Annotated in this window: 57 protein-coding genes and 2 tRNA genes (1 of these 59 running past the window's edge); 26 read left to right on the top strand and 33 right to left on the bottom strand. The window is 63.9% G+C overall.

Going from position 1 to position 55,661, the window contains the following annotated elements:
* Positions 1 to 616 carry the 5' portion of a UDP-N-acetylmuramate dehydrogenase gene (locus HMPREF2617_RS03535; RefSeq protein ID WP_141762994.1) on the bottom strand. 386 nt of this gene lie to the left of the window's left edge, so 616 of the gene's 1,002 nt are visible here — the first part of the coding sequence; its start codon is at positions 614 to 616; its stop codon lies off the left edge, out of view.
* Positions 617 to 640: 24 nt separating this feature from the next.
* Between HMPREF2617_RS03535 and HMPREF2617_RS03530 the strand changes: the two genes are divergently transcribed.
* From HMPREF2617_RS03530 to HMPREF2617_RS03520, 3 genes are read left to right on the top strand one after another with little or no spacing between them, the layout of a single operon-like run.
* The gene (locus HMPREF2617_RS03530; RefSeq protein ID WP_070421584.1) at positions 641 to 1,132 is read left to right on the top strand and encodes a DUF2505 domain-containing protein; all 492 of its coding nucleotides are present in this window, start codon (positions 641 to 643) and stop codon (positions 1,130 to 1,132) included.
* 59 nt (positions 1,133 to 1,191) lie between these two features.
* On the top strand, positions 1,192 to 1,944 hold the full coding sequence (locus HMPREF2617_RS03525; protein WP_371326028.1) for a class I SAM-dependent methyltransferase: 753 nt from the start codon (positions 1,192 to 1,194) through the stop codon (positions 1,942 to 1,944).
* A gap of 10 nt (positions 1,945 to 1,954) precedes the next feature.
* Positions 1,955 to 2,713: an LmeA family phospholipid-binding protein gene (locus tag HMPREF2617_RS03520; RefSeq protein ID WP_070839957.1), complete on the top strand. Its 759-nt coding sequence runs from the start codon at positions 1,955 to 1,957 to the stop codon at positions 2,711 to 2,713.
* A gap of 52 nt (positions 2,714 to 2,765) precedes the next feature.
* Here the strand turns inward: HMPREF2617_RS03520 and HMPREF2617_RS03515 are convergent, their stop codons facing one another.
* The 7 genes from HMPREF2617_RS03515 to HMPREF2617_RS03485 form a co-directional block, all read right to left on the bottom strand.
* On the bottom strand, positions 2,766 to 3,080 hold the full coding sequence (locus HMPREF2617_RS03515; RefSeq protein ID WP_083284891.1) for a DUF2516 family protein: 315 nt from the start codon (positions 3,078 to 3,080) through the stop codon (positions 2,766 to 2,768).
* 11 nt (positions 3,081 to 3,091) lie between these two features.
* Positions 3,092 to 3,595: a CGLAU_01105 family protein gene (locus tag HMPREF2617_RS03510; protein ID WP_070614793.1), complete on the bottom strand. Its 504-nt coding sequence runs from the start codon at positions 3,593 to 3,595 to the stop codon at positions 3,092 to 3,094.
* A gap of 15 nt (positions 3,596 to 3,610) precedes the next feature.
* A complete protein-coding gene (locus tag HMPREF2617_RS03505) occupies positions 3,611 to 4,888 on the bottom strand; it encodes a DUF445 domain-containing protein (protein ID WP_246821691.1) in 1,278 nt (425 codons plus the stop codon).
* An 82-nt stretch (positions 4,889 to 4,970) separates the two neighbouring features.
* A complete protein-coding gene (locus HMPREF2617_RS03500) occupies positions 4,971 to 5,339 on the bottom strand; it encodes a hypothetical protein (protein WP_070839954.1) in 369 nt (122 codons plus the stop codon).
* A gap of 66 nt (positions 5,340 to 5,405) precedes the next feature.
* Entirely contained in the window at positions 5,406 to 6,155 is a 750-nt protein-coding gene (locus HMPREF2617_RS03495) for a succinate dehydrogenase/fumarate reductase iron-sulfur subunit (protein WP_070839952.1), read from the bottom strand.
* Positions 6,155 to 8,227, bottom strand: a complete 2,073-nt coding sequence (locus HMPREF2617_RS03490) for a fumarate reductase/succinate dehydrogenase flavoprotein subunit (RefSeq protein WP_070839950.1) — start codon at positions 8,225 to 8,227, stop codon at positions 6,155 to 6,157. The genes HMPREF2617_RS03495 and HMPREF2617_RS03490 overlap by 1 nt, the downstream gene beginning before the upstream one ends.
* A 21-nt stretch (positions 8,228 to 8,248) precedes the next feature.
* Positions 8,249 to 9,022 carry a succinate dehydrogenase cytochrome b subunit gene (locus HMPREF2617_RS03485; protein ID WP_070421514.1) on the bottom strand — a complete coding sequence of 258 codons (774 nt, stop codon included), beginning with the start codon at positions 9,020 to 9,022 and terminating at the stop codon, positions 8,249 to 8,251.
* Between the two features lie 257 nt (positions 9,023 to 9,279).
* Here HMPREF2617_RS03485 and HMPREF2617_RS03480 point away from each other — a divergent pair, with 257 nt between their 5' ends.
* The gene (locus HMPREF2617_RS03480; RefSeq protein ID WP_070421515.1) at positions 9,280 to 9,744 is read left to right on the top strand and encodes an SRPBCC family protein; all 465 of its coding nucleotides are present in this window, start codon (positions 9,280 to 9,282) and stop codon (positions 9,742 to 9,744) included.
* Between the two features lie 250 nt (positions 9,745 to 9,994).
* Here HMPREF2617_RS03480 and lpdA read toward each other — a convergent pair whose 3' ends face one another.
* Entirely contained in the window at positions 9,995 to 11,407 is a 1,413-nt protein-coding gene (gene lpdA / locus HMPREF2617_RS03475) for a dihydrolipoyl dehydrogenase (RefSeq protein WP_070421516.1), read from the bottom strand.
* A gap of 78 nt (positions 11,408 to 11,485) precedes the next feature.
* Between lpdA and HMPREF2617_RS03470 the strand changes: the two genes are divergently transcribed.
* From HMPREF2617_RS03470 to HMPREF2617_RS03415, 12 genes are all read left to right on the top strand, one after another.
* Positions 11,486 to 12,952, top strand: a complete 1,467-nt coding sequence (locus HMPREF2617_RS03470) for an alpha/beta hydrolase (RefSeq protein ID WP_246821690.1) — start codon at positions 11,486 to 11,488, stop codon at positions 12,950 to 12,952.
* Positions 12,953 to 13,269: 317 nt separating this feature from the next.
* Entirely contained in the window at positions 13,270 to 14,379 is a 1,110-nt protein-coding gene (locus tag HMPREF2617_RS03465) for an alpha/beta hydrolase (protein WP_070421517.1), read from the top strand.
* Positions 14,380 to 14,407: 28 nt separating this feature from the next.
* On the top strand, positions 14,408 to 15,622 hold the full coding sequence (locus tag HMPREF2617_RS03460) for a M1 family metallopeptidase (RefSeq protein WP_070839948.1): 1,215 nt from the start codon (positions 14,408 to 14,410) through the stop codon (positions 15,620 to 15,622).
* Positions 15,619 to 16,800 (top strand): hypothetical protein, encoded by a 1,182-nt coding sequence (locus HMPREF2617_RS03455; protein ID WP_070839980.1) that lies wholly within the window; start codon positions 15,619 to 15,621, stop codon positions 16,798 to 16,800. Before HMPREF2617_RS03460 ends, HMPREF2617_RS03455 begins: the two co-directional genes overlap by 4 nt.
* Before the next feature lie 6 nt (positions 16,801 to 16,806).
* Positions 16,807 to 17,778 (top strand): dTDP-glucose 4,6-dehydratase, encoded by a 972-nt coding sequence (gene rfbB / locus HMPREF2617_RS03450; protein WP_070839946.1) that lies wholly within the window; start codon positions 16,807 to 16,809, stop codon positions 17,776 to 17,778.
* Positions 17,778 to 19,073, top strand: a complete 1,296-nt coding sequence (locus HMPREF2617_RS03445; protein WP_070839943.1) for a sugar nucleotide-binding protein — start codon at positions 17,778 to 17,780, stop codon at positions 19,071 to 19,073. Before rfbB ends, HMPREF2617_RS03445 begins: the two co-directional genes overlap by 1 nt.
* Before the next feature lie 176 nt (positions 19,074 to 19,249).
* Positions 19,250 to 19,999, top strand: coding sequence for a hypothetical protein (locus tag HMPREF2617_RS03440; protein ID WP_070839940.1), 750 nt, complete (start codon positions 19,250 to 19,252; stop codon positions 19,997 to 19,999).
* 76 nt (positions 20,000 to 20,075) lie between these two features.
* Entirely contained in the window at positions 20,076 to 21,509 is a 1,434-nt protein-coding gene (locus tag HMPREF2617_RS11595; protein WP_070829323.1) for an ATP-binding protein, read from the top strand.
* 79 nt (positions 21,510 to 21,588) lie between these two features.
* The gene (gene rfbA, locus HMPREF2617_RS03430) at positions 21,589 to 22,455 is read left to right on the top strand and encodes a glucose-1-phosphate thymidylyltransferase RfbA (protein WP_070482967.1); all 867 of its coding nucleotides are present in this window, start codon (positions 21,589 to 21,591) and stop codon (positions 22,453 to 22,455) included.
* Entirely contained in the window at positions 22,455 to 23,252 is a 798-nt protein-coding gene (locus HMPREF2617_RS03425; protein ID WP_070839937.1) for a glycosyltransferase, read from the top strand. The genes rfbA and HMPREF2617_RS03425 overlap by 1 nt, the downstream gene beginning before the upstream one ends.
* Positions 23,253 to 23,266: 14 nt before the next feature.
* Positions 23,267 to 23,956, top strand: a complete 690-nt coding sequence (locus tag HMPREF2617_RS03420) for a glycosyltransferase family 2 protein (protein WP_070482973.1) — start codon at positions 23,267 to 23,269, stop codon at positions 23,954 to 23,956.
* Positions 23,953 to 24,288 carry a DUF2304 domain-containing protein gene (locus tag HMPREF2617_RS03415; RefSeq protein WP_070452944.1) on the top strand — a complete coding sequence of 112 codons (336 nt, stop codon included), beginning with the start codon at positions 23,953 to 23,955 and terminating at the stop codon, positions 24,286 to 24,288. Before HMPREF2617_RS03420 ends, HMPREF2617_RS03415 begins: the two co-directional genes overlap by 4 nt.
* On the opposite strand, the gene HMPREF2617_RS03410 is transcribed toward HMPREF2617_RS03415, so the two are convergent.
* Genes HMPREF2617_RS03410 through HMPREF2617_RS03400 form a run of 3 tightly spaced genes read right to left on the bottom strand, consistent with a single transcriptional unit; the run spans position 24,285 to position 26,839 of the window.
* Entirely contained in the window at positions 24,285 to 24,905 is a 621-nt protein-coding gene (locus tag HMPREF2617_RS03410; RefSeq protein ID WP_070820791.1) for an MBL fold metallo-hydrolase, read from the bottom strand. The two genes, HMPREF2617_RS03415 and HMPREF2617_RS03410, sit on opposite strands and share 4 nt — an antisense overlap.
* Complete coding sequence (locus HMPREF2617_RS03405) at positions 24,906 to 26,003, bottom strand: S-(hydroxymethyl)mycothiol dehydrogenase (protein WP_070839934.1); 1,098 nt, start codon at positions 26,001 to 26,003, stop codon at positions 24,906 to 24,908.
* A gap of 11 nt (positions 26,004 to 26,014) precedes the next feature.
* Positions 26,015 to 26,839: a GDSL-type esterase/lipase family protein gene (locus HMPREF2617_RS03400; protein ID WP_070614769.1), complete on the bottom strand. Its 825-nt coding sequence runs from the start codon at positions 26,837 to 26,839 to the stop codon at positions 26,015 to 26,017.
* A 51-nt stretch (positions 26,840 to 26,890) separates the two neighbouring features.
* Between HMPREF2617_RS03400 and HMPREF2617_RS03395 the strand changes: the two genes are divergently transcribed.
* A complete protein-coding gene (locus HMPREF2617_RS03395) occupies positions 26,891 to 28,492 on the top strand; it encodes an AMP-binding protein (RefSeq protein ID WP_070421531.1) in 1,602 nt (533 codons plus the stop codon).
* Here HMPREF2617_RS03395 and HMPREF2617_RS03390 read toward each other — a convergent pair.
* Positions 28,492 to 28,564: transfer RNA gene (locus tag HMPREF2617_RS03390), tRNA-Thr, on the bottom strand. The two genes, HMPREF2617_RS03395 and HMPREF2617_RS03390, sit on opposite strands and share 1 nt — an antisense overlap.
* Positions 28,565 to 28,629: 65 nt before the next feature.
* The gene (locus tag HMPREF2617_RS03385) at positions 28,630 to 29,844 is read right to left on the bottom strand and encodes a DNA polymerase III subunit delta' (protein ID WP_070839931.1); all 1,215 of its coding nucleotides are present in this window, start codon (positions 29,842 to 29,844) and stop codon (positions 28,630 to 28,632) included.
* A gap of 37 nt (positions 29,845 to 29,881) precedes the next feature.
* On the opposite strand from HMPREF2617_RS03385, the gene HMPREF2617_RS03380 reads away from it, so the two are divergent.
* On the top strand, positions 29,882 to 31,405 hold the full coding sequence (locus HMPREF2617_RS03380) for an adenylate/guanylate cyclase domain-containing protein (RefSeq protein ID WP_070820793.1): 1,524 nt from the start codon (positions 29,882 to 29,884) through the stop codon (positions 31,403 to 31,405).
* Between the two features lie 77 nt (positions 31,406 to 31,482).
* On the opposite strand, the gene HMPREF2617_RS03375 is transcribed toward HMPREF2617_RS03380, so the two are convergent.
* Positions 31,483 to 32,598: an HNH endonuclease signature motif containing protein gene (locus tag HMPREF2617_RS03375; protein WP_070839928.1), complete on the bottom strand. Its 1,116-nt coding sequence runs from the start codon at positions 32,596 to 32,598 to the stop codon at positions 31,483 to 31,485.
* A gap of 64 nt (positions 32,599 to 32,662) precedes the next feature.
* On the bottom strand, positions 32,663 to 35,527 hold the full coding sequence (gene topA, locus HMPREF2617_RS03370; RefSeq protein WP_070839925.1) for a type I DNA topoisomerase: 2,865 nt from the start codon (positions 35,525 to 35,527) through the stop codon (positions 32,663 to 32,665).
* Between the two features lie 165 nt (positions 35,528 to 35,692).
* Between topA and HMPREF2617_RS03365 the strand changes: the two genes are divergently transcribed.
* The gene (locus HMPREF2617_RS03365) at positions 35,693 to 36,319 is read left to right on the top strand and encodes a DedA family protein (protein WP_070421536.1); all 627 of its coding nucleotides are present in this window, start codon (positions 35,693 to 35,695) and stop codon (positions 36,317 to 36,319) included.
* Between the two features lie 54 nt (positions 36,320 to 36,373).
* Here the strand turns inward: HMPREF2617_RS03365 and HMPREF2617_RS03360 are convergent, their stop codons facing one another.
* Positions 36,374 to 36,577: a cold-shock protein gene (locus tag HMPREF2617_RS03360; protein WP_070421537.1), complete on the bottom strand. Its 204-nt coding sequence runs from the start codon at positions 36,575 to 36,577 to the stop codon at positions 36,374 to 36,376.
* 184 nt (positions 36,578 to 36,761) lie between these two features.
* On the opposite strand from HMPREF2617_RS03360, the gene HMPREF2617_RS03355 reads away from it, so the two are divergent.
* Positions 36,762 to 39,095, top strand: a complete 2,334-nt coding sequence (locus HMPREF2617_RS03355) for a DEAD/DEAH box helicase (RefSeq protein ID WP_070839922.1) — start codon at positions 36,762 to 36,764, stop codon at positions 39,093 to 39,095.
* Positions 39,096 to 39,106: 11 nt separating this feature from the next.
* Here the strand turns inward: HMPREF2617_RS03355 and HMPREF2617_RS03350 are convergent, their stop codons facing one another.
* Genes HMPREF2617_RS03350 through ssd form a run of 7 tightly spaced genes read right to left on the bottom strand, consistent with a single transcriptional unit; the run spans position 39,107 to position 43,412 of the window.
* Positions 39,107 to 39,427, bottom strand: coding sequence for an Rv3654c family TadE-like protein (locus HMPREF2617_RS03350; RefSeq protein WP_070839920.1), 321 nt, complete (start codon positions 39,425 to 39,427; stop codon positions 39,107 to 39,109).
* Positions 39,427 to 39,696, bottom strand: coding sequence for a hypothetical protein (locus tag HMPREF2617_RS03345; RefSeq protein WP_070614326.1), 270 nt, complete (start codon positions 39,694 to 39,696; stop codon positions 39,427 to 39,429). The genes HMPREF2617_RS03350 and HMPREF2617_RS03345 overlap by 1 nt, the downstream gene beginning before the upstream one ends.
* Positions 39,696 to 39,887: a DUF4244 domain-containing protein gene (locus tag HMPREF2617_RS03340; RefSeq protein ID WP_070421541.1), complete on the bottom strand. Its 192-nt coding sequence runs from the start codon at positions 39,885 to 39,887 to the stop codon at positions 39,696 to 39,698. Before HMPREF2617_RS03340 ends, HMPREF2617_RS03345 begins: the two co-directional genes overlap by 1 nt.
* Positions 39,888 to 39,898: 11 nt before the next feature.
* Complete coding sequence (locus HMPREF2617_RS03335) at positions 39,899 to 40,456, bottom strand: type II secretion system F family protein (protein ID WP_070839917.1); 558 nt, start codon at positions 40,454 to 40,456, stop codon at positions 39,899 to 39,901.
* The gene (locus HMPREF2617_RS03330) at positions 40,453 to 41,199 is read right to left on the bottom strand and encodes a type II secretion system F family protein (RefSeq protein ID WP_083323187.1); all 747 of its coding nucleotides are present in this window, start codon (positions 41,197 to 41,199) and stop codon (positions 40,453 to 40,455) included. The genes HMPREF2617_RS03335 and HMPREF2617_RS03330 overlap by 4 nt, the downstream gene beginning before the upstream one ends.
* Positions 41,196 to 42,323: a TadA family conjugal transfer-associated ATPase gene (locus HMPREF2617_RS03325; RefSeq protein ID WP_070839915.1), complete on the bottom strand. Its 1,128-nt coding sequence runs from the start codon at positions 42,321 to 42,323 to the stop codon at positions 41,196 to 41,198. The genes HMPREF2617_RS03330 and HMPREF2617_RS03325 overlap by 4 nt, the downstream gene beginning before the upstream one ends.
* On the bottom strand, positions 42,324 to 43,412 hold the full coding sequence (gene ssd, locus HMPREF2617_RS03320; protein WP_246821689.1) for a septum site-determining protein Ssd: 1,089 nt from the start codon (positions 43,410 to 43,412) through the stop codon (positions 42,324 to 42,326).
* Positions 43,413 to 43,511: 99 nt separating this feature from the next.
* Between ssd and HMPREF2617_RS03315 the strand changes: the two genes are divergently transcribed.
* Together HMPREF2617_RS03315 and HMPREF2617_RS03310 are read left to right on the top strand one after the other, a co-directional pair.
* Positions 43,512 to 44,330 carry an HAD family hydrolase gene (locus HMPREF2617_RS03315; RefSeq protein ID WP_070614330.1) on the top strand — a complete coding sequence of 273 codons (819 nt, stop codon included), beginning with the start codon at positions 43,512 to 43,514 and terminating at the stop codon, positions 44,328 to 44,330.
* A gap of 118 nt (positions 44,331 to 44,448) precedes the next feature.
* The gene (locus HMPREF2617_RS03310; RefSeq protein ID WP_070570792.1) at positions 44,449 to 44,958 is read left to right on the top strand and encodes a phage holin family protein; all 510 of its coding nucleotides are present in this window, start codon (positions 44,449 to 44,451) and stop codon (positions 44,956 to 44,958) included.
* Here the strand turns inward: HMPREF2617_RS03310 and HMPREF2617_RS03305 are convergent.
* From HMPREF2617_RS03305 to nth, 4 genes are read right to left on the bottom strand one after another with little or no spacing between them, the layout of a single operon-like run.
* Positions 44,955 to 46,142: a MarP family serine protease gene (locus tag HMPREF2617_RS03305; protein ID WP_070839913.1), complete on the bottom strand. Its 1,188-nt coding sequence runs from the start codon at positions 46,140 to 46,142 to the stop codon at positions 44,955 to 44,957. The two genes, HMPREF2617_RS03310 and HMPREF2617_RS03305, sit on opposite strands and share 4 nt — an antisense overlap.
* 10 nt (positions 46,143 to 46,152) lie before the next feature.
* On the bottom strand, positions 46,153 to 46,851 hold the full coding sequence (locus tag HMPREF2617_RS03300) for an NUDIX hydrolase (protein ID WP_083323186.1): 699 nt from the start codon (positions 46,849 to 46,851) through the stop codon (positions 46,153 to 46,155).
* Entirely contained in the window at positions 46,851 to 47,408 is a 558-nt protein-coding gene (locus HMPREF2617_RS03295) for a TlpA disulfide reductase family protein (protein ID WP_070839912.1), read from the bottom strand. The genes HMPREF2617_RS03300 and HMPREF2617_RS03295 overlap by 1 nt, the downstream gene beginning before the upstream one ends.
* On the bottom strand, positions 47,405 to 48,196 hold the full coding sequence (gene nth, locus HMPREF2617_RS03290; RefSeq protein WP_083323185.1) for an endonuclease III: 792 nt from the start codon (positions 48,194 to 48,196) through the stop codon (positions 47,405 to 47,407). Before nth ends, HMPREF2617_RS03295 begins: the two co-directional genes overlap by 4 nt.
* Before the next feature lie 250 nt (positions 48,197 to 48,446).
* On the opposite strand from nth, the gene glxR reads away from it, so the two are divergent.
* Positions 48,447 to 49,130, top strand: coding sequence for a CRP-like cAMP-activated global transcriptional regulator GlxR (glxR, locus tag HMPREF2617_RS03285; protein ID WP_070421549.1), 684 nt, complete (start codon positions 48,447 to 48,449; stop codon positions 49,128 to 49,130).
* A gap of 30 nt (positions 49,131 to 49,160) precedes the next feature.
* Here glxR and HMPREF2617_RS03280 read toward each other — a convergent pair whose 3' ends face one another.
* The 4 genes from HMPREF2617_RS03280 to HMPREF2617_RS03270 are packed head-to-tail and all read right to left on the bottom strand — an operon-like array spanning position 49,161 to position 51,003.
* Entirely contained in the window at positions 49,161 to 49,970 is an 810-nt protein-coding gene (locus tag HMPREF2617_RS03280) for an MBL fold metallo-hydrolase (protein ID WP_070453003.1), read from the bottom strand.
* Between the two features lie 41 nt (positions 49,971 to 50,011).
* Positions 50,012 to 50,473 (bottom strand): RidA family protein, encoded by a 462-nt coding sequence (locus tag HMPREF2617_RS03275; protein ID WP_070839911.1) that lies wholly within the window; start codon positions 50,471 to 50,473, stop codon positions 50,012 to 50,014.
* Entirely contained in the window at positions 50,474 to 50,629 is a 156-nt protein-coding gene (locus HMPREF2617_RS11850; RefSeq protein WP_092101229.1) for a Sp36 family protein, read from the bottom strand. It abuts the gene before it with no gap.
* A gap of 14 nt (positions 50,630 to 50,643) precedes the next feature.
* Positions 50,644 to 51,003, bottom strand: a complete 360-nt coding sequence (locus HMPREF2617_RS03270) for a WhiB family transcriptional regulator (RefSeq protein WP_070453009.1) — start codon at positions 51,001 to 51,003, stop codon at positions 50,644 to 50,646.
* 182 nt (positions 51,004 to 51,185) lie between these two features.
* On the opposite strand from HMPREF2617_RS03270, the gene HMPREF2617_RS03265 reads away from it, so the two are divergent.
* Entirely contained in the window at positions 51,186 to 53,588 is a 2,403-nt protein-coding gene (locus HMPREF2617_RS03265) for a transglycosylase domain-containing protein (protein ID WP_070839910.1), read from the top strand.
* A gap of 9 nt (positions 53,589 to 53,597) precedes the next feature.
* Here HMPREF2617_RS03265 and HMPREF2617_RS03260 read toward each other — a convergent pair whose 3' ends face one another.
* Positions 53,598 to 54,047, bottom strand: coding sequence for a GatB/YqeY domain-containing protein (locus tag HMPREF2617_RS03260; RefSeq protein ID WP_070614334.1), 450 nt, complete (start codon positions 54,045 to 54,047; stop codon positions 53,598 to 53,600).
* A gap of 33 nt (positions 54,048 to 54,080) precedes the next feature.
* Between HMPREF2617_RS03260 and HMPREF2617_RS03255 the strand changes: the two genes are divergently transcribed.
* Positions 54,081 to 54,965 (top strand): metallophosphoesterase, encoded by an 885-nt coding sequence (locus HMPREF2617_RS03255; protein ID WP_371441288.1) that lies wholly within the window; start codon positions 54,081 to 54,083, stop codon positions 54,963 to 54,965.
* Between the two features lie 430 nt (positions 54,966 to 55,395).
* Positions 55,396 to 55,472 (top strand) — tRNA-Pro (locus tag HMPREF2617_RS03245).
* The last annotated feature ends 189 nt before the right edge of the window (positions 55,473 to 55,661 follow it).

Raw genomic sequence — 55,661 nt, 5'->3', positions numbered from 1 at the left:
TCTCCAGCACGGATGCGCGGGCCTCCGCCAGCGACACACGCTCCCCGCCCAGGTGGCGCAGCGGGATCGACTGGTCGGTCTTCTCCAGCGCCAGCTCGATCTCCAGCACCACGGCACGCGAGGTGAACTTCAGGTTGGAGTAGCGGTACGCCAGGTCGAGGGAATCGGCGGACACCCACTCGTCGGCACCCGTCTGGCGGTTGTAGAGGCGCACGCGGGTGAGCACGTCCGAAATCTCGGAGCCGTACGCACCCACGTTTTGCACCGGAGTGGCACCAGCGGAACCCGGAATGCCCGACAAGGCTTCGATACCACCGAGGCCATGGTCGACAGCAAAGGCAACCACGTCGTCCCAGACGGTGCCGGCTTGGATGCGCAGCGTGGTGTCGTCGATAAGCGAGATGCCCTCGTTGCGCACCAACACAGCAGAAAGATCGAGCGCACCTTCCGCAACAAGCAGGTTGGAACCGCCGCCGACAACAAGCAGCGGCGAACCGGCGCGATCAAGGCGCGCAACGGTCTCGGCGAGTGCTTCAGCGCTGGTGCACTCGATGATCTCGGCCGGCGAACCGCCGACGCGCAACGTGGTCAGAGAGGCAAATGATGGGGTTGACACGCCAACAACGGTAGTCTGTGATCCATGACTGCACGTAGTGAGATCACTGTGACCATCAACCAGCCGATCGAAAAGGTCGCGCAAGCCTACGCCACGCGCGAATACTGGGAGTTCATCGCAGAGAAACTCTCCCCGGAACCGGGCGAGCTCAACGAGTTCGCGGACAACACCGCAACCCTCTTTGAGATTCTGCCGACCTCTATCCTCCCGCCGGCAGCACAGGCGATGGTGTCCCAGGACCTGAAGCTCAAGCGCGTCGTCACCGTAGGCGCGCTCGACGGCGACACCGCCAAGCACACCATGACCGGCGACGTCAAGGGCACCCCGGTGGACCTCGGCGCCGAATACACCGCAACCCGCGACGGCGACAACACCAAGCTTGACTACGAGCTCGAAGCCAAGGTCAACATCCCGTTTATGGGCGCTGCCCTCGAGCCGAAGGTCGCCGAGGCACTCGAGGAGATCGTGGAAAACGAAGCGAAGCTCACCGAGCAGTGGATTAGCGAGAACCTCTAATCCCCCACTATCACAATCTCCGCGCCGATAACCCGGGTGCGGCGGGCAAACCCTACGGGGTGATCACCCGCGGCACGACCGGGTTTAATCGTCTGCGCAGATCTGATCGCTGGACCCGCTTTCACCCGCGGGTCCAGTCCCTGTTGCGAGCCGTACCCGACCCGCTGGCCGTGGATGTGGGCTACGGCGCCTCGCATGCCACCACCGTCGAATGGGCCGGGTGGCTGCGCCAGATCCGCCCCGACATCGAGGTCGTGGGCTTAGAGATCGACCCGGAGCGCGTCCTGCCGCCCCGCGACGGCGTGCGTTTCGAGCTCGGTGGCTTCGAACTTGCTGGCTACCGCCCCCACCTCGTGCGCGCCTTCAACGTGCTGCGCCAATACGACGTCGACCAAGTCCCCGACGTGTGGGACACCGTCTGCTCACGCCTTGCGCCGGGCGGCCTGTTCGTCGAAGGCACCTGCGATGAAATCGGACGCCGTTGCGCATGGTTGCTTCTCGACGACACCGGCCCCGTCTCCTTAACCCTCTCCTGGGATCCCTTCCACACCGCAACCCCCTCAGAGGTGGCGGAGCGCCTCCCCAAAGCGCTGATCCACCGCAATGTGCCCGGCGAGGCCATCCACGCATTTCTTACCGACGCCGATACCGCCTGGGAACACGCCGCCGGATGGGAACCCCACGGCCCGCGCGTGCGCTGGCGCCACGCCCTCGACGACCTGGCCGCAAAATGGCCGATCACGCCCCAGCGGCGCCGCTTTTCCGACAATTCCGTGACCGTCGAGTGGAACGCCATCGCCCCAAGTTCCTAAACTGGCCCGCATGACCAAAGCCTGGAAAGTCACCCTCTCCATCATCGTCGGAGTACTCCTCCTGTTCGCCGTTGCGGAAGGAGGCATCCGCGCGTTCGTGTCCCACCAGGTCACGTCCGAAGCCCCGGAAGGCACCTCGGTGTCCTTCGGCCCAAAGCCAGTCACACTCGGCCTGCTGGGTGGAAAGTTCCCCCACATGAAAATCGACCAGGACTCCACCCTGGTTGTGGACGGCAACACCTTCACCGGCGCGCCCGCCGCCGTCGTGGAGATGGACAACGTCCACATCGCAGGTGGCGACCCGGTCGCCGAAACCCTCCACCTGACCTCCGATCTGCCCACCGAGTACGTCCGCGCCATGCTCAACCAGCAGTTGGAGCAGCAGATGGGCGAGGACGCCGGATTCCTGGCCAACTTCATCAACGTCAGCGACGTCACCGCGAACCCCGAGGCCGGAACCTTCACCGTCGAGTTCAGCGGCGGTGTCGCAGGCGTCGAACTGCGCCCCTCCATGCGTGACGGCCAACTCGCGCTCGAGGCCGAGAACACCTCGCTGTTCGGCTTCGACCTGCCCGACGGTATCGCCGACGCCATCAGCGGCGCCCTGTCCAACGGCATGGCCCAGGAAGCCAACAGCACCATGCGTATCGACGACTTCCGCGTCATCGACGGCGGCCTCCAAGTCTCCATGGTGGGCACCGACGTGAACTTCAACGAACTGCAGATGATGCAAGAAAACCCCGCCGGGTTCACGACCCAGCAGGGTTAAGCGGTGCCGCTGCGGCGGCGCGGGCGGTGGCGCTGCGGCGGCGCGGGCGGTGTTACCAGCCGCCGTTGCCCTCCAGAATGTTTTTGATCTGGGGGCGGATGTCGAAGTAGTAGATACCGATCGCCACCGCGCCAAACCATGCGATGAACGGCAGGCCGAGCATGCACGCCACCGCAGACAGCGCCAGGATGCCAATCCAGGCGCCCTTGGACTGGCGGCCTGCTGCTTCGAACGCGTCGGGGCGGGTCGTCGCCACGAGCCCGGCAGCCACAAGGCCTGCGATGCCGACCGCGAAGAGCATGAGGAAGCTCGCGCGTGACGGGAGCGTCGTGATGAACTGGATCTGCTCAAGAGCCGCGGTATCCATATCCCAACCTTCTAGTTAGCGGTGTTGTTGGAGTCGGTTTCGTCCGTCTCCAGAATCTCGCCGTCGATAATATCGCCGTCACCGGTGGTGTTGGTGAACTGGTCTTGGAGGCGCTCCACCAGGCCGTCGAAACGCGAGCGGACATCGCTCATAACACCCTTGTCATCGACACCGTCAAGAGCCTTATCCAGACGCTCGTTGAGCGCAGCGCGCACCTCATTCACCTTCGTAGTCACAGTCTCCTTGAGGTCGTCGGAGATCTGCAGATCACGCTCACGCAGGGAGTTAAAGAGCTTCTCCGCCTCGTCGACGAAGTTGTTGGCCACGTTGCGCACGTCACCCTCCGACGTCGCCGCGTTCAAGTTCGTGCGAGCCTCATCGGACGTGGATTGGAAACGCTCAGAGAGCTCGCCGGCTACCTTGCCCAGCGCCGCACCGAGGGAAGAACCTGCCAGCAGCAGGGCCTCGCCAGCGTCGCGGAGGTTGTTGCGGATCTCGCCATTGTTGTCAGCCATAGCTTTACCTTTCATCTAAAAGAACAAGAGCTGTGTCACAGTGTAAATAACCAAACCGGCCAGTGCACCGACCACAGTGCCGTTCAGACGAATGAACTGCAGGTCACGGCCCACCATCAGCTCGATCTTCTCCGCTGCTTCCTCCCCATCCCAACGCTCAATCGTCTCCGCGATAATCCCAACGATCTGCTCCGCGCCGTTCTCAGCCGCGTAGTGGGTGATCTTTTCCAGACGTGCTTCGGCGTCGGCACGGACCGTGGGGTCGTCGCGAAGCTTGGTGCCCCACTCCACCGACGCATCTGCCACCTTCCTGCGCAGCGTGCTCGACGGATCCGACGCCGCCTCCACCAACGCCGTGGACAACTGCTCCCACATCCCGGCAGACGCCGAACGCACCGCATTCGACGCCATGATATCGCCCTTCAGCGCCTCCACGCGCGAGATCATATCCCCGTCGAACTGCAGGTCCTGCGCAAAGTCGTTGATCTGCCGGCGCAGCGCCCGCCGTGCCTCGTGCTGCGGGTCCTCATCCACATCCGCCATGAACGACACCAACTCGTCGTACACACGCTGCCCAACGAGATCTTTTGCAAATTGGGGAGCCCAGCGGGGCATGCGTTCGTCGATAAGCGAAACGACCGTGTCCTCCATGCCATTTACTTTGCGACGACCCCACGCCACCATGTCATCCACCACCGGCTCCACCTTGCCATCTGCAATCAACCCCTCCAGCGCACGGCCCAGCGGCGGAGCCCAAATCGGCTCCGCAAAGCGGTCGATCACCTGCGAATCGATAAACCGCTCCGCTTCCTTCGGGTCGATGCCCTCGACCATGCGCACCACGAACGTGCCAACCTCCTCACTGACACGCTCCGCGTTCGCTGGCTGCGCCATCCACGTACCCACGCGCTCCGGGATGCCCGCGTCCATCACCTTTTGCGTAATCGTGCGCGCATTCAAGAAGTTCTCGCTGACAAAATCGCTCAATGCACCCGCAACCTGATCCTTTTTGTTCGGAATGATCGCCGTGTGCGGAATCGGAATCCCCATCGGGTGCTTAAACAACGCGGTCACCGCGAACCAGTCCGCCAAACCACCCACCATGCCGGCCTCTGCACCCGCCCTGAAGAATCCAATCCAGAACCCTTCAACACCCCGGGACTGCGCCCACGAGCACGCCAGGAAGATCACTGCCGCCACCCCAAGCAGGCTCGTCACCGCAATCTTGTGATTACGCAGGACGCGGCGACGCTCCGCCTCATTCGTCGGGCTAGGCATCAACTGATCAGTCATGTCCCTGATTAAAGCAGCCCGCCCGACACGGGCACGAAAAATGCCCCCTCCGCCGAAACGAAGAGGGCAAAAGTCCAGCGCGTTAGTTCACGCGGCCTGTGCGCTTGCGGTACTCCTTGTAATCCTTCCGGCCAATGCCGATGAAGATGAAGGCAAGCACCGTGGTGATCACAGCCTCAACGACACCCAGGATGAGCAGACGCTCTGCCAGACCGTGAGTCTGCGAGCCAAAGCCGTAGACCATCGCACCCCAGCCCCACACTGCCAGGCCAATGCCGAACAGTGCGGACAGAAGCAGGCCCATTGCAACCCAGGTGATGTTGCGGTTCAGGGACGAGTGCGGCGCACCCAGGGATACCGGGTCGTAGCCCTCGATGTACGTGTCCTCAATCCTGCTCTGGTACTCAGGGAAAGACTCGCTGTGGATATCTGCAACTGCATGAGAACCCATGATGATGTTTCCTTCTACTACTGCTGGTTCTACCAGGACTCCAATACCTCGGAGTATACGGCAGATCTAGTCGTCGCCACCCTTGAAGGCAGCACGGGCACGCTCAGCGTTGATCGCACCGACTGCATCAAGCGGGATACCGGCCGGGCAAACATCAGCACACTCGCCGTACAGCGAGCAGTGGCCGAAGTTGGTCTCCAGCTCATCAACCATGTTGCGGGCACGACGGCCACGCTCCTGCTTACCCAGCGGCAGCAGCTTCAGGTGCTTGAGCTTCGCGCCGGTGAACAGGTGCGCAGCACCGTTCGGGCAGGCAGCCACACAAGCGCCACAGCCAATGCAGGCCGCGTAGTCAAGTGCGGTCTCTGCATCCTTGTGGTTCACAGCCAGCGTGTCAGCATCCGGAGCGGTACCAGCGTTGACAGAGACGTAGCCACCCTGCTGCATGACGCGGTCCAGAGCGGAACGGTCCACAGTCAGGTCCTTGATCACCGGGAATGCACCGGAGCGGAACGGCTCAATCTTGAGCGTGTCGCCGTCGTTGTAGTTAAACAGGCGCTGCAGGCAGGCCGTCGTGTTCTGGCCAGCACCGTGCGGGCGACCGTTGACCAGTACGCCACAGGTGCCGCAAATGCCTTCGCGGCAGTCAGAGGCGAACACGAACGGTTCTTTGCCCTCTTCGACGTAGTTGTTGTTGACGTGGTCGAGCAGCTCCAGGATGGACATCTGCTCCACAGCGTCGTCGACCTGGACGGTCTCGAAGCTGCCCTCAGTGTCAGGACCAGCCTGGCGCCAGATTTCAAGTGTCAGTTTCATTACTTGTAGTTCCTTGCCATCAGCGGGATCGAATCGAAGTACAGGGGTTCAGCGTGGCGGATGAACTGGCCTTCGCCGGCCGGCTCCCACGCGGAGACGAAGCACCAGTTGTCGTCGTCACGCTCTGCCTCGCCGTCATCGGTGAGGTGATCCATACGGTAGTGAGCACCGCAGGACTCGTCGCGGTCAAGAGCGTCGATGCACATGAGCTCGCCGAGGTTGATGTAGTCAACCAGGCGCAGCGCAGCCTCGAGGGTCTGGTTCATGTCATCCGCGGTACCCGGGATGGAGATGTTGGCCCAGAAGTCCTCGCGCAGTGCACGGATCTTACGGATGCCCTCTTCCAGGCCCTCCACGGTACGGGCAACGCCGCAGTGCTCGTAGAGGATGTCGCCGAGCTGCTCGTGGAAGTGCTCCGGGCCGTGCGGCTCCGGGCCACGGATGGACATGATGCGCGCGATGCGCTCCTCCACCTCAGCAACAACGTCCTTGGCTTCCTGGGAGTCCTCGGAGAGCTTCTCCTCACCGAGGTGGTTTGCCAGGTAGTTCGGGACGGTGAACGGCAGGGTGAACCAGCCGTCGACGGATGCGGACAGCAGCGAGTTAGCACCCAGACGGTTTGCACCGTGGTAGGTCCAGGAGCACTCACCGGCGGCGAACAGGCCGTCGATGGAGGTCATCTCGTTGAAGTCGGTCCACAGGCCGCCCATGGTGAAGTGGACGGTCGGTGCAATACGCATCGGAGCCTTGTACGGGTCGTCGCCAGTGGAGTCCTCGTACATCTCGAACAGGTTCGAGTAACGCTCACGGATGGTGTCCTCGCCGAGGCGCTCAATCGCGTCGGAGAAGTCCAGGTATGCGGAGTTGTGCAGCGGGCCAACACCGTAGCCGGCATTGAGCTGCTGGGAGATCGCACGGGACGCAACGTCACGCGGCACCAGGTTGCCGAAGGCCGGGTAGCGACGCTCCAGGAAGTAGTCACGCTCGTCTTCCGGAATGGTGTTCGGGTCGCGGTCGTCGCCCTTTTCCTTCGGGGTCCAAATGCGGCCGTCGTTACGCAGCGACTCCGACATCAGCGTGGTCTTTGCCTGCCACTTCGCGTTGACCGGAAGACCGGTCGGGTGGAACTGGACGAAGCACGGGGACGCCAGGTAGGCACCACGCTCGTACGCACGCATCATGGCGGAAGAGTTGGAGTTCTTCGCCAGCGTGGTCTTGTGGTACACGTTGCCGTAACCGCCGGTAGCCAGGATGACTGCGTGGCCGGTGAACGGCGTGATCTCACCGTTGATCAGGTTACGGGTCACAATGCCGGAGCAGTGCTTCTTGCCGTCCTTCTCGGTGATGATCAGATCCATCAGGTCGTGGTGAGTGAAGATCTCAACGTTGCCCAGGTGGATCTGGCGCTGCAGAGCCGAAGCGGTAGACAGCTGCAGCTGCTGGCCTGTTTGGCCACGGGTGTAGTAGGTACGGGAGACCTGCACACCACCGAACGAACGGGTGGCCAGGGTGCCGCCGTACTCACGAGCGAACGGAGCGCCAATGGCGTTCATGTGGTCGATCACGCGGACCGACTCGACAGCCAGGCGCCAGCAGTCGGACTCGCGGCAGCGGTAGTCGCCGCCCTTCACGGTGTCCTTGACGTGGCGGTAAGCACCGTCGTTATCCACCTTCTTGCCGCGGGCGGAGTTGACGCCACCCTGTGCAGCAATGGAGTGCGCACGACGCGGAGCATCGTGGTAGGTGAAGGACTTGACGTTGTAGCCGAGCTCGCCAAGTGCCGCAGCAGCTGCGCCACCGGACAGGCCGGTACCAACAACGAGGACGGTGAACTTACGACGGTTCAGCGGCGACACCAGGTTCATGTGGTCCTTCTGGAACTCCCACATGTCCTTCATGCGCACTTCGTCGCGGTTTGGCTCGTTGGACTGCAGGATCTCACCCGGGGTGACACCAGCAGCAGCCGACTCCGGCTGACGGAACGCCTGGGCCTGGGCCTGGCCAGCAGCCGGCGTCTCGGTGGAGGCCTGCTCGCCGTGCGAACCCTGATTCGAGGAAATAGAGGTAGTCATATTGTTTCTCCTATTTGGCCATTACCGAACGAAGTCCGGGACCCAGCCGGCCGCAAGAGCGATCGGCATGATGACGTTTCCGGCGACGACGATGAACGGGAGGATGTACGCGAGCACGACCATGAGGCCCTCACCGCGCTTGCCCAACCAGCCAAGGTCAGACACAGCGAGGTAGATGCCGTGGGTCAGGTGCAGCAGCAGTGCCAGGTTCGCGACAACGTAAACCAGGGTGACCCACCAACGACCTGGGCCGAAGGTAGCCAGCAGGTTGTTGCGGACTGCGCCGTGGACGAACTCGTCGGAAGCCACAGCAACACCCATGGTGAGGTCCAGGATGTGGAACACGATGAACAGCAGCAGGATGACACCCGTGACCAGCATTGCGCGGGTCGCGGTGGACTGCCAGCCACCCATCAGACCCGTGCGCTTGAAGCGACCGCGGGATTTCTTCGAACGGCCGTGCAGGGCGAATGCTCCCCAAACGTGCAGCACCAGGCAGGCGAGCAGCACGATGCGAATAATCCACAGGAAGCCCTCACGCGGGAACAGCGGCTCGCCGATCGTGCGGAGGAACTCGCCGTAGTCGTCGATCGGCGCGGAGCCGTCGGCGTGCAGCGGCATAAAGATCTTCAGGTTGCCCACCATGTGGCCAAGCACGAAGAGACCGAAGATGAGGCCGGTGATGGCCATGGTCAGCTTGATGGCCCATGTTGGGTAGGACGGCCGCTCGCGCAGCGGCTTTTCAGTAATTTTTCCGTGACGAATGGCTTCACGGTCTGCGTTTTGTACAGTCATGGCACCTCCAGTGTCGCTAATACTCTATGAGAATCGCGCCGGTTACACACACCTGAATTGCAGGCCGATCCATGTTTTTCCCAAGTTTCAACCGACACTTGACCCCTCTCCCCAGTACGCACCGCACTTTGTGACCTTCCTCACTGCGAGGCATTGATGGTGGATAGCCAACAATCCTCACCCCGTTAAGTGTCAATCTTTGGTTGGTTAGTTTCACCTAACTGCCAGCTCGGGGCGAAATCGGTACGCTGGCCCCCATGGCTATTGACAAGAACACCGAGAACTCTGCAACCCGTCAGATTGATGCCCCTGCGGCCGCGATCTTCGACATCCTGTCCAACCCCGAGCGCCACGCCGAGACCGACGACTCCGGCATGGTTGTCTCCGCCGATCAGGCCGAGCGCCTCAAGGCAGTCGGCGACACGTTCACTATGAACATGACCAAGGAGGACGGCGACTACCAGACCGTCAACGAGGTCTTCGCCATCCAGCCGGACCGCATCATTGGCTGGAAGAACGTGGAAAACACCACCGCCCAGGTGAAGGTTGGCGCGAAGTGGCTCTACGAGCTCGAGCCGATCGACGCCGACAACACCACCGTGAAGCTCACCTACCAGCGCGATGAGCTGGAGGAGAACCTGCTGGGCATGACCGAGAAGTTCAACGACGACTTCCTGGCCAAGTCCCTGGACAAGCTCGCAGCAGCAGTCGCAGGCGCATAAGCACTCGCTTTTCGACGACCCCACGCGGCACCCCGCCAGCCGGGGCGCCGCGTTCTGCTTTTGCTGATCGTCTAGCTTCCTTGGCAGCACAACCAGACGATCAACGCACCTCGCCCGCGTTTTCCCAGGTGATAACGCAACCCATGTTCAATATGGCGCGGATCGTCTAGTGGCAGCTAGACGATCCGCACCACAACATAAAAAAGGGGCGCGACCTGTGCGGTCGCGCCCCTTTTTATGCGGCGATCAATTAAAGGTTGATCATGTGGCCTTCGACGCCGTGGGCAACTTCCTTGAGCACCTCAGACAGGGTCGGGTGGATGTGAATGGAGCGAGCGATCTCACCGGCGGTCAGATCGAAGCGCTGTGCAAGCACAACCTCCGGCAGGAGCTCGGAAACGTTCGCGCCAACGAGGTGGGCGCCGAGGATCTCGCCGAACTCAGCGTCGGCGACGAGCTTGCCAAAGCCTGCGGTCTCAGCCAGGCCGACTGCCTTGCCGTTTGCGGTGAACGGGAAGGTAGCGACCTTGATGTCGCGGTCCGGCCACTTCTCCTTGGCCTGCTCCTCGGTGTAACCCATGGATGCAACCTGCGGGTTACAGAAGGTGGCGCGCGGGGTCATCATGTAGTCCTCGATCTCGAGGGTCTCTGCACCCGCGATGGTCTCGGCGGCGATGATGCCCTGCGCCTCTGCGACGTGGGCGAGCTGGAGCTTCGCGGTGACGTCGCCGATGGCGTAGATGTGATCGACGTTGGTGCGCATGCGCTCGTCGATAGCAATGGCGCCGCGGTCGGTGAGCTCGACGCCGGTGTTCTCCAGGCCGTAGCCCTCGGTGCGCGGTGCGAAGCCGACGGAGATCATGACGCGATCGGCCTTGAGGGTCTCGGTCTTGTCGGAGCCGTTCTTCTTCACGTCGACCTCGACGGAGTCGCCGTTGTCGCGGACCTCGGTGGTGGCGTGGCCGGTGAGCAGCTTCACGCCGAGCTTCTTGTACGCCTTGGCGATTTCCTTGGAGACGTCCTTGTCTTCGTTCGGCAGGACGCGGTCCTGGTACTCGATGACGGTGACGTCAACGCCGTAGTTGGACAGCACGTAGGCGAACTCCATGCCGATGGCACCTGCGCCGACGATGACCATCTTCTCCGGAGCCTCAGGGTTGAGGATCTGCTCTTCGTAGGAGACGACGTTCTCGGACAGTTCGATGCCCGGCAGGGTGCGCACGACGGCGCCGGTGGCGATGATGCAGTCGTCGAAAGTGACGGTCTTGCCCTTGTCGTCACCCTCGGTGATCTCGATGGTCTTGGCGTCCTTGAAGGAGCCCAGGCCGTTGATTTCCTGGATTTTGTTCTTCTTCATCAGGTAGTGCACGCCGCCGACGATCTTCTGGGAGACCTGGCGGGAGCGCTTGTGGGCGTCGGTGTAGTCGAATTCCACGTCACCCTTGATGCCGAAAGTTTTTGCTTCGTGGTTGAAGATGGAAGCGACTTCAGCGTTCTTGATCAGCGCCTTGGATGGGATGCAGCCTACGTTGAGGCAGACTCCGCCCCAGTACTGCTTCTCAATAACGGCAACTTTCTTACCCAGCTGAGCTGCACGGATGGCGGCGACGTAGCCACCGGGGCCCGCGCCGAGGACAACAACGTCAAAATGTTCTTTACTCACGATGCATATGGTACGTCCCCGTCTGGCAAAATGTGGCGGAGGATCTCCCCAAGTCTTTAGGAAAGCGAGCACAGTTCCGTGAAACTCACGCGTCCGGCCATCGCCGTAGCCGCTGTCGCCCTTGTTACAGCAGGTGCCGTTCCCGTTGTCCATTACGCATCTTCGCTTGACGACGACACCCCCGCCGTCCTCAGCGCTGCCCAGTCGACAGTGAATACAACACTGCCTGAGACCACCACCTCGGAGACGACCGAGCCGACTGAGAAGTCGACCACGTCGGAAACGTCGGCAACGTCGACCTCGAACGAGCCCACCCCGACCACGTCCGAGCTGGTACCGGAGGGCTCCAGCAAGGACACGACCAACGAGGACCTCACCTCGAAGGACGGGAAGGACGACTCAGCCACTGACGCGGATGCGGACGCCACGGTGCTTTCGGAGGATGCGGCGAAGCTGAACCCGATGGGCGAGGATATGCAGCAGCACCCGGCGATCAAGGAACTCGGCGAGGTGCCGAAGACGATGAGCGGCGCGGACCAGCGCTGGGTCAAGCGTCTGGCCGACAACCAGCGCGTGTGGAAGAACGAAGCGCTGCGCGTGCACTCGGAGTCGATGGATCGCGACATCCCGGTCGCGGTGTTCTACGCCACCAACGACAAGGGTGAAACGGTCGAGAACGCCCCGACGGTTTACCTACTTAACGGCGCTGGTGGCTCCGAGCAGGACACCGACTGGGTTTCCCAGGCACTCGAGGAAGTCCACGAGGTCTACGGTCGCTCGGGCGCGAACGTGGTCATCCCGATGGAGGGCGCGTTCTCGTACTACGTCGACTGGGCTGCAGAGCCGCCGACGGAGAAGAACGTGTTTTACAAGGGCAAGCAGATGTGGTCGACGTTCCTGGCCAAGGAACTGCCGCAGACCATCGAGCCGTACATCAAGGCTGACCCGAACCGCCGTGGCGTGATCGGCATGTCTATGTCCGCCACCTCGTCGCTGCTGCTCGCTGAGCACAACCCGAACATGTTTAAGGCCGTCGGCTCGTTCTCCGGCTGCCCGGCAACGTCGCGTCCGCTGCCGAGCTTCTTCATCAACCTCACGGTGGACCGTGCTGCACCGGGTGTCATGACGCCTGAGTACATCTTCGGCCCGATGGGTTCGGACTACAACCGCCGCTACGATGCCCTAGTCAACGCACCAGCCCTGGCGGGCACTGACACGAAGGTGTACATCTCCACCGGCACCGGCCTCGCAGCGGAGACCGACATGCCGGGCACGTTGCGGAAGCGCCTCGAAGATAAGGGCTTGGACTCCTCCGACGCGTTTGTGAAGGGTTCCGCGAACGCCGCGACCCTGCTGGTCGAAGGCGGCGCGATCGAGGCTGCGATGAACGCCTGCACCCACGACTTCCTGGTCAAGGCGCGTGCCAACGGTGCGGAGGTCGCTCACGCTGAGCTGCGCCCGGTGGGCACCCACTCCTGGCCAGTGTGGCGCGACGACCTGAAGCGCTCCTACGAGACCGTGTTCAAGTCGGCGCTCGGCCTGTAACTGGGTCTGTAACCGCGCCTGTAAAAAAACAGGCAATAAAAAAGAGGCACCCTGCAAAAGGGTGCCTCTTTTTCTAGCTTTTAGAACATGCCCAGGCCGTAGGCGATCGTGGAGGACGTCGAGGAGCCGAAGTGGATGAGCTGGCCGAGGACCTCGTTGATCTGCAGCTGGACGGATTCGATCGGGTTCATGTCGCTTTCCTTTCAAAACGTGGAACATCTGTAACAATAGCCACAGGTTTAACGTATGTACCGTACAATGACGCTTCGAATGTCGTCAGGCAACACACTTTCGTTACAGAAACGGGGACCCGCCTCATGAAGACCTTGAAGAAAGCTGCGCTCGCAGCACTCACCGCCGTCGCCCTCGCATGTGGTACGACTCCCGCGGTGGCGCAGCCGGTTGGCGTGGTCAAGGCGTGGGACGCCACGGCAAACCCGCCGACTGTCATCCACACCGGCAAGCCGCAGTCCTGGGTGAAGCAGGTCGACCACAAAACGGTCCTGTCCTACAACGTGTTCTCCCCGTCAATGAACCGTGACATCCCCGTCGCCGTCATCCCCGCCACCAACCCGGCTGGCCAGCGCGTCCAGGGCGCGCCGACGCTCTACCTGCTCAACGGCGCAGGCGGTGCGGAGCAGGACCAGGACTGGATCCACCTGCACACCACCAAGGACTACTTCGCGGGCAAGGGCGTCAACGTGGTCATCCCGCAGGCTGGCGCATTTTCGTACTACACCGACTGGGTCGCCCCAACCGTGCGCTCCCGATACCTCAACGGCCCACAGAAGTGGGAGACGTTCCTGACCAAGGAACTGCCTGGTCCGATTGAGCGCACCCTCGGTGCAAATAACAACCGAGCGATCGCCGGGTTCTCCATGTCGGGCACCTCGGCGCTCGTCCTGCCGCAACACAACCCGGGCATGTACAAGGCGGCGGCATCGTTCTCCGGCTGCGCGGCGACATCCTCGCCAGCCGGCTACAACTTCGCCCGCATCACCGTGAACCGCGCGTCGGCTACCCAGGACTTCAAGACCGTCACCCCGGAGATGATGTGGGGTCCGATGGGCGGACCCTACAACCGCTGGAACGACGCCCTGCTCAACGCCGAGAAACTGCGCGGCCTGAAGCTCTACGTCTCCGCGGGCACCGGCCTGGCGGGGCGCAGCGACCAGGTCAGCTACCTCATCGGCCTCGGCGCACCGGACCCGATCGCACACATCGGCGCGGCAACGCTGCAGGTAGAAGGCGGCGTGATCGAGGCTGCGATCAACACCTGCACCCACGACCTCAAGGCAAAGCTCGACGGGTTGAACATCCCGGCGCACTTCGAGCTGCGCAACGTGGGCACCCACTCCTGGCCGTACTGGCGCGACGACCTGGACAAGGCCTGGCGCACCACTATCGCACCGGCACTCGGGGTGTAAGCCCGCGCTGGACTAGACTTCGCAGGCGATGAAACGCCGCAGCGACAACTACACGGGCGTGGAACCCAACCGTGGGTTCCACGTCACGCATTACGACCTGGATTTCGACTACATCGTCGGACCCAACCGGCTCAACGCCACCGCAACGTTGACGCTGACCACCACCGAAGCCCTGCACCACCTGACGTTGGATGTGGCGGAGGGGCTTGCGGTTCGGCGCGTGGAGTCGTCGATAAGCAGTGGCATCAAGCGCTTCCGCCAGTCGGGTGGAAAATTGCGCATCTCGCTTCACGACGACCTCCCGGCCCACACCGAATTCACCCTCACCATCCGCTACGGCGGCAACCCCCGCCCGCGACGCACCGCGTGGGGCGAACTCGGCTGGGAGGAACTGGACAACGGCGCGCTGACCGCCAACCAGCCCAACGGCGCACCCACCTGGTTCCCCTGCAACGACACCCCCGACGAGAAGGCGACCTACACGTTTAACGTGCGCACCGACCGCGACTACATCGCCGTCACCAACACCACCGCGCACCCGATGCCGACGTACCTGGCCACGGTGCAGGTCGGCCAGTTCCAACGCGTGGAGCTCGGCCGCAACGTCGTCGCATGGCTGCCCGGCGCGCAACCCGGCGACCTAAACAAACAGCAGGCAATGCTGGACTACTTTGAAACCGTCTTCGGGCCATACCCGTTTGAGAACTACCAGGTAGTCGTGCACGAGGAGGCGCTGGAAATCCCGCTCGAGGCGCAGGGCCTGTCCATCTTCGGCATCAACCACCTGCGCCGCAACCAGCGGCTGATCGCGCACGAGTTGGCGCACCAATGGTTCGGCAATTCGCTCGGCATCGGCCACTGGCGCGATATCTGGCTCAACGAAGGTTTCGCCTGCTACGCCGAGTGGCTGTGGGCGGATCACGCAGGACAGATGCCTATCGACGACTCCGTGCGCACCCACTACAACAAACTCACCCCCATGCGGTTTACCCTGGCGGATCCGGGCCCGCGCGACATGTTCGACGACCGCGTGTACAAACGCGGCGCGATCACGCTGCATGCTTTACGACGAAGCGTCGGCGACCCAGTCTTCTTCAACACGGTGCGCGATTATGTGGCTGCGAACGCGGACGGGATCGTCGATACGCAAACGCTCATTGACGCCTTTGCCCGCAACGGTGCCGACATTGCCCCAATCCTGGAGGCATGGGTGCAGCGCGCCGAACTGCCGGAGTGCCCGTGAAACACCTCTCGCTGGCGACAGTGTTCGCCGCCATCAGCGGGCTGGTCGTCGTCTGGGTTGCCGGCTGGGCGCTGGACGTAGAAACCGGCTACCGGTACTTCCTGGCCTACTGGGGGCTGTTCTTCGCCTGCGCCGGAATCGTGGACGGCATCACCCACGAAACCACCCGCGCCGTCGCCGCCGCCCGCGAGGACGGCACTCGCGGCAACGCCAACCCGTGGCGCATGGGTGCGGTCATCGGCGGGGTGGCGCTGGCGCTCGTGGCGGTGTTCGGCCTGTTCGGCATGGGCACGATCGTCCCCTCCGACCCGACGCTGGCCACCGCGCTACTGGCGTTCGGCCTGCTGTCTTACGCGTTCCAATCGGTGCTCTCCGGCGTGCTGTCGGGTGCGGGACTGTGGGAGCGCTACGCCGCACTCGTGGCGTTGGACTCCGGCGCGCGCCTGGTCCTCGCCGTGCTCACGCTGCTGCTTGGCGGTGGGCTTCGCGAGTTCCTCATCATCACCGTCATCGGCGCCCTGAGCTGGGTGGTCATCCTCGCCGTCGACCCGGTACGCGTCACGCTGGACGTGGACCGCGCCACATTCGTACGCCGCGTCCTCTCCGCCATGACCGCCTCGGGCGCCTCCGCAGCGCTGATCACCGGCTTCCCCACCGCCGTCAGCGCCGCGTTTCCCGACGACCCGCAGACCTCCCTGACCGTCGCCGCGATCTCGAATGCCGTCATGCTCACCCGCGCACCCGTGCTCGTGCCGCTACAACGCTTCCAATCGGCGCTGGTGGTGCGGTTCGTGGAACACCGCGACCGTATTTACAAGGCGCTGGCCGCCCCCATCGGCGCGGTGCTTGCTCTCGGCGTGGTGGGGTTCGCCGCCGCGTGGCTCATCGGGCCGTGGATCCTGCGCCTCGCGTTCAAACCGGAACTGTTCGTCGCCGGCCTCACGCTCGGACTGCTCACGTTCGCCTCGGCGTTTATGGGCATGCTCATGATCACCGGCGTGGCAGTACTCGCGCTGGAACGGCATGCGTTTTACGTGGCAGGCTGGGTCGCGGCGACGCTGAGCGCCTTCGCCGTCCTCTTCATCGCGCCGTGGGGCGTGGCCACCTCGGTTACCGTCGCCCTGTTCATCGGGCCGGTTGTCGGTGCGCTCGTGCACCTCGCGGGCCTTGTAAGGTAACGCGATATGGAATCTTTGCTGGTCACCGGCGGCGCCGGTTTCATCGGGTCGAACTTCGCTCGCATGGCAGCGCAGCGCTACCGTGTCGTCGTGGTGGACAAACTCACCTACGCCGGCAACCGCGCCAACGTCCCCGAGGGCGTCGAGTTCGTCGAGGGGGACATTTGCGAGCAATCGCTTATCGACGACCTCGTGTCCCACACCGACGCCGTCATCCACTTCGCGGCAGAATCCCACAACGACAACTCCCTGCGGGACCCAAGCGCGTTCGTACAATCCAACGTGGTGGGCACCTTTACCCTGCTGGAAGCCGTGCGCAAGTTTGATAAGCGCCTCCACCACATCTCCACCGATGAAGTCTTCGGCGACCTCGAACTCGGCGGCAACGACGCGTTCACCGAAACCACCCCCTACAACCCGTCGTCGCCCTACTCCGCAACCAAAGCCGGCTCCGACCACCTCGTGCGCGCATGGGTCCGCTCCTTCGGTATCAAAGCGACGATCTCGAACTGCTCCAACAACTACGGCCCCTACCAGCACGTAGAGAAGTTCATCCCCCGCCAGATCACCAACATCCTCTGCGGCCAGCCGGCGAAACTCTACGGCACCGGCGCCCAGGTGCGCGACTGGATCCATGTCGACGACCACAACGACGCCGTCCTGACCATCCTCGAGCACGGCCGGCTCGGCGAAACCTATAATATCGGCGCAAACCAGCCACACACCACAAACAAGCAGGTCATCGAAACCATCTGCAAGATCCTGGGCGGCACCTACGAACACGTCGCCGACCGGCCCGGCCACGACCAGCGTTACACCATGGATGCCACCAAACTCCGCACCGAACTCGGCTGGACACCCAAGCACGACTTCGACACCGGCCTGCGCGACACCATCGACTGGTACCGAGAGAATCGTCGGTGGTGGGAGGACGGTAAGGGTGTCGTCGAGAAGCAATATGCGCAAAGGGGACAGTAATGATCGCAGGACTTGAAATCCACGACCTCACACTGCACGAAGACAACCGCGGCTGGTTCAAAGAAAACTGGGCCGGCCAAGCACTCGTACCGCAGCAACAAAACGTGAGCTACAACGCCCGACGCGGCGCCACCCGCGGCATGCACGCAGAACCCTGGGACAAATGGGTCTCCGTCGCCACCGGGCGCGTCTTCGGCGCATGGGTAGACATGCGCGCCGGCTCCGACACCTACGGCGAGACCTACACCTGCGAAATCGGACCCGACACCGCCGTGTTCGTCCCCCGCGGCGTAGCCAACGGCTTCCAGGCGCTCGAAGACGACACCACCTACATCTACCTGGTCAACCAGCGCTACAGCCCCGGCGGTGCGTACTGCTCCTACCGCGAGATCGACTGGCCGCTCGAACCCACCGAACTCTCCGCCGCCGACCAAGCACACCCCATGCTTGCCGACGCCACCCCACTGCCACCCCGCCGCATCCTGGTCACCGGCGCCAACGGGCAGTTAGGCCGCGCGCTGCGTGCGATCTGGTCCGACGACGAGGCAGTGTTCGTCGGCCGCGACAAGTTCGACATCACCGCGCCACCCGCGATGGACTGGTCCGAGTACTGGGCCGTGGTCAACTGCGCCGCATACAACGACGTCAACGGCGCCGAAACCGACCGCGCCGCAGCCTGGGCGACCAACGCCGCCGCCCCCGCCGCGCTCGCCAGACTTGCCGACGAGCACGACCTCACCTTCGTCCACGTCTCCTCCGACTACATCTTCGACGGCACAGTCGAGGTCCACGACGAAACCGAAGTGCCCTCGCCGCTGTCCGCCTACGGAGCCTCCAAAGCCGCCGGCGACACCGCCGCGCAAACCGCCCGCAAGCACTACGTCATCCGCACCTCCTGGGTCTTCGGCGACGGCGCCAACTTCATGGAAACCATGGCCCAACTCGCCGAAAAGGGCGCCACGCCGAAGGTGGTATCCGACCAGCGCGGGCGCCCCACCTCCGCCGAAGACCTGGCCAAAGGCATCGCGCACCTGCTTCGCACCGGTGCCGAATACGGCGTGTACAACATCACCTCCGACGGCGACACCGTCGGCCGCGACGAAATCGCCATGGCCGTCTACATCGCCATGGGCGGCAACCCCGCCGACGTCCACCCCGTCACCACCGAAGAGTACGGCCTCGACGCCGCCGTGCGCCCCCGCGAATCAACCCTGTCGCTGGACAAGATCAAGGCCACGGGGTTCGCGCCGTCGAATTGGCGGGCGGCGCTCGCGCTCTACGTCGCCATGCGATAGCCCAGCTGAGGGGGTGAATCCCGCTTATACTTACGGAAGTCCCCACCCCGTTCCCAGGAGATTTCCATAAAAACGTCGCGCTTCCTTGCTCTTGCTACTGCCACCGCTGTGGCCTTTCCGCTGTCACGCCTGCGCAGGCAACCCAGGTCGGCCCCCTCGACCAAAACAAATGCAAGGTGACCTTCACCGCGGCGGAGAAGGATTTCCTGACATCGATGGAACAGGACGTGGCAAGCCGACTCGACTCGACGTTTGCACGCGACATCAACCTGTCGCTCGAAGCCGCATACCCGTCCGCTCGTCCCGTTGGCAATGACTTCGTCGACGCCAACAAGCAACCACTCACCGGCCACAAGACTGTCGATGCCTTCGACGCAGCATTCGACGCCCTGAACAAGGACTCGTACCTGAACCGACTGGGTATGGCAGGTATGAATGAGTCGACCGCGAAGTTTTATCTGCAGCTGCGCGCGCGAGCTGCCTATGGGCAGAACCTCGCCGGCGGCACCGAATCCGAGGAAACAGACTGGGATAATTACTACGTCGAAGCGAGGAAGAAAGAGGGCGATATCGAAGGCAACTTCGCTGGCGCCCTGCTAGCTCTCTTGTTTGGTCTCACCGATGTCCTTGGCAACGAGGCACAGATGGAGAAGTTCTACTCCACCTTCGAGAAAACCTCCGCTGGCAAGTACTTCGAGGGCCTGAACGCCTTCCTCAACGCCAACGCGGACGCTGAGGAAGCTTGCCTCGGTGAAGGCAACACCACGGTTGCGTTCCCGACGAAGCCCGCGAGCCAGCCGAGCAAGGAAGACGGCTCCTCCACCGCTGGCATCGTGGTCGGCGTGATCGCCGCTGTCCTCGCAGTCGTCGGTATCGCGGCGGCTTTCGCACCACAGTTGGGTCTCCAGATCCCGGGCCTGCGCTAACTGAGGTCGCAGGCAACTTACCAATCAACTTCCCAACTACTTACCAACATGGGAAGTTGATTGGTAAGTTGGTGGCATGTTGCCGGTCGATCTTGCTCAGCTGCTAGACAAACTCCGCATAATCGGTACTGAACAGCAGCACGTAGAAGTTAAATCCGGCGCCGGCAAAAACATGTTGGAAACACTCAGTGCTTTTTCTAACAAAGACGGCGGAATCATCATTTTTGGAATCGACGAAGAATCGGGTTTCACCCCGGTTCCCAACTTCGATTCCCGGAAAACTCAAGACTCTCTAAATTCATTTTGTGAGAAGCTCACTCCGCCAGTCCGTCCAACGGTCGAAGTCATGCCATTCGAAGGTTCCAGTGTCGTCGTTGCACATTTCAAAGAAATGGCTCCGTTTGATAAACCGTGTTATATCACCGCACGTGGGCCCTACGGTGGCAGCTATATCCGTTTAGGCGAAAGCGAACATCGCCTTACCGCGTATGAAGTGGATCGATTGCGCGAGGAAAGCCACCAACCACGCTGGGATCGCACTCCCGTCGAAGAAGCACGCTTAACCGACTTAGATGAAAATATTCTTCGGTCCTACCTTCAGCAACAACGCAATTCACGTCCGAAGACCTTTAAGGACGGGGAAGACATCGCGCTCCGACGGCTTCAAGTGCTCCAAGGCGACTCCCCTACCTTCGCAGCACTGTTAGCAATGGGCGACTTTCCTCAAGAATTCTATCCACGACTGACAGTCACTTTCGCCCTCTATCCAGGTGCCGAAAAAGGCGAGGTAGGAGAAGGAATTCGACTGCTGGATAGTGCGCGACTTAGAGGCCCTATCCCCGAGCTGGTAGACGAAGGTGTCCGCCTAGTTGAGAAAAATATGCGAACTGCTGGTCTTATAGAAGGAGTTTTCCGCCGAGATTTACCGGACTATCCTCAAATCGCAGTTCGCGAGGCACTCGTCAACGCACTTATGCATCGCGATTATTCCCCGACTGCACTCGGCACACCAGTACAGATCGACATGTTCGTGGACAGGCTAGTCATATCTAATCCTGGCGGACTTTACGGCGGTGTTACTAAGGAGAATTTGGGAACCCCTGGTGCGTCTTCTACGAGAAACCAACAGCTAGCAACTTTTTTGGAAGACCTTCATTTCGATGACGGGGGTCTCGTCGCTGAAAATAGAGGTACGGGTATCGCGACGATGACACGAGCGACCGCTGATGCGCTTATGCCGCCTCCTGTTTTCAGTAATTCTCTCACGCATTTCTCTGTGACTTTTCATAAGAGGAAAGTCGCTGCTGAAGAAACTCATGAAACGGCTTACCAACAGGTTCTCCGACTTTTCGATGAACAACATTCCTGGTCAAGCACTGAACTAAGAAATGCAACGGGGAGAAGCCGCAGCGCAATCCAGTTGGCTTTGAATCAGCTGATGGAAGAAGGGCGAGTTGAACGCACTGAGCCTTCTCGAAGCCCGAAACAGCGGTACCGGCTTACGAAGTAGAGCTTCCCAATCAACTTCCCAACTACTTACCAACATGGGAAGTTAGTGGGAAGGTGGCTGCCCACTAGACTTCGGGGCTATGAAAGGCATCATTCTGGCGGGCGGATCGGGTACGCGGCTGTACCCGATCACGCAGGGCATCTCGAAGCAGTTGATGCCGATTTACGACAAGCCGATGATCTACTACCCGCTCTCCACGCTGATCAGCGCGGGTATTCGGGAGATTCTGATCATCACCACGCCGGAGGATCGGGCGAATTTCGAGCGTTTGCTTGGCGACGGCTCCCACCTCGGCATCATGCTCCACTACGCCGAACAGCCGAAGCCGGAAGGCCTCGCCCAAGCGTTTCTGATCGGCGAGGATTTCATTGGCGACGACGCCGTCGCCCTGGTGCTTGGCGACAACATCTTCGACGGCGCCGGCATCCTGGAAGCACTCGGCCAGGTGCGTGAGATTGAGGGCGGGGCGATCTTCGCCTACGAGGTGTCGGACCCGCAGCGCTACGGCGTGGTCGATTTCGACGCGGACGGCACCGCCCTGTCCATCGAAGAGAAACCGGCCCAACCGAAGTCGAACTTCGCGGTCGTGGGGTTGTATTTCTACGACAACGACGTGGTGGAGATCGCCAAGAACATCACCCCCTCGGCGCGCGGCGAGTTGGAAATCACCTCGGTCAACGAGGCCTACCTCAAGCGCGGCGACCTGAAGGTGCACCGCCTGCACCGCGGGGATGTGTGGCTGGATACCGGCACGATCGATTCGATGAGCGAGGCCAGCTCCTACGTCGAAGTGCTGCAAAAACGCACCGGCACCGTCATCGGTTCGCCGGAGGTCGCCGCCTACCGTGAAGGCTTCATCGACGCCGCCCAGCTGCGCGCGCTCGGCGAGGCCGTGCTCAAATCCGGCTACGGCCGCTACCTTATCGACGCCGCCGAGGAGGCCTAATGCCCACCCTTTCCGCCCTCATGAGCGTCTACCACGCCACCGACGCTGACGAACTCGAACTCACGCTGAACTCCCTCGACGCCCAGACGCGCCCCGCCGACGAGGTTGTGGTGGTCTTTGACGGGGAGGTGTCTGGAGCGGTGCGTGGGGTCGTCGCAAAGCATGGCGCTCGCGTGGTCGAACTACCCGAAAACGTCGGCCTAGGCCGGGCGCTCAACGCAGGCTTAGCGACGATCAACGCCACCTACACCGCACGCATCGACTCCGACGACGCCGCCAAACCGGAGCGCTTCGCCAAACAGCTCGCGTACCTGGAGGCGCACCCGGACGTGGCCGCACTCGGCAGCGCCATGGAAGAGTTCGAACACACCCCCGGCGACCGCGGCACCATCCGCGCACTGCCGCGGGATCCGAACGCGTACGTGAAAATCAACTCCCCGCTCAACCACCCCGCGGTCACCTTCCGCACCGACGCCGTCAAAGCCGTCGGCGGCTACCAACACGTGCCGTTCATGGAGGACTACGACCTGTGGGCGCGCCTCATCGCCGCCGGCCACACCCTGGCCAACCTCGACGAGCCACTGACCTACTTCCGCGTCACCGACGACCAGCTGCGACGCCGCGCCAGCGCCGACACCCGACGCGCCGAGCGCACCATGCAGGCCAACCTCGTCGAATACGGGCTGATCTCGCGGCCACGCGCGCTGGCGAACCTCGCCGTGCGCAACCTGTACCGCGCCCTGCCCATCGGGCTAACTAAGCGCGTCTACTCCGTGCTCTTCCACCGCGGCGAGTAACCTCTTTAAGCGACATGACCGGATTTTCAGACACTTGGCTGATCGTGCCTTGTTACAACGAGGGCACGGTCATTTTCGACGTGCTCAGCCACGCCCGCGAAACCTTCCCCAACATCGTCGCCGTCAACGACGGATCCCACGACAACTCCGCCGAACAAATCCGCGCCGCCGGCGCCCACCTGGTCAACCACCCGGTGAACCTCGGCCAAGGTGCAGCGATCCAGACCGGCGTGGAGTACGCCCGTGCGCAGCCCGGCGCGAAGTACTTTGTCACCTTCGACGCCGACGGCCAGCACCAGGTCAAGGACGTGGCGCGCATGGTTGAGCGGTTGCGGACGGAGCCGCTGGATATTGTCGTCGGTACGCGGTTTGCGGGCCAAGACAACTCGCAGGTGCCGTGGATTAAGCGCGTCGTGCTGAAAACGGTGGTGATGCTGTCGCCGCGCACCCGCAAACTCGGCCTGTCGGATGCGCACAACGGGCTGCGCGCGTTTAACAAGAAGGTCGCCGACGAGATGAACATCCGCATGAATGGGATGTCGCACGCTTCGGAGATCGTCACCATGATCGAGAAGTTCGGCTGGCGCGTCGACGAGGAGCCGGTGGATATTCTCTACACCGAATACTCCATGTCCAAGGGGCAATCGTTGATCAACGGGGTGAACATCCTCGCGGATGGGCTCGTGGCAAGGAGGCTGCCATGATTCAGGCGTTGTTACTGCTGGCCATTGTGGCGCTGGCGTGGTTCTTCTTCGCTAACCGCCGCAAGGCGAACGCGAAGGCGTGGGTGAAGTTGGGTTTCGTGCTGATGATCCTCGCCGCCGTGTGGGCGATCGTCCGCCCCGACGATGTGACCGTGCTGGCCAACTGGCTCGGCGTGGACCGCGGCACGGACCTCATGCTTTACCTGCTGGTCATCGCATTTTTCTTTACGACGATCTCCACCTGGACCCGCTTCCGCGAACAGGAACTGCGCTACGCGCGCCTCGCCCGAGCGGTAGCGCTGCAGAACGCCGAGGCGCCCGAACGCGATTAGAACCCGCGGCGGATCCACTCCTCGAGGTGCGGGGCTTCGTCGCCAATCGTGGTGTGGTCGCCGTGGCCGGTGCGCACGACCGTCTCCGGCGGCAGGTCCAGGACGGACTTCTGCAGGGAGTGGATGATGGTGTCAAACGACGAGAAGGATCGTCCCGTCGCGCCCGGCCCGCCCTGGAAGAGGGTGTCGCCGGAGAAGAGTTCGCCGGCTTCCTCGGCGTAGATGACCACGGAGCCCGGCGAGTGGCCGGGGGTGGACATGACGCGTAGTTCGGTGCCGGCGATGTCGAAGGTGGCGCCGTCGAGAAGCGGGCGGTAGTGCGCGCCTGGGTTCTCGCGCTGCCAGAGGAACCCGTCGGTGGGATGCAGGTACACCGGGGCGTTCACGAGGCGGGACAGTTCGGGGGCGGCGTCGATGTGGTCGGAGTGGCCGTGGGTGGCCAGGATGCCCTTGACGCGTCGGTTGCCCACGGCGTCGGCGATGGCTTGGGCGTTGTGGGCGGCGTCGATGATGTAGACCTCGGAGTCGTCGCCGACGATCCAGACGTTGTTGTCCACCTCCCATTCGCCGCCGTCGAGTTTGAACAGGCCGGATGTGATGACGTTGTCGATACGCATTTAGAACTCCACTACGCTTCGCAGCACGTCGCCGCGCTTCATCTTTTCAAACGATTCTTCGATGTCGCCCACACCGATGCGTTCGGAGACGAACTCGCCGAGCGGGAACCGTCCCTGCTTGTACAACTCAACGTATGTGGGGAAGTCGCGCTCCGGCAGGCAGTCGCCGTACCAGGCCGGCTTGATGGAGCCGCCGCGGGCGTACAGGTCGATCGCGGGGATGTCCACGTGGTCGGTCTGGTTGGGCACGCCGACCATGACCATGCGGCCGGCGAGGTCGCGGGAGTAGAACGCCTGGCGCCAGGTGGGTTGGATGCCCACGGCGTCGATGGCCACATCCGCGCCGAAGCCGCCGGTGAGGTCGCGTACGGCCTCGATGACGTCGTCTTCGCTCATGTCCTTGGAGCAGATGGCGTGGGTTGCGCCGAACTTCTCGGTCGCGGCATCGCACTTTCGCTTATCGACGTCCACCGCCACCACCGTCGACGCCCCCGCCAACACAGCACCCGCCACGGCCGCAAGACCTACGCCGCCGAGGCCGAACACGACGACGGACTCGCCGCGCTGCACCTCACCGGTGTTCACGGCGGCGCCCAGGCCGGCCATGATGCCGCAGCCGAGCAGGCCCGCCGCGGCCGGGTCGGCTTCCGGATCCACCTTGGTGCACTGCTTCTCGTGCACGAGGGTCTTCTCGGCGAAGGAGCCGATGCCTAAGGCTGGGGTGAGCGGGGTGTCGTCGACAAGCGTCATGCGCTGGGACGCGTTGTGGGTGTTGAAGCAGTTCTTCGTGTCCCCCTTGCGGCAGGCGCGGCACTCGCCGCAGACTGCGCGCCAGTTCAACACCACGAAGTCGCCGGGCTCGACGTGGGTGACATCCGAGCCGACCGTCTCCACGACGCCAGCCGTTTCGTGGCCGAGCAGGAACGGGAACTCGTCGGCAATATCACCGTCGCGGTAGGCCAGGTCCGTGTGGCACACACCGGTGGCCTGAACCTTGACCACGACATCGTTTGGGCCGGGGTCGGGGATCACAATGTCCACAACCTCGACGGGCGCGCCCTTTTCGCGGGCGATTACTCCTTGAACAGTCTGTGTCATGCCCTCCCAGACTAGGAGCGGGCGATGATATTTGCCACGTGCTCGTGGCCGCGCTGGTTCACGTGGATCGGCAGGTTGCCCGGGCCGCCGTAGAAATCGACCAGGCCAGCCCACATGCGCTGGTTATCCGGGGCGCACATGTTGTTGTTCATCGTGGACGGTTTCAGGTCTAGGAATTCGACGCGGGCGGCGCGAGCGGCGTCGACCTGCATCCACTGGGCGAGGTTCTCCCAACGCTGAACTTCCTGGAAGCGGGTCCAATCGGAGGCGTTCGGGGCGATGTGGAACAGGCACACGCGGTCGCCGGCAGTGACCTTCGGGTAGCCGACGATCTGGATGCGCGCGTTCGGGGCGGCGGCGCGGATGCGGTTGATCTGCGGAACCATGTAGCGGGTGAAGTCGCGGCGGATGTCGGCGTCGGGGCGCGAATTGTTGTTGTACGTGTCGTTGAAGCCGACGGAGATGATCACACGCGCGGTTGCGGGCGACAGGCCACGGTCCGCGATGGCGCGGTCGACCTGCTGGAAGAAGCCCGGCCCCTTCGAAATGGTGACCACGCCGGTGCACGAGTAGTCGCGTGCGGGCAGGCCAAGTTTCGCGGCGGAGCGCTTGCCCCAGTTCGTGGCGGAGGTCGGGCACCAGGTGCCGTTGTCGGAGCGCCCGCGCGGGTCGAGGCCGAGTTTGCCGGCGGCCCACTGGCCCATGTTGGGGTCGGAAATAACGGAGTCGCCGAAGATGACCATGTTGCGCTCCTGCGCGTGGGCGGCCGGGGTCAGTGGGGCGACGAGGGCGGCAGCGGCCACAAAGGCGGCTGCGAGACGTCGGAAAACAGACACGAAAATCCTTTCACGCGAGACACTTACGTATCGGTAGGCTACATTATCCTCATGCGTCCCACCCATCGTCCGCTGTTCTTACTGAAGTCTTTCGCGCGATTCGTGCCCGCCGTTACACGCGCCGGCATCATCAGCGCCGAAGGCGGCCCCCGCGCAGCGCTCGCACTCATCCCGAATCTCGCGCGCTACTGGTTCACCACCGCCCGCGAAATCGAACAAGGCGCCGCAGCAGTGCCCGATCGCCTCGCTCTTATCGACGACACCGGGGCGCTGACCTACCGCCAACTGCGCGAAGACTCCCGCACCGTAGCCAAGTGGCTGCTGGCCCAGAAAGAAGAGCGCGGCCTCGACGAACTACGCATCGGCGTCATGGCCCGCAACGGCCGCGGCATCGTCCTACCCCTCGGCGCCAAGGGCTACACCGGAGGCCACATCTTCCTACTCAACATCGGCTCCTCCACCGAGCAACTGCGCGGCATCATCGCCGAAAACGACATCAACATCCTCTTTATCGACGACGAGTTCGCCGACCGCATCCCCAACGACATCCCCCACATACCCGTGGTGCGCGCGTATGAGGACGTGGTGGTGAAAGGGGTCGTCGATAAGCGACTGCCCCTCTGGCCCAAACACGGCAACCTCGTCCTGATGAGCTCCGGCACCACCGGCATCCCCAAAGGCATCGTGCGCCCCGAACCACGCCTGCCATTCGTGGTCGCCGGATACCTCGAAGCAATCCCCTGGCGCGCCGGCGACACCATCCAACTCACCGCATCCATCTTCCACACCTGGGGCTGGTCTGCCCTGCAAGTCGCGCTGGCGACCCGCTCCACCATCGTGACGCAACGCGAATTCGACCCGGAAAACTGCTTCCGCCAAATCGAAGCATTCCGCTGCGACGGCCTCATCTCCTCGCCGATCTTCTTCAAACACATGCTGGACCTCGACGAAAACTACGACACCTCGTCGCTGCGCTACCTCGCCACCGCCGGCAACGCCGTCACCCCGTCACTACTGCGCCACACCACCGAACGCTTCGGCCCCATCCTGGCCAACATCTACGGCTCCACCGAACTCGCCCTCGCCGCCGCCGCCTCCCCCGAACAAATGCAGGCAGACCCCACCACCGTCGGCAAAATTGCGCCCGGCACCGTGCTCAAAATTTACGATGACAACGGCCGCGAAGCCCCCACCGGCCAAACCGGCCGCATCTTCCTCCACAACGAAACCGCCCTGCGCGGCTACACCAACCCGAACACCCCCACCGTCGAAATCGACGGGCTCATCGAAATGGGCGACCTCGGCTACATCGACGCCGACGGCTACCTCCACGTGCAATCACGCAGCGACGACATGATCATCGTCGGCGGCGAAAACGTCCACCCCCAATCCGTGGTGGAAGTCCTCGAAGACATGCCCGGCATCGGCGAGGTCTACGCCCACGGCGTCGACGACGACGACACCTTCAAACGCATCGCCGTCTGGGTCGTCAAAACCGCCGAAATCACCGAGGAAGCCGTCCGCGACTGGGTGCGCTCGCGCTTGGCCGATCACTCGATCCCCCGGGACGTGCACTTCGTCGACAAGCTGCCGCGCAACGCCGTCGGCAAAGTCGTACCGCGCTTCCTGCCCGGGCTAGGGCAAAAAAATTGAGCCACCTGCGAGAATCGAACTCGCGACCTTCTCATTACGAGTGAGACGCTCTGCCGACTGAGCTAAGGTGGCCGGGCAGCAATGCTGCACCGGGAAGACAGCTTAACCTAGCGGGCGCAACCTGCGAAACCCGCAGGTTAAGACACGTTGCACGCCAGCCTTATACGGCCAATCATGCCGTTGAACGCCACCGCCGGAGTCACGTTCTGGTCCAGGCGCTCGCGGCACTGCCCGATCGCCTCGAGGCACTCCACGAGCCCCTCCGCCGACACCTGGCCGGCAATCTCACGCGCGAGCCCCTCAAAGTCCGGGTGCGTCAGACCAACATCGGCGCCCGACTGCACCACCATCGCATCCCGGTACACCCCCGCCAGGTCCACCAACACGAGGTCCAGCATGTCGCGCTTGCGGCGCGTGCCACGACGCTTCTGCTCCTCCTCCAACTGGCGCACCGACGACGCCACCGACCGCAGCGCCTTCGCCGCCCCCTTCCCCTTCGCACCCATGCCGAGGGCGTTTTCGAGCTTGGCGCGCTCGGCTTCGTCGTCAGCTTTATGCGCCTCGACGGCCTCCTTCTCCGCCGCCTTCAGCAACGACCCCACCGCCTGAAACGCCTGCGGGCCGTGAAACACCAACTCGGCCAAGTTGATCGCCATCGCACGACGCTGCTGAATCGCCTCCGAACGCACCAACAACCGCGCCCGGCCAATATGGCGTAGCGACGACACCGCCGCCAGGCGCGCATCATGCTCCGACGCCCCCTCCTCCTCGACGAGAATGCGCACCAACTCATCCTCCGACGGCGACGGCACATACACATGGCGGCAGCGCGAACGCAGCGTCTGCGAAAAGTCCTGTGGATCCGTCGACGGCGCACACATGATGATCACGGTGCGCTCCGGCGGTTCCTCCACCGTCTTCAACAGCGCGTCAGCCGGCGCGGTGGTGATCGACGTGGCCAGGCGGTCCGCGTTTTCGATGATGACAACGCGCCAGGGGGCGACCGTCGGTAAGCGAGCTGCCTTTGCGACGATCTCATCACGCACAAAATCAACCTTGATCGTCGACGTATGCGGCACCACATGCACCAAATCCGTATGCGACCCCGCCAACGCATCACGGCACCCCTTACACCGCCCACACCCAATCTCGTCCGGGTTCTCACACATCAACGCCGCCGCAAACGCCAACGCCGCATTCGACCGCCCCGAGCCCGGAGGGCCCGTAAACAGCCACGCATGCGTCATCGCATACGCATCCCCCTGCCCCCTCGCCGTGGCAGCCGCCGACAAGATGATGTCGCGCACCGCCGGGGTGCCAGCCAAACGCTCACTAACGCTGCGGGTAGTCACAGGTGACCAGAGTACCCGCGCGCTAAGGTGATAGACCATGGAACGTATCTGGCGCGAGCTGCAGTGGCTTTGGGGCACGTCGTGGCCTCTCTATGCCGCGACGGTGCTGGGCACCAACCTGCTCGGCGCCGTGGGCTGCATGTTGTTCGTGCGCTTCCTCATCCCGATGGATGCCGTCAACGAGTTAGGTCTCAACGGCCAGCTTGGGTTTATCGGGGTGTTGTATGCGGCGATCGCTGTTGTGCTCGGCATGATCGTCACGTTTTTCCTGTTCCGGCCGGTGCTGGAGTGGCAGCGGCGCCCGGATGATCATGACCCGAACATGGTGCGGCATTTGGTGATGCGTTTGCCGGTGTTGCAGACGATCATCGTTGTTGCGGTGTGGGGGTTGGGCATTGCGATTGTCACGGTGCGCACGTTGCTTGTCGACGTCCCCCTGGGCATCGTCGTCCTCGCCACCACCATCCTGACGTGTTTTGTGGTGTCGGTGCTCACGTATCTGCAGGCGGAGCGTCTCGTGCGTCCGATTGCGGCGTCGGCGCTGGCGCGGCGGTTCGAGGATTCGACGCTCCAGCCGCCGATCGCGTCTCGGTTGATGCTGACGTGGTTCACCACCTCCGCCGTGCCGATGGTCGGGGTGCTGCTGCTGGCTGTGGCGCAGCGCGTCGGCTACTTCCGGGACACCCCGGGTGAGATGACGGCGGCGATCGTGGCGCTGATCGCAGCAGGTATTTTCACGGGGTTTGTGGGGACGTCGTTTGCGACGGTGATCGTCGTCGATCCGATTAAGGAGCTGCAGGTCGCCATCAACCGTGTGCGCCGCGGTGAGGGCGATACGCAGGTGGACATTTACGACGGCTCCGAGATCGGCGTCCTCCAAGCTGGCTTTAACGAGATGATGCGGGGTCTGCAGGACCGCCAGCGTGTTCGCGACGTGTTTGCCAAGTACGTCGGTGCTGAGGTCGCACAGAAAGCGCTTGAGGAGCGCCCGCAGCTCGGCGGCGAGGAACGCAGGGTCGCGGTGCTGTTTATCGACGTCGTCGGCTCCACCACCTACACCGTCCAGCACACCCCCGAGGAGGTCGTGGAGGCGCTCAACGAGTTCTTTGAGGTTGTGGTTGAGGTGGTGCACCGCAACAAGGGCGTGATTAATAAGTTCCAGGGCGATGCGGCGCTTGCGGTGTTCGGAGCGCCAGTTTCGCTTCACGACGCCGCCTCGCACGCCCTCCAAGCCGCCCGCGAAATCCAGCGCGGCCTGGACGGCTTCGAACTGAAGGCCGGCATCGGTGTCGCCTCGGGCCACGTGGTCGCTGGCCACATCGGTGGCAAGGACCGTTTCGAGTACACCGTGATCGGCGACGCCGTCAACGGCGCCGCCCGCCTCACCGACCTTGCGAAGGACACTCCGGGCATGGTGCTGACCAACGCCGCGACCCTGCGCGCGGCGAACGAGGTTGAGCAGCAGCGCTGGACGCTGATGAAGTCGGTGGAGTTGCGCGGGCGTAACAAGATGACGCAGTTGGCGCGCCCGGTGCGCTCCACCATGGCGGACCGCTCATAGGACCCAGCACGGCAGCAGCCCCGGCCCAGCGCAGCGCGGCAGAACTCAGGCCTGCGGGCGCGCTCAATCGCGCCCGGTCAGTTGTTTCCGAACAGGAGCTGCATGGCTCCGGGGGTGTCGTTCGGCACTTCGTATCCGTTGGGTGACACCCACACTGGGATGCCGTCGCGGATGCATATTCGGCCTCGTCTGACGATCCACGGGTCGTCGTCGTTCGTGCCGTTGTGGTAACTGCACAGGGGTACGAGGTTGGCCAGGTTGGTTTCCCCGCCGTGCCGCCAGGCGGTGATGTGGTGGATTTCGCAGTGATCGGCTCCGTGACGGCAGCCGGGTACCGGGCAGGTCGGCGACATCATCGACGCCAACGTGCGCTGCTTGTCGTTAGCAAAGCGCTTCGCCCGGTAGAGGTTCACCGCCCCCTCTGCAGGGTGGAACGCGGCAACCTCCAGGTCGGCGCCGAACTCGCGGGCGAGGAATTCGGCGCCGGTCATGGTGGTGCCGTCGGTAAGGATGAGTTGAACTTCGTCGCCGTGGCCGGACTGGATGCGGGTCCACTCCGGCAGCGGCACCAGGATGATGGGGCGCGGGGCGGCGTAGGGCATACCGACACCAGCAATCCCAGCGCCGGCGCCAACCCCGCCGACACCATCAGCACCCCCAGCGCCGCCGCCGCGCAGCAGGCTCACAAGCGCGTCGGCCATTTGCTCGGCGGCGGGCAGCGACGGGTCGATAAGCGAACGCAGCAGGTGCTCCAAATCGGCGATGTCGCGCTCGGAGTAGGTCAGCGACATGTTGCGCATCCCAGCGCGCGATTTGGAGAAGCGGCACTGCTTCTTGGGGGTGGGTTTCGGGGTGGTGATGGTGTCGTCGATACGCCGCGACAGCGCTTTGTAGGAGCCCCGGAAGCGCAACAGTTCGAGGCGGAGGCGCCAGCGCTCGGCAAGGTCGGCGACGGCGGCAAGTTTGCGCTCAAGCAGGCAGATCTGGTCGAGCGGCATCCCGGCGGCCAAGCGGCGCGCGTCGGCCTGCTTGCGGGTGAACTTCGTCGCGCCGAAGTAGGTGGCGTGCGCCTGCGCCCACTTGCGTTTTAAGGCGGGGTCGAGGGCGGCGAAGGCGGGTGCGGACTCGTCGAAACCCTGGAGCACGCTGATGTCGGCGTGCGCCAGGGCCTCGAGAATCTCGCTAAATGTCATGCCATGCACGCTAAGCGCACAGCACAACCCTTGTAAAGGAATTGTCCACTATATTGTGCAATCCCTAGCGCTTGCGAGCTTTGACCACGCGTTTTGTGGTCTGCTTCGGCTTGGTCACGCGCTTGGTTGCCTTCTTCTTTGTCGCCTTTTTCTTGGTGGCTTTCTTGCCGCCGTCTTCGGCTTCGCGGGCGCGGCGGGCGGAGAGCAGTTCGTTGGCGCGCTGGTCCGTCATCGTCTCTGGCGTGTCGCCGCGTTGCAGTGACGCGTTGGTTTCGCCGTCGGTGACGTATGGGCCGAAGCGGCCGTCTTTGACGGTCATGGGTTTGCCGGAGACGTCGTTGTCGCCAAGCATCTTCAGCGGTGGCTTGGCGGCGGCGCGGCCGCGGCGTTTCGGTTCGGCGTAGATGCGGCGGGCTTCTTCCAAGGTGATGGAGAAGATCTGGTCCTCGGACGCGAGCGAGCGCGAGTCGGTGCCCTTCTTCAGGTATGGGCCGTAGCGGCCGTTTTGGGCGGTGATGACTTCGCCGTCGGCGGGGTCGACGCCGACTTCGCGCGGCAGCGACAGCAGTTTCAGTGCTTCCTCGAGCGTGACCGTCGCCGGTTCCATCGACGCGAACAGGGAGGCGGTGGCGGGCTTTAGCTGCTCGTCGACCAGCTGCGCCATGCGCTTTTCTTTTTGAGCGGCGGCGGTTTTGGTTTCCCAGTTCTTGGCGCGTTTGCCTTCTTCGGCGCGCTGTTTGTCCTCTTCGGCGCGCTCAGCGGCGATGATTTCTTCGGCGCGGGCTTCGGCGGTGGTGCGTTCGTCGTCACGCACGAGCTCGGTGACATATGGGCCGAAGCGCCCTTCCTTTGCGACGACCACACGCCCATTGGCGGGGTTCTCCCCCAGTTCGCGGCCGGACTGCGGGGTGGCGAAGAGCTTCTCGGCCATCTCGAGTGTGATTTCGTCCGGGGTTGCGGATTCGGGCAGGTTGGCGCGCTGGTATTCGGGCTCGCCGTCCTTCTCGCCGACGACGCGCTCGATGTAGGGGCCGTAGCGGCCGACGCGGACGACGACGGGTCGGCCTTCGGCGTCGTCGAAAAGTGTCAGCGAGTTCGCGGCGCGCGCGTCGATGGATTCGAGGTTGTTCTCGATCATGTGCTTCAGCCCGCCGCGGCGTGCGAGGGCTTGCGCCATGGACTCCTTGGCGTCGGCGTCGCCGAAGTAGAAGCCGGTGAGCCACTTGGTGCGGTCTTGGTTGCCGTGGGCGATTTCGTCGAGTTCGTCTTCCATGGAGGAGGTGAAGTCATAGTCGACGAGTGCGTCGAAGTTGTTTTCCAACAGCCCGACGACGGAGAACGCCACCCAGGACGGCACGAGTGCGTTGCCGCGGACGACGACGTAGCCGCGGTCCTGGATCGTCTTAATGATCGACGCGTAGGTGGACGGGCGGCCGATGCCGAGTTCTTCCATCTTCTTCACCAGCGACGCTTCGTTGTAGCGCGCAGGCGGGTTGGTGGTGTGGCCGTCGGCGGTGACGGACTTGGTGGCCAGTTCGTCGCCCTTGGCTAGTTGCGGCAGGCGGGTTTCGTTGGACTGGCGGTCGGAGTAGGCGCGCAGCCAGCCGGGGAAGGTGACGGTGCGGCCGGTTGCGGTGAACTCGCAGGCCTCGCCGGCGGCGTCGGCGGCGATGGTGATTCTGGTGGAGTTGCCGCGTGCGTCTTCCATTTGGGAGGCGACGGTGCGCTGCCAGATCAGTTCGTAGAGTTTGAACTCTTCGGCGTCCAGCGCGCCTGCCAGTTGTCCGGGGGTGGCGAAGCGTTCGCCGGCGGGGCGGATTGCTTCGTGCGCTTCCTGGGAGTTTTTCACCTTGCGGTCGTAGACGCGCGGCTTGGCGGAGACGTAGTCGGCACCGTAGAGCTCGCGTGCTGCGGCGCGTGCAGCGTCGAGGCCCTGCTTGGACAGGGAGGTGGAGTCTGTACGCATGTAGGTGATGTGGCCGTTTTCGTACAGTCGTTGCGCGATGCGCATGGTGCGCGCGGAGGTGAAGTGGAGTTTGCGGCCGGCTTCTTGCTGCAGCGTCGAGGTCATGAACGGCGCGTAGGGTTTGCGCGAGTAGGGCTTTTCTTCCACTGCGGTGACGTGCATCGGTGCGGTGCCGAGTTCGTCGACAAGCGAATGCGCCTTTTGCTTATCGACGACCACCGCATCCGACACCAACTCTCCCCGGTCATTGAAGTCGCGGCCCTGGGCGATGCGCTTGCCGTCGAGGGAGACGAGTTTGGCGTCAAATTCTTCGGAGGAGTGGGCGAGCGAAGCAGTTAAATCCCAGTATTCGGCGGCGATGAACGCCATGCGCTCGCGTTCACGCTCGACGATGACGCGGGTGGCCACGGATTGGACGCGGCCGGCGGACAGTCGCGGCATGACTTTCTTCCACAGCACGGGGGAAACTTCGTAGCCGTAGAGGCGGTCGAGGATGCGGCGGGTCTCTTGGGCGTCGACAAGATCCATGTCGAGCTCGCGCGTGTTTTCGGCGGCTTCGCGGATGGCGGATTCGGTGATCTCGTTGAACACCATGCGCTCTACCGGCACCTTCGGCTTAAGGGTTTCAAGCAGGTGCCACGCGATCGCTTCGCCTTCGCGGTCCGGGTCTGTTGCCAGCAGGAGTTTGTCGGCCTGCTTGAGCTTGGCGCGCAGGTCGGTGACCTTCTTTTTCTTGTCAGCGGACACGACGTAGATCGGGTCGAAGCCCTTCTCCGGGTTGACGCCGAGTTTTGCCCACGGCTCGTTTTTGTACTTCGCGGGGATGTCGGCGGCGCGGCCCGGCAGGTCACGGATGTGGCCCACCGATGCTTCCACGATGTAATCGTCGCCGAGATACTTCTGTATCTTCTTCGCCTTTGTCGCGGACTCCACGATCACGAGAGTCTTGCCGTTTGCAGTCACGCTGACCTTTCCTCGATTCCCACTAAGCGTATGAGCGGTAAAACTTCCTCATTCTTATCAGACAACTAGCACATGGTTATACGGACGGGGGATTTTCTCGCCCCTGGCATTACACTGCGTTGGTGCCCTGGCGCGGAGTTGTTGGGGTGGAAAGGAGGACGCAGCGTGGTCGATTCACTCATTGAGTTTTTGCATACGTTGATGGGGTTGCCGATCTTTTACCCACTCGTCGTGTTGCTGATCGTTTCGGATGCGTTGGCGCCGGTGGTGCCGTCTGAAACCGTGTTGAATCTGGCTGGTGCGTTTTCCGCGTCGCGTGGTGTGCCAAACGTGTGGGGTGTGATCATCGCGGCGATTATCGGCGCGATTATCGGCGACAATATTTGTTTCGCTCTCGGCGCGAAGTTGATTCACCGGGTGGATCGGTTGGATCCGGATTCGAAGGCTGGCCAGGCGATTACGTGGGTGCGAGCCAACATGAACCGGGGTGCGGGCGCGATGATTATTGTTGCGCGTTTCCTCCCGTGGGCGCGTTGGGTGGCCACGATTGTGCTGGGGTCGGTGCGTTACAACTGGTTTAAGTTCTTCTTTTTCGACACCATCGGCGTGATCCTGTGGGCCTGCCTGAGTGTCGGCATGGGGTATTTGGGTGGCACGCTCCTGCAGCAGTATCCGCTTCTGGGCATGGTGCTGGGTGTAGTGCTGGGTTCGCTTGTGGGGTTTGTGATTCAGAAGCTGCAGAACCAGATCTTCGAGCGTTCTGATATTCGCCGCGGAATTAGCGCGGTGTAGGCGTAAAAATTTCCCCCAGGCGGGTGTACCGTCCGGGGGTTTGTTCGCGCTGTTTTAGAGGGCGCGAACCTGCTGGGCCTGTGGGCCCTTGGCGCCTTCACCGACCTCGAACTCGACCTGCTGGTTTTCTTCGAGGGTGCGGAAGCCGGAACCCTGAATTTCGGAGTAGTGGACAAAGACGTCGGCGGAGCCGTCGTCGGGTGCGATGAAGCCGAAGCCCTTTTCGGCGTTGAACCATTTAACAGTTCCGGTTGCCATGGTGAAACCTTTCAAAATGTTGCATGTTTTTGTCGTCCACCAGGGCCTGTTTGGTCCTGGTGCCCGCGTGCACAATCCTCGCGAGCACCTGATGAGGCGCACACAAAATCTGTGACCGTTGCCCAGTCTGCCACGATTTGTTGTCGGGGGCACTGCTTTGGCCCGGCTAAAGTGGCTCACCATCATGGTTTCTGGTTTTGGCGATGAGCTCGTTTCGGTGCTTGCGCAGCGTTTCCCTGCTGCGACGGTGACGCATGTGGAGCATGAGCCGGCTCGTCTCGCGGTGTTTGGACAGTGGCCCGAGTGGGTGGAGCCGGGGTTGAAGCAGATGCTTATCGACGACACCGTCACCCTCCCCTACGCCCACCAAACCCAGTGCGCGGAGTTGGCGTGGGCGGGCCGGGATGTGGTGGTGGCGACGGGGACGTCGTCGGGAAAGTCGTTGGGCTATCAGTTGCCGGTGCTTTCCGCGTTGGCGGCGGATCCGAAGGCGTGCGCGATGTATCTGACGCCGACGAAGGCGTTGGGTTCGGACCAGTTGCAGGCAACGCTTGCGATGACGCGGGGGAATGCGGCGCTTGCGTCGGTGCATCCGGCGCCGTATGACGGGGATACGCCGCAGGAGTCGCGGGCGGGCATCCGGGAGCACACCCGCTACGTGTTTACGAACCCGGACATGCTGCACGCGGGTCTTTTGGGTGCGCACGAGCGTTGGGCGCGGCTGCTGCGCCATTTGAAGTTTGTGGTGGTGGACGAGTGCCACACCTACCGGGGTGTGTTCGGGGCGAACGTGTCGTTGGTGTTGCGCAGGTTGCTGCGTATTGCGAAGGCGTACGGGTCTGAGCCGACGCTGATTTTCGCCTCGGCGACCGCGGCGGATCCTGCGGGCCAGGCGTCGCGGCTGTGCGGGCACGAGGTTGTTGCGGTGACGGAGGATGGTGCGCCCACCGGCGAGCGCACCATCGCGTTGTGGGAGCCGGGGTTCATCGAGGGCGCCGAGGGCGAAAACGGCGCGCCGGTGCGGTACCCGGCGACGACGGAGGCGGCGTCGATAATGTCCACGCTGCTGTTGCAGGGTGCGCGCACGTTGACGTTTGTACGCTCGCGCCGCGCGGCGGAGACGGTGGCTATGCGCGCCCAGGAGGACCTGGTGGTGGCGGGCCGTGCCGATTTCGCCGAACGCGTCGCCTCGTATCGTGCGGGGTATCTCGCGGAGGATCGCCGCGCCCTCGAGCAGCGTCTGGATAACGGCGATCTGCTTGGCGTGGCCACGACGAACGCGCTTGAGCTTGGCATCGACGTCGGGGGCCTGGACGCGGTGGTCATGGCGGGGTTTCCGGGCACGGTGGCATCCTTTCGCCAGCAGGCCGGGCGCGCAGGCCGGCGCGGCCAGGGCTCCGTGGTGGTGATGGTGGCGCGCGACGAGCCGATGGATACGTACCTGGTCCACCACCCCGAGGCACTGCTCGGCCGGCCAGTAGAAAACAGCGTGTTCAACCCGGCCAACCCCTACATCCTGCGCGGTCATATGTACTGCGCGGCGGTGGAGCGTCCGCTTAGCGACGACGACGTCGCCGCCTTCAACGCCACCGACGTGGTCAACGACCTGACCGCCGAGGGGTTGCTGCGCCGCCGTCCGCAGGGCTGGTTTGCGGTACCCCAGTTGGAGGGGGAGGTGACGCCGGAGACGGCGCATGCGTCGGTAAGCATTCGCGGAGGCGTGGGTGAGGAAGTCATGATCGTCGATGTAACCGACGGGCGGCTGTTGGGCACCGTAGATGCGGGGCGTGCGATGAGCCAGGTGCACGACGGCGCGGTGTACATCCACCAGGGCGAATACTTTGTGGTGCAGTCGCTAGACCTGGACGATTACGTGGCGTTGGTGGCGCCGGAGCGGCCGGATTACTCCACGCAGGCGCGCTCCACGACCGACATCACGATCCTTGGCGAGCCGACAGATCTGGAAAACCCTTCGCCGGGACTGTGGGTGGCCAGTGTGGACGTGGAGGTCATCGACCGTGTCACCGGCTATGTCGTCCGGCTTGCCGACGGCACCGTCTCCGAACACATCCCCCTCGACCTGCCCGAGCAACGCCTAGTCACCCGCGCGGTGGCGTACACGATCGACCCGATGGTGCTGGACAAACTGGGTATTACGGCTGGCGAGATCCCCGGCGCGCTGCACGCTGCGGAACACGCCGCGATCGGCCTGCTGCCGCTGTTGGCCACGTGCGACCGGTGGGACATCGGCGGCGTGTCCACGGCGTTGCACCAGGACACGATGCTGCCCACGGTGTTTGTCTACGACGGCCACCCGGGCGGGGCGGGCTTTGCCGACGAGGGCTTCGCCCGCTTCCACGAGTGGATCGCCGCGACCTACGAAACGGTGCGGTCCTGCGGCTGTAAGGACGGCTGCCCGTCGTGTGTGCAATCGCCGAAGTGTGGCAACGGCAACCAGCCCCTGGACAAGCACGCCGCGCTGAAACTGCTCGGCGCGTTGGTCACCATGACTGGCTGACAGGCAAGGCGTTACGGCCCGGCGCGGGCGGTCGCTTCGGCGTGGCGCAGCCGCACGGCCACAATCACGTCGCCGTCGACGAATTCGCACGAGGTGACCTCGGCGCCGTTGCCGCTGGCGGTTTCGTTGCCCCACTCGCAGGCATCAGCACCCCGGTAGAGCGCGGTGGCGGCGGCGACGGCGGACAGGTCTGCGGCCACGCGGGCGCGGTGCGCGTCGGCGGTGCGGGTCCCGGTGACCATCACCGCAAGGGCCAAGGAGACCACTGCGGTGATGATGCCTGTGGTGGTGACGGTGGCGGAGCCGGTGTCGTCGATAAGCAATCTGCGCATTAGAACTCCACGGGGAAGACCGCGGTGGCGCGCATGGTGCCAATCGGGGCGGGCACGGCAGCGGTAACGGTGGCCAGGCCTGCAGATTCGTGCATGGTCACCTCGCCGCGCGGTGGGGTGTAGTCCACGCCCATCGCGTGCGCCCGGGCGGCGGCACCGGCAATGTCCACGGCAGCGATGTAGGCGGACATCGTGGCAATGCCACCCACGATCGCAGCCGTAACCACCACGAGCGTGGCCAGCGAAAGTGCCGTTTCAATCGTGGTCATCAGCCTGGCGTGTTGGTCAGGGCGCTGGTGATCACGTTCTCAATCGCGGAAACGACCCCGTCGCCGTTGACCACGAGATACAGCACCCCGGCAAGGGCAGCTGCCGCCAACGAACCGAAAGCATATTCGATGGTTGACATTCCGGCGTCGTTACGCAAACGCTGGATGAAGAAGGTGGAAATGCGGGTCATGATTGTTCCTTTCAGAAGTTGATGAGGTTGCTCCCGAGGCTGATCACCACAGGCGCGAGCCCGAGGACGAAAAACGCCGGGAGGAAAAACGCGGTGAGCGGGATGGCGATGAGTACGCCGGCGCGTTCCGCTTTGGCTTTGGCATGGTCGGCGGCGTCGGCACGCAGGTTTGAAGCGATACGTTCGCACCCTTGTGCCAGCGCCGCGCCGGACGCGTGCGTCATAGCGACGAGGCTGGCCAAGTCCTCCCCGCCGGGAATGGTGTGGAGTTCCGACCAGGCGCGCTCCGGCTCGACCCCGAGCGCGAGCAGCGCTGCGACGGTGTGCCACGGGCTGCGGTCGCCGTCGTGAGTTTCGGCAACCGCGGCGGCTGCGGCACTGACCGGCAGGCCGGCCTCGAAGCAGGCCGCGAACAGGGTGATGTCGGCGGCACAGCGGTCCGGCCGCGCGTAGTCGGGTCCGTCGCGCGGGGTCTTCGGCGTGGGCGGCACCTGGCGGGTGACGCGCCGGGCGGGCTGCGTGGGGCTGACGGCGAGCGCGGTGGCGATGAGCAGGGCTGCGGCGATCATGTGGTGGCTCCTTGGATGATGTGCTGGGAAACGATCACACCGGCGCACACCAGCGCAGTGCCGACGGTGAGCAGCGCTCCGCCGAGGCCTCCCCCGGCGAGCAGCGCGAGCGGGTTCGCGCCCATCGCCGCGCCCATGAGCAGGCCGGCGAACGGCAGCAGGGCGAGCACAACCGCGGTGGTTTTGGGTCCGGCAAGCGCGGCGTTGGTGGCGGCGCGGTGGCGTCGGGTGTGGTCGATGTCGTCGCGCGCGGCGGCGACCAGACGCGACAGCGGCACTCCTCTACTGGCCGACAGTGCGAACAGCGGGGCGATGCGGGCGAACTCGTCCGTCTCGGCGGCAAGCGGTGTGCCAGTGCTGACGTGGTGGATGAGGTGCGCGACGTCGCGGGCGATCTCGCGCGGTGCGTGTTCGGCGGCGCGCTCTAACGCGGCGTGCAGTGGCGCGCCGGCTTCGACGTTGGTGCCAAGGTGACCGAGGAAGGTGGCTACCGCTTCCGTGCGCTTGGAGGCGGCCCGGGCGCGCCGTTGGCTATCTGCGACCCACACCACCGTCGCCGCACCCATCGCTAGCGCGATGACCAGGCTGGCCCGGTCGAACGCCAGGGCGGCGAGCACCACGGCGCCGACAACCAGCGGGATGACAATGCGGGGAGGAACAGCCAACGAGCGCGGCGCGATGCGAGCGCCAGGAGCAGGTGGCGGGCAGGCAGCGGCGCCGGCGAGGAGCAACAGCGTGGTCATGACAGCAGCTCCTCGTAACCTTCGGCGGGGCCGGTGTCGGCGTCCCACACCACCTTGGCGCGCACGGGTTGGCCTTCGAGCACCCCGATCTGGTGGAGGCGGCGTGTGCCGTCGGGGTGGCGTTTGACCACGATGACCACGTCGATGGCGGCGGCGAGTTGGGCGTGCAGCCCGGCGCGATCCAGCCCGCCGAGTGCGGCAAGCGCTTCGAAGCGGGCGGGGACTTCCGCAATCGAGTTGGCGTGTAGGGTGCCGGCACCACCGTCGTGGCCGGTGTTGAGTGCTGCGAGAAGGTCGACGACTTCGGCGCCGCGGATCTCGCCCACCACGACGCGGTCGGGCCGCATGCGCAGCGACTGGCGTACGAGGTCTGCGATGGTGATCTCGCCGGCACCCTCGGAGTTCGCGCCGCGCGTGGTCAGGTTGACCACGTGCGGGTGGTCGGGGGTGAGTTCCAGGGTGTCTTCGATGGCGACGATGCGCTCGGCCGGGTCGACCTCCGCGAGCAGGGCGGATAGCAGCGTGGTTTTGCCGGATCCGGTGCCGCCGACGACCACGAACGCTTTTCGCTTTGCGACGACCCCACGTAGCACCTCCGCAACCTCCTCACCCAGTGCGCCTCGCGCTACCAGGTCGTCGAGGGTGGCCGAGGCGGTGTGCAGCACGCGCAGGGAGATGCAGGTGCCGGCCTGGGCGGTTGGGGCAAGCACGGCGTGGAAGCGCAGGAGGGTGCCGTCGTCACGGGTGATGTGGCCGTCGCAGAACGGTTGCGCGTCGTCGAGGCGGCGCCCGCAGCTGGCGGCCAGGCGGGAGGCGAGGCGGCGCACGGCGGCTTCGGATTCGAAGCGCACCGCGGAGCGTTCCAGGCCCGCACCCGAGTCGACGTAGACGCAGTTGGGGCCGTTGACGCAGATGTCGGTGACGGTGTCGTCGGCAAGCAGTGCTTCGAGGGGGCCGGTGCCGGTGGTGTCGTCGCGAAGTGTGCGCATCACATCCAGCACGCCGATGTCGCTGATCACCACGGCCTCTTCGCGGATGAGGGCTGCGATGCGGGCAGGCTCCGGGGTGGTGGGTTCGTCGGCGAGGCGGCGCTTGACGCGGGCGATGAGGTCGCGGTCGATCATTTAGGCCACCTCCTCGAGCACCGCATTGGCGCAGGCGGCTAGCGAACGGGGCACACGCGCGGGCAGGCCGGACTTCTCCACCGTGCGAGTCAGCCCGCGCACGTGTGGCAGGTGGGTGAGCACGGTGGCGCCGGTGGTATGCGCGATCTCCTCGTCGGTAAGCGCGGCCCAGGCGCTATCGCGCACAACCACCACACACGGCAGACCGGCGGCGGCGCACTCGGCGACGATACGGGTCGCGGCGGCAACTGAGCGCACCTCGGGCACGACCACCACGACGACCAGGTCGCTGCGGCCGGGAATCAGCGCGGCGGGCGCATCCACCACCGTCACCCCGGCCCCGCCGACGGCGCCGGCGACGTGCTCCAACGCGGCCGCCTCCAGCCGGAACGGGTCCGCCACGCGCTGGCGCGGAAAGGTCAGCACCGCGATGTCGTCGGCGGTGGCGGGCAGCGCGCGGAGCACGTCGGTGCGCGCCACGGTGCCCTCACCGAAGTCGATCTCGCCCCAGCGCGCGCCGGGGACGTGCTCGATGCCAAGCAGCAGGTCGAGCCCGCCGGAGAGCCAGTGCCCGTCGAGCAGCGTTGCCGAATCACCCCGCGCCGCCACCCGGCACAGCGCCGCCGCCAGGGTGGACGCCCCTGCCCCACCGGATGCGCCGACGATGGTGATCACCTTCCCGCGCGCGCCTACGACTGCGGGTTGCACGGCAAGGGTTCCGATCGCGCGCAGCAGGTCCGCAGCCTCGGCGGGCAGGACGAAGACCCGCTCGGCTGAATCGACCAGCTCCCCACCGACGCGGAAGACGTTCGCTGCGTGGGGTGGGGAAAGGTCGGGGGCGCGGGTGTCGTCGATAAGCACGGCGAATGCTTTGGGCGCGTGGCGGGCGAGCTCGGCCGCATCGGCGGTGTCGATGACCTGGCGGCCGGTCGCGGCGGCGAGGTGAACGGCCTCGGAGTGGGTGGCGAGGTCGGCGACCGCGACCACGATCGGGCCGGTGTGTGGGTGTGTGCGTGTCATGCCAATAGTGTTTTTCACCAGCGCAAATGTGGCAACCACCCTGTGGACAACCCGCAATCTAAGTGACACTTCAACAAAAAGCCTGTGGACAATTCGCCCCAAATGTTCACTTCTTTCACAGCGGGCCTACACTGCCCCACCAGCAAAGTGGGGCTAGACTGCTAAAGCATGTCTCCCACACGGCCGGTGGCGGCGTTTTTCGACCTAGACAAGACGATCATCGCGACGTCTTCCGCCTTCGCCTTCGGCAAAGAATTCCGCAACAACGGAATGATCACGCGACAAGAGGCGTGGGACCTCTACCTAACCAAAGCCCAGTACATGCTGGTCGGCCATTCCAGCGAGAAGATGGACGCCACGCGCGATTCGCTCGCCCAACTCATCGAAGGCTGGTCGATCGAGGACGTCCAGCGCATCACCCAAGAAACGATGCGCACCGTGGTCACGCCCGCGATTTACGCCGAAGCGCGCGAACTTATCGACGAGCACCGCGCCCAAGGCCACGACGTCATCATCATCTCCGCCTCTGCATCAATTCTGGTTGAGCCGATCGCGCGCGAACTCGGCGTAGACACGGTCGTGGCTACCGAACTCGCGGAGAAGGACGGCAAGCTCACCGGTGAGATCACCCGTTACCTCAAGGGCGGGGCGAAGGCGGAGGCTGTGCGCCAGTTTGTCGCCGACCACGACTACGACCTGGAGCGCAGCTACGCCTACTCCGATTCCGCCACGGACATTCCAATGCTGGAACTGGTGGGCAACCCGGTGGCGGTGAACCCGGACCGGGCGCTTCGCAAGCACGCACTGTCACACGATTGGCAGGTGCGGACCTTTAAAGACCCGGAGCCGCTGATCCAGATGCCGAACGCCCGCGAGGTCGGCATCGGCGCGAGCGTGATCGCCGGCGTGACGGCGTTGGCGGTGGCTGGGGTGCTCATCGCGCGTGCGGTCTCCGGCAAGTCCGGCGACAAGCGTCACAGCGCGTGACGCTATCTTTCACCCCGATTCAGGCAAACACTGTGATGTGTCGCTAACATCGTTGGGAGAATTCCAGGCACCGTCCCAGGGTGCCTCATGCATAGCCACCCAGGAAGGTGAGTAAACAGTGAGCAACGAAGGTCTGTACACCAGCGGCTCGAGCGCCGTAACCGCCAAGGTGGATTCGATTCCGCTGCGCGATACTGATGTGACGGTGCCGGGCCAGCAGTCCATCGGCACGCTGATCTCTAACGCGTCGGAGCAGGTGTCCACCCTGGTCCGCGGCGAGATCGAGCTGGCCAAGGCTGAGGTCATGGGCGAGGTGAAGAAGGGCGCCGTTGGCGGTGGCCTGTTCGGCGTCGCCGGCGTGATTGCGCTGTACTCCTCGTTCTTCCTCTTCTTCGCGTTTGCGGAGATGCTCGCATCCTGGATGCACCGTGGCTGGGCATTCCTGATCGTCTTCCTCATCATGATCGCCCTGGCTGGTCTGCTCGCGCTGGTTGGCCTGAAGAAGGTCAAGAAGATCAAGGCTCCGGAGCGCACCATCAGCTCGGTCAACGAGTTGAAGAACCTGAAGCCGGGCGAGGCTCAGAAGAACCTGACCAAGAATGAGGCTGGCCTGTACACGGGCCGTTAACCGCTGACGCAGGCTTGCGTATCGACGACAGCGTTCAGCCTGGTCACATCCCCTACGCGCTGCTGCACCTGGTGTGCAGTCAGCGCGTAACCCGTTTCTGAGGCATCCAGGGACGCGCCGAAGATCATGCCTGCCACCTCCCCTGCCGGGGTGAGCAGCGGGCCACCGGAGTTGCCCTGGCGGATGTCGCCGCGGATGGTGTAGGCCTCGCGCTCCACACGGCCGGTGGTGTAAATGTCCGGGCCTGCGATGGTCAGTTGGCTGCGGATTCGCGCCGGTGCGGCCTCGAAGGGACCGGATTTGGGGTAGCCCATGACCACGGCGTCGTCGCCACGCTGCAGCTCGCGTGCAGCCCAACGCAGCGGCGGCAGACCCAAGCCCTGGGCGTGGAGGACCGCAATGTCGGTATCCGGGTCGTAGAGCACCACATCCGCCGGCTTCACGCCGACGACGGTGTCCAGGGAGACACGCTCGGTGCCGGCGACGACGTGCGCGTTGGTGAGCACGTAGCCATCCTCAAACACGAAGCCGGAGCCCATGAGCCGGCGGCGGCAACTCTTCGCATCGCCCATGACGTGGACCACGCTCGGGCGGGCCGCCTCCACAACTTCGGGGCGAAGCGCCGCGTTATCGGGTGCGTCCACCTGGGCGCCGTGCGGGGATTGGAAGGGGGAAACGAGCGGGGGCAGGCCGGACTCGTCGAGAAGCGCTGCGAATTTCGCGGGCAGTTTCCCGGCGCTCTCCGGAGCGGTGTCGTGGATTTTGGCCAGGATGTGCGAGTTGCGGATCCCGTCTCCCAACTCACCCGGTATGGCTGAGGCCAGCGGGATGGAGATAAACCACACCACCAGCGCCAGTGCCACCGATTGGAACAGTGCGCCCACCACTGAATCCACAAAGCGGGTCAGGCGGCTGCGTACCCGCGCCCGTAAGTTGCCCCCGAGGGTCACGCCGAGCAGGTTGCCCAGGCCGACGAAGAGCACCACCACCGACAGCAGCAGCGTGATGCGGATGGGTTGGGACTCGGTGACGTCGAGAAGCAATGGCGCCACCGCCAGCCCCACCACGAGGCCCGCGATGATGCCGATTGCGGAGATCACAGCCGAAAACGCACCTTGGCGCCAGCCACTGACAAACGCAGCGACGACGGCAAGCCCAAGCAGAACGTCAACGACCAGGTGCATTCCGCAAATGTTACAGCTCGCGGTTGCGGGATCGGGCCAGCGCCTCGTAAAGATCGCCCGGACGCTCGTCCCAGGCGCGCACCCAGCCGGCTAATTCCAGCACGACAGCAAGCAGGATTCCGGTAAAACCCCAGATGAGATAGTCGCGCGCCCAAAATGTCGGACCGGTCCAGTGCTTCCAGCCGAGCTTCGCGCGGTTGGCCGGATCCACCAAGTCCCGGATGGGAACGAAGAACACGTCGTCGGTTTCGAGCTCGCTTGCCGGGTACACCTCACCCGGGTCGGGTGCGTACGCCACCACGGGGCGCACCAGTCTGCGGCTGCCACCGGTTTTCACCTGCCCCATCACCGCCAGCGGCACAACCCGCTCAGGGGCCAGCCCCGTCTCCTCGTACGCCTCGCGCAACGCCGCCGCCACCGGGCCTGTATCTGTGGCGTCGATGTGCCCGCCCGGAAACGCCATCTGGCCGGAGTGGCTGCGCATAGACGGGGTGCGGTGCGTGATCAGCACCCGAGCGCCCTCCGGCAGTTCCTCCGCGTCCGGGTCGCCAGCGAACACGATGAGCACCGCCGCCTGGTCCTCCCCCGGCGTTTGCGGCACGCGCGGGCCCAGCATCGCTTTGACCCGCGCATCGCCCTCGCCAGCGCGCAGCTTATCCACGAGCCCCCGCAGCCACACCGGTGCACGTTCCGGCTGCACGGCAACCATCACAGCACCCCGCGCACAACCTCGGCCAGCTCCTCAGCCGAGGTGAACTCCTTGGCAAACACGCCGAGTTTTTCCTCGCCACGGAATACGACGGTCAGCGGCACCACCGGCGGCAGGCCGAGCGTGCCGGCGAACACGTTGGAGTCGTCCTCGAAGCTCGGCAGGTCCACGCCGAGGTCTTCCAACAACGCCGCGCCTCGCGCCCCATCGCGGTCCGCGTGCACGCCCACCACGGTGTACTCGGGGTGTGCGCGGGCGAACTCCTCCACCACAGGCAACTCCGCCCGGCACGGTTCGCACCACCACGCCCACACGTTGGCCACGGTGATCTCCTGCTGCGCGCCGGTGGCCTCGCCGCCTAGGCACGCCAGGTCCACGCCGCCGATCGCACCTTCTGGGCAGTCCGGGCGTCCTGTCACCGGGGCAGATTGCTTCTCGACGACACCGTCGCCGGCCGGGGGCGTGGCGTCGTCGACAAGCAACGCCCTGGCACCCGCAATGACCAGAAGAGTCACCGCAACGATCGCGGCGACGCTGACCCAGATTGTGCGCTTCACAGGCCCACCATCCTCAAAATGTGGTCGCGCTCAGGGCCGGTGACCAGTTCGGCGGCTTCCTCCGGGTCGGTTGGGCCGACGCCGAAGGAGGGGCAGTCGAACGCGATCGGGCAAGCGCCGCAGGCCGGTTTGCGGGCGTTGCAGACGCGGCGGCCGTGGAAGATGATGCGGTGGGAGAACATGGTCCACTCGCGGCGCTCGATCAGTTCCGCGATCGCGTGTTCGATCTTCACCGGATCCGTCTCCTCGGTGAGCATCATGCGCTTGACCAGGCGCTGGAAGTGAGTGTCCACGGTCAGGCCGGGGTAACCGAACGCGTTGCCGCGCACCACATGCGCCGTCTTACGCCCCACGCCCGGCAGCGTGACCAGGTCCTCGAGCTTTTCGGGCACCTCGCCGCCAAAGTCGGTAACCAGCTTTTGCCCCATCGCGATCAGGTTCGCCGCCTTGGAACGGTAAAACCCGGTCGAGCGGATAATCTCCTCCACCTCTGCCTGGTTGGCCTCCGCGTAGTCGGCGGCCGTGGGGTACTTGGCAAACAGCGCCGGGGTGACCATGTTCACCCGTACGTCCGTGGTCTGTGCGGACAGCGCCGTAGCGACGAGCAACTCCAGCGGGTTAGTAAAGTCCAACTCCGCGTGCGCATCCGGGTACGCTGCCGCCAACGTGCGGTTAATGCGGCGTGTCCTGCGCTTACGCCCGATCGGAGTCTCTTTCCCCTTCGCGGCGGGATGATCGCCTGGGCGGCGATGTTTCAATGGAGAGGTCGAAGCGGCCATGCCCAACATGCTAGCCGTACACTATGGGTATGACCTTTTTGCTTGTGGCGCTGAATCCGCTTGTGCTCGGGGTGTTTCCGCTTTTCATGGAGCATGTGGAAGCAGCGGTCATCGGCTAGCACAGTTCCCAGTCGCGGAAAGACTATCCCACTGATTAGTTGAGCTGGTAGAGTTCCAGTTTGTGTGACGGTCACCGCTAATGGCACCGTTCGTGACCAATCCCACGCAGAATGCGTGAGCGACAGTCTGAGGAGGACTCATGGAAGGCGTTCAAGACACTCTTGCCCGCGCCGGCATCTTTCAGGGCGTCGACCCTGACGCGGTCGCCGCGCTGATCAACGATATGGACACCGTGGATTTCCCGAAGGGCACCACGATTTTCGACGAAGGCGAACCCGGCGATCGCCTCTACATCATCGTCGAAGGCAAAATTAAACTCGCCCGCCATGCGCCGGACGGTCGCGAAAACTTGCTGTCCGTGATGGGCCCGTCCGACATGTTCGGCGAGCTCTCCATCTTCGACCCCGGCCCGCGTACCTCCTCCGCAGTCTGCGTCACGGACGTCACCTGCGCCACCATGGACTCCACCATGCTGCGCGAGTGGATCGACAACCACCCGGAGATCTCCCAGCAGCTGCTGCGCGTGCTGGCCCGCCGCCTACGCCGCACGAACGCGTCGCTGGCAGACCTGATCTTCACCGACGTGCCTGGCCGCGTAGCCAAGACCTTGCTGCAGCTGGCAAACCGCTTCGGTGTACATGAGGGTGGCGCACTCCGCGTCAACCATGATCTCACCCAGGAAGAGATCGCCCAGCTTGTGGGTGCGTCGCGTGAGACGGTGAACAAGGCATTGGCCACGTTCGCTCACCGCGGCTGGATCCGCCTGGAGGGTAAAAGCGTGCTCATTGTTAACACTGAGCACCTCGCTCGCCGCGCGCGCTAACGGAGGCGCCCGCGGCGGGTCGAGAATCCGCTACTTGGCGTTGAGGTAACGCAGCGCCACACGAGTCGACTGCTCTGCGGCACCGCGCAGGACCGGGTCGACATCGTCGTAAATCGCATCGACCAGCGTATTGATGTCCGCGTTATCGCCATGCTCCTTTAGTGCCTGACGGATCTGATCCAGGCGCTGGTTACGGCGATCGATGTACTTGCGGGCGTACGCAGACAGGTCCTCACCTTCCGGACCGTGACCCGGAAGCAGCATGACACCCTTGCCCTTTTCCTCGAGCATTTCCAGGGTGTCCAGGTAGGCACCCAGATCACCGTCGGTCTCAGAGATCATGGTGGTGTGGCGACCCGCAATGGTGTCGCCGGTGATGATGCCTTCCGGCTTACCGTCGGTGTCTTCGCCCGGGTAGACGAAGAAGCACACAGAGTCACTGGTGTGGCCCGGCGTAGCGACGACCTTCACGCGCGGGGTAACCCCCTCAACGGAGATCACTTCGCCGTCGGTGAGTGGCTCAGCGCCGGAGGTATGAGACGGATCAAGGGCGCGGATCGGTGCGCCAGTGAGCTGGCGGAACCGTTCCGCGCCATCTGCGTGATCGTGGTGACGGTGAGTCAACAGAATCAAGGCGACCTTGTCGGCCTTTGCCTGCAGCACGTTGAGGTGGCCCTCATCGGCCGGACCCGGGTCGACGACGATGCTCGCCTCGTCGCCCTCACCTCGGATCACCCAAGAGTTCGTGCCCTCGAGCGCCGCGTAGCTGGGGTTCGGCACCAGGACCACCGCGGCGTTGGGGGTCACAGGGCGCAGCTGGCTGTATGCGGGATGTTTCATGGCTCCCACCCTACCCCGTCACGGCTGCGCCGATGGGCAAACTAGCCTTCGAGCTCCACGACAATCTCGACCTCAACCGGGGTGTCCATCGGAAGAACAGCAACACCGACTGCGGAACGTGCGTGTGCACCGGCTTCGCCGAAGATCTCCTGCACCAGTTCGGATGCACCGTTGATCACGGCGGGCTGCCCCGTGAATGCCGGATCGGAGGCCACGAAGCCCACGATCTTGACCACGCGGGCGACGTTGTCGATGCCCACGTGTGCGTCCACTGCAGCCAGCGCGTTCAGCGCAGCCTGGCGGGCGTAGCCGTATGCATCCTCCTGGGATACCTCGGCGCCAACCTTGCCGGTGGCCGGCAGCTTGCCGCCCACGAACGGCAGCTGGCCGGACGTCCACACCTGGTTGCCGGTGCGTGTTGCTGGGACGTATGCGGCCACGGGTGCGGCCACGGTCGGAAGCTCAATGCCCAGTTCTTTCAGGCGCTCAGACCACTGTGCCATTTACTCAACCTCTCGTTTCATGTAGGCGACAACATTGTCCGGGTTCGGACCCGGGGTGACTGCGACGAGTTCCCAGCCGTCCTCACCCCAAGAATCCAGAATCTGCTTGGTGGCGTGCGACAACAGCGGAACGGTTGCGTATTCCCATTTCTTCATGGGATTCACCCTACCTAGAGGCCAATAATTTCGCCGCCGCTGGACAGGTGGGTTGCCCAGTCCTTCACGTGCGGGTTCTTACGCAGTACTGCGCGGCGCTGACGCTCGGTCAGGCCTCCCCATACGCCGAATTCCACCCTGTTATCCAGTGCGTCTGCGCGGCACTCAGTCATCACCGGGCAGGCGCGGCAGATGGCTGCTGCCTTGCGCTGCTCGGCACCGCGGACGAAGAGTGCGTCCGGGTCGCCGCCGCGGCACTGGGCCTGGGTGACCCACTCGCCACGGTCGAAGACCAGTGTTCCCGTGGAGTCGCACTTCTTGGAGGTGGTCGGTCGCAGGTTAGTTGCCGGTGCCTTTTTCAAACTCGTGGTCATCGTGCGTCTCCTTAGACGTCCTATCCCTATCCGGAAGCGGAGCGGACTCCTTTTATACAATCGACCGCATATTAGCGATCCCATGTAAATGGAATCACACAGGAAATTCCATGTCGAATGCATCACATTTTTGGGGGGAGCATGGTATTCCCCCACGCCACAGATTGAATTAAGGTGTTGGCGTGTCTGCCCTGAAAAGCTTAGGAAACCTGCTGGTCGCCGTCGTCGCATCAGCGCTCGTCATGGCGTTATGCCTGGCGCCGATCGCAGGTCTTGGGGGTGCCGCAATTGCGCGTACCGACGAGACCATGCAGTCCAATCTCTCCGACCTCACCCACGGCGACGTGCCGGGCGTGACCACGATTACGGACGTCAACGGCAAACCCATGGCGTGGATCTTCAAACAGCGCCGCTATGAGGTACCCAGCGAGCAGATCTCGCAGTACGCCAAGGACGCGCTGGTTTCTACGGAGGACCGCCGCTTCTACGTCCACGAGGGCGTGGATATGCAGGGTTTTGCCCGCGCGCTGGTGACCAACGTGCTGGCCGGCGGTGTGGAGCAGGGCGCGTCCACGGTGAACCAGCAGTATGTGAAGAACTACCTGTGGCTCATCGATGCTGAGAACGAAGAGGAAGCGCTCGCCGCCACCGAACAGTCCATTCCCCGCAAACTGCGCGAAATGCGCATGGCATCCGATCTAGACAAGACGCTGGAGAAGGACGAAATCCTTACCCGGTACCTGAACCTGGTGTCGTTTGGTCAGCACTCCTTTGGCATCGAGGCCGCCGCCCGGACCTACTTTGACACCAGCGCCGCCAAGCTCAACCCGGCCCAGGCTGCGATGCTGGTGGGCCTGCTGCAGTCGGTGGAGGCGCTGAACCCGTATACGAACCCGGAAGGGGCGGTGCGTCGTCGCAACGTAGTGCTCAACAACATGGCCGCTCAGGGCTACATCGAGCAGTCCGAGGCCGACCGCTGGGCGGGCGCACCGTTGGGCATTCTGGACAAGCCGAAGACACTGCCGGAAGGCTGCATCACCGCCGGCGACAACGGCTTCATGTGCGATTACGCCCTGCGCTACCTGGCGGAAAAGGGCCTGGACCTGGACACCATTAAAAACGGGTCCTACACCATCAAGACCACGCTCGACCCGAACATTCAGCAGGTCGCGCTCAACGCGGTGCGCAACAACGTCAGCCCGCACACCGCAGGCGTGGCGCAGGTGTTGGACATTGTGGAGCCCGGCGCGGACTCGCGCAATATCAAGGCGATGGTGTCTTCCCGCTTCTATGGCCTGGACCTGGACCAAAGCCAGACGATCCTGCCGCAGCCTGTGTCGTTGGTGGGCAACGGTGCAGGCTCCGTATTCAAGATCTTCACCGCGGCCGCCGCGCTTGAGCAGGGCTACGGGCTGAACTCCATGCTGAACACACCGGCGCGTTCCGTGGTGTACGGCATGGGCGCAGGCGGCGCCGCGAACTGTCCGCCGGGTGCATATTGTGTAGAAAATGCCGGCGTCTATGCACCGAAGATGAGCTTGCAGGACGCGCTTGCACAATCGCCGAACACCACGTTCATTGAGCTGATTCAGACCGTCGGTGTTGCCCCGGTCGTGGATCTGGCGGTGCGCCTGGGCCTGCGCTCCTACAAGGACGACAACTCGTTTGGGGACGGCCGCTCCATCGTCCAGGCCGCCAAGGAAGAAAATATGGGCTCGTTCACTCTCGGCCCCTTGGCCGTCAACGCGCTGGAACTGTCCAACGTGGGCGCCACCTTGGCGTCCAACGGGCGCTGGTGCGAGCCGAACCCGATTGCGAGCGTGACCGATAAGAACGGCCGTGAGGTCTTCATCGACCGGCCCGCCTGCGAGCAAGCCATCGACCCGGAGATCGCTGCCGCCTTGGCTGCCGGCATGTCGCACGACATTATCGACGGCACCGGCGCCGACGCCGCAAAACGCAACCATTGGAGCGCACCCACCGCCGCGAAGACCGGCACGACCGAGTCGCACCAGTCCTCCGCGTTCCTCGGCTTCACGCTGGGCATGTCTGCGGCGCCGTACATCTTCAACGACGGCACCCAAACCACCCCGCTGTGCACCGCCCCGGTCCGCCAGTGCGGCGTGGGCAACCTCTTCGGCGGCAACGAGGCAGCCAACACCTGGTTCCAGGCCGCTGCGGGTGTGCCCGGCGCGGCCTCAGGCCTTCCGGCGGCGAGCGCGAAGTACCAGACCGGTGCGCGCCGCGCGGCCGTGGACTCCGTGGTTGGCCAATACTCCTCCGCCGCGAAATCCCAGCTGGAGGCCCAGGGCTACAAGGTCGTGTTGAAGACGGTGCCGGGCGGCGGTGCCCCCGCCGGCCAGGTTGTGTCCATCACCCCGGCGGACGAGTCGCTCGCGCGCGGCTCCACCATCACCCTGAATGTCTCGGACGGCTCGGCCCCCTCCAGCACCGCGCCGAGCCCATCCCCGTCCCCGTCTGCTCCCCCGAGCCCCGCTGCCCCACCGGCGCCGGATTTCAGCGGCATCGAGCAATCGCTTAACGACGCCCGCGACGCCATCGCCAACGCCTTCGGCAACAACTAACGCGGCTGGCTAGCTCAGGCGGGCCTTGACAGCCTCGGAGATGCGCTTGCCGTCTGCACGGCCGGCAGCCTTGGCGGTGGCGGCCTTCATGACCTGCCCCATCTGCGCCATGGAGGTGGCGCCGGTTTCGGCCACGGTGTCGTCGATAAGCACTGCGAGCTCATCGTCCGTCAACTGCTTTGGCTGGTACGCCTCGAGGATGTTCGCCTCGGCGAGCTCGGTTTCAGCGAGATCGTCGCGGCCGTTGGTCTGGTAGATCTCGGCCGACTCGCGGCGCTTCTTAATCTCACGCGCGATGATCTTCTGAATCTCCTGATCATCAACCTCGTGCTTCGTGCCCTCGGTCTCAGCGGTCTGGATCGCCGCCAGCAACATACGGATCGTGCCGGTGCGCTCCTTCTCCTTCGCCTTCATGGCTTCCTTGAGGTCTGCGCGGATCTGGTCTTTCAATGCACTCATGCCTGCGAGATTACAGTGGTGCGGGTGAAGACGTTGAAGAAAGCCGCCGCAGCCACCCTCGCCGCCGGAACCTCCGCACTCGCCTGGGGGTTCACCGAACGCAACAACTTCCAACTGCGCGAATACACCCTGCCGCTGCTGGAGCCGGGCGTGTTGCGCGAGCGTAACGAGTTCCGCATCCTCCACGTATCCGACCTCCACATGATCCCCGGACAGAAGGAAAAGGTGGAGTTCGTCTCCGGCCTGGACGCGCTCGACCCGGACCTGGTGATCAACACCGGCGACAACCTGTCGGACCTTGGTGGCGTGCCCTGGGTGCTCGACGCCCTCGGCCCGCTGCTCAACCGCCCCGGCGCGTTTGTGTTCGGCACCAACGACTACTGGGCGCCGCGCCCCGTCAACCCCCTGAAGTACCTCACCGGTGCCAAGCGCGAGCCGTCGTACGTGGACCTGCCGTGGGAGGGCATGCGCGCCGCGTTCATGGAGCGCGGCTGGCACGACGCCACGCACAACCGCCTGGAGTTCAAAGCCTCCGGCGTACGCCTTGCGCTGGCGGGTGTCGACGACCCGCACCACGACCTCGACGACTACGCCTCCGTCGCCGGCGCACCGAACCGTGATGCCGACCTGGCCATCGGCCTCCTCCACGCCCCCTACCGCCGCGTGCTCGACGCCTTCGAAGCCGACGGCTACCAACTCGCCCTGGCCGGCCACACCCACGGCGGCCAGATCTGCCTGCCCGGCGGCCGCGCCCTTGTTACCAACGCCGACATCGACCGCGAACGCGCCTCCGGCCTGCACCGCTACGGCCGCATGTGGATGGAGGTATCCAACGGGCTCGGCCAATCCAAGTACGCGCCCGTGCGCCTGTTCTGCCCACCGTCCGCATCGCTGATCCGGGTCGTCGAGCGCGGGTAAACCGGTTGCGGGGCGGTCGGTTACGGGGTGGTCGGTTGCGGGCTGGTCGGCCCGTCCGTTCGTCTGCCGCTCCGCTGCTTTGCCTGCTCCGTCTGCTCCGTCTGCTCCGTCTGCTCCGTCTGCTCTGCCTGCTCCGCCGCAGGTCGCGCGAACTGCCTAAAAGACGATATCGGGATTTGGCGATTTTCCCGGAACGCGACCTGGGCTTTTGCAAAAACGAGGACGCAAATCCCGATATCGTCTTTTGTGGCGCTGGATCCAAGCCGCACCGCGCCGCACCGCGCCACCGCCACGCCGCCGCCACACCGCCACCGCGCCACCGCCACGCCCCCACACCGGCAACAAAACGCACACAACCTGCCGTTTTGGCCAAACCGAACCCCAGGGGTATTGTGTTTCGAGTACCGCGGACAACAGTCCGAGATACCACCGGGATATGGCGCAGCTTGGTAGCGCGCTTCGTTCGGGACGAAGAGGTCGCAGGTTCAAATCCTGTTATCCCGACCAACACAACCCGCCTTCCGAGGCGGGTTTTCGCATTCGATAGTCCGTGTCGGCAGCGCCACGAAGATTTTTTCGCTCCCTGATCGAGTGCCCGTATCCTCCATCTTCGCCAGTCTCACGGTTTCTATATTGTGACGATTGGGTCAGAAAATGCTTGATTTAACGGGTTAAGCGACAAAATGTGTGTCTGCT

Source organism: Corynebacterium sp. HMSC070H05, from assembly GCF_001837615.1.
In the GTDB taxonomy this organism is placed as follows: domain Bacteria; phylum Actinomycetota; class Actinomycetes; order Mycobacteriales; family Mycobacteriaceae; genus Corynebacterium; species Corynebacterium coyleae.
Note: the sequence above shows the minus strand (reverse complement) of the source record. Positions and strands in the feature narration are given on the sequence as shown.

Bases quoted from the DNA above. Each gene is read 5' to 3' on its own strand.
- HMPREF2617_RS03530 (WP_070421584.1), top strand. From the start codon at position 641: ATGACTGCACGTAGTGAGATCACTGTGACCATCAACCAGCCGATCGAA.
- HMPREF2617_RS03520 (WP_070839957.1), top strand. From the start codon at position 1,955: ATGACCAAAGCCTGGAAAGTCACCCTCTCCATCATCGTCGGAGTACTC.
- HMPREF2617_RS03515 (WP_083284891.1), bottom strand. From the start codon at position 3,080: ATGGATACCGCGGCTCTTGAGCAGATCCAGTTCATCACGACGCTCCCG.
- HMPREF2617_RS03510 (WP_070614793.1), bottom strand. From the start codon at position 3,595: ATGGCTGACAACAATGGCGAGATCCGCAACAACCTCCGCGACGCTGGC.
- HMPREF2617_RS03505 (WP_246821691.1), bottom strand. From the start codon at position 4,888: ATGACTGATCAGTTGATGCCTAGCCCGACGAATGAGGCGGAGCGTCGC.
- HMPREF2617_RS03500 (WP_070839954.1), bottom strand. From the start codon at position 5,339: ATGGGTTCTCATGCAGTTGCAGATATCCACAGCGAGTCTTTCCCTGAG.
- HMPREF2617_RS03495 (WP_070839952.1), bottom strand. From the start codon at position 6,155: ATGAAACTGACACTTGAAATCTGGCGCCAGGCTGGTCCTGACACTGAG.
- HMPREF2617_RS03490 (WP_070839950.1), bottom strand. From the start codon at position 8,227: ATGACTACCTCTATTTCCTCGAATCAGGGTTCGCACGGCGAGCAGGCC.
- HMPREF2617_RS03485 (WP_070421514.1), bottom strand. From the start codon at position 9,022: ATGACTGTACAAAACGCAGACCGTGAAGCCATTCGTCACGGAAAAATT.
- HMPREF2617_RS03480 (WP_070421515.1), top strand. From the start codon at position 9,280: ATGGCTATTGACAAGAACACCGAGAACTCTGCAACCCGTCAGATTGAT.
- HMPREF2617_RS03465 (WP_070421517.1), top strand. From the start codon at position 13,270: ATGAAGACCTTGAAGAAAGCTGCGCTCGCAGCACTCACCGCCGTCGCC.
- HMPREF2617_RS03460 (WP_070839948.1), top strand. From the start codon at position 14,408: ATGAAACGCCGCAGCGACAACTACACGGGCGTGGAACCCAACCGTGGG.
- rfbB (WP_070839946.1), top strand. From the start codon at position 16,807: ATGGAATCTTTGCTGGTCACCGGCGGCGCCGGTTTCATCGGGTCGAAC.
- HMPREF2617_RS03445 (WP_070839943.1), top strand. From the start codon at position 17,778: ATGATCGCAGGACTTGAAATCCACGACCTCACACTGCACGAAGACAAC.
- HMPREF2617_RS11595 (WP_070829323.1), top strand. From the start codon at position 20,076: ATGTTGCCGGTCGATCTTGCTCAGCTGCTAGACAAACTCCGCATAATC.
- rfbA (WP_070482967.1), top strand. From the start codon at position 21,589: ATGAAAGGCATCATTCTGGCGGGCGGATCGGGTACGCGGCTGTACCCG.
- HMPREF2617_RS03425 (WP_070839937.1), top strand. From the start codon at position 22,455: ATGCCCACCCTTTCCGCCCTCATGAGCGTCTACCACGCCACCGACGCT.
- HMPREF2617_RS03420 (WP_070482973.1), top strand. From the start codon at position 23,267: ATGACCGGATTTTCAGACACTTGGCTGATCGTGCCTTGTTACAACGAG.
- HMPREF2617_RS03415 (WP_070452944.1), top strand. From the start codon at position 23,953: ATGATTCAGGCGTTGTTACTGCTGGCCATTGTGGCGCTGGCGTGGTTC.
- HMPREF2617_RS03410 (WP_070820791.1), bottom strand. From the start codon at position 24,905: ATGCGTATCGACAACGTCATCACATCCGGCCTGTTCAAACTCGACGGC.
- HMPREF2617_RS03405 (WP_070839934.1), bottom strand. From the start codon at position 26,003: ATGACACAGACTGTTCAAGGAGTAATCGCCCGCGAAAAGGGCGCGCCC.
- HMPREF2617_RS03395 (WP_070421531.1), top strand. From the start codon at position 26,891: ATGCGTCCCACCCATCGTCCGCTGTTCTTACTGAAGTCTTTCGCGCGA.
- HMPREF2617_RS03380 (WP_070820793.1), top strand. From the start codon at position 29,882: ATGGAACGTATCTGGCGCGAGCTGCAGTGGCTTTGGGGCACGTCGTGG.
- HMPREF2617_RS03375 (WP_070839928.1), bottom strand. From the start codon at position 32,598: ATGACATTTAGCGAGATTCTCGAGGCCCTGGCGCACGCCGACATCAGC.
- HMPREF2617_RS03360 (WP_070421537.1), bottom strand. From the start codon at position 36,577: ATGGCAACCGGAACTGTTAAATGGTTCAACGCCGAAAAGGGCTTCGGC.
- HMPREF2617_RS03355 (WP_070839922.1), top strand. From the start codon at position 36,762: ATGGTTTCTGGTTTTGGCGATGAGCTCGTTTCGGTGCTTGCGCAGCGT.
- HMPREF2617_RS03350 (WP_070839920.1), bottom strand. From the start codon at position 39,427: ATGCGCAGATTGCTTATCGACGACACCGGCTCCGCCACCGTCACCACC.
- HMPREF2617_RS03345 (WP_070614326.1), bottom strand. From the start codon at position 39,696: ATGACCACGATTGAAACGGCACTTTCGCTGGCCACGCTCGTGGTGGTT.
- HMPREF2617_RS03340 (WP_070421541.1), bottom strand. From the start codon at position 39,887: ATGACCCGCATTTCCACCTTCTTCATCCAGCGTTTGCGTAACGACGCC.
- HMPREF2617_RS03335 (WP_070839917.1), bottom strand. From the start codon at position 40,456: ATGATCGCCGCAGCCCTGCTCATCGCCACCGCGCTCGCCGTCAGCCCC.
- HMPREF2617_RS03330 (WP_083323187.1), bottom strand. From the start codon at position 41,199: ATGACCACGCTGTTGCTCCTCGCCGGCGCCGCTGCCTGCCCGCCACCT.
- HMPREF2617_RS03325 (WP_070839915.1), bottom strand. From the start codon at position 42,323: ATGATCGACCGCGACCTCATCGCCCGCGTCAAGCGCCGCCTCGCCGAC.
- HMPREF2617_RS03315 (WP_070614330.1), top strand. From the start codon at position 43,512: ATGTCTCCCACACGGCCGGTGGCGGCGTTTTTCGACCTAGACAAGACG.
- HMPREF2617_RS03305 (WP_070839913.1), bottom strand. From the start codon at position 46,142: ATGCACCTGGTCGTTGACGTTCTGCTTGGGCTTGCCGTCGTCGCTGCG.
- HMPREF2617_RS03300 (WP_083323186.1), bottom strand. From the start codon at position 46,851: ATGGTTGCCGTGCAGCCGGAACGTGCACCGGTGTGGCTGCGGGGGCTC.
- nth (WP_083323185.1), bottom strand. From the start codon at position 48,196: ATGTTGGGCATGGCCGCTTCGACCTCTCCATTGAAACATCGCCGCCCA.
- glxR (WP_070421549.1), top strand. From the start codon at position 48,447: ATGGAAGGCGTTCAAGACACTCTTGCCCGCGCCGGCATCTTTCAGGGC.
- HMPREF2617_RS03280 (WP_070453003.1), bottom strand. From the start codon at position 49,970: ATGAAACATCCCGCATACAGCCAGCTGCGCCCTGTGACCCCCAACGCC.
- HMPREF2617_RS03275 (WP_070839911.1), bottom strand. From the start codon at position 50,473: ATGGCACAGTGGTCTGAGCGCCTGAAAGAACTGGGCATTGAGCTTCCG.
- HMPREF2617_RS11850 (WP_092101229.1), bottom strand. From the start codon at position 50,629: ATGAAGAAATGGGAATACGCAACCGTTCCGCTGTTGTCGCACGCCACC.
- HMPREF2617_RS03270 (WP_070453009.1), bottom strand. From the start codon at position 51,003: ATGACCACGAGTTTGAAAAAGGCACCGGCAACTAACCTGCGACCGACC.
- HMPREF2617_RS03260 (WP_070614334.1), bottom strand. From the start codon at position 54,047: ATGAGTGCATTGAAAGACCAGATCCGCGCAGACCTCAAGGAAGCCATG.